The sequence below is a fragment of the Pseudacidovorax intermedius genome, from assembly GCF_003350475.1.
Classification (GTDB): domain Bacteria; phylum Pseudomonadota; class Gammaproteobacteria; order Burkholderiales; family Burkholderiaceae_C; genus Xenophilus; species Xenophilus intermedius.
The window spans coordinates 1-55,334 of record NZ_QQAV01000001.1 but is presented as its reverse complement, the minus strand read 5'-3'; the positions used below and the strand labels follow the sequence as shown (position 1 = coordinate 55,334).

Genomic DNA, 55,334 nt, shown 5'->3' with positions numbered 1-55,334 from the left:
CGCGCACACCTGCTCCACCACGTTGTAGAGCTGGCGGATGTTGCCTGGCCAGGGGGCGGTGGTCAGGGCCTTGAGCGCCTCGGGGGCGAAACCCGAAAGCCGTTTGCCGTACTTGCCGGCCAGCCGCTGCAGGAAGTGGTTGGCCAGCAGCGGGATGTCCTCGCGCCGGGCCGACAGCGGTGGCAGTGTGAGCGTGACGACGTTGAGGCGGTAGTAGAGGTCCTCGCGGAACTGGGCTGCAGCCATGGCCGCCTCCAGGTCGCGGTGGGTCGCCGAGATGATGCGCACATCCACCGCGATGGCCTGGGTGGCGCCCACCGGGCGCACCGCGCGCTCCTGCAGCACGCGCAGCAGCTTGACCTGCAGGGCGGGCGGCATGTCGCCGATTTCGTCCAGCATCAGCGTGCCGCCATCGGCCTGCTGGAACAGGCCCTTGTGGTTGGCGTGGGCGTCGGTGAAGGCGCCTTTGACGTGGCCGAACAGCTCGGATTCGAGCAGCGCCTCGGGAATGGCGCCGCAGTTGACGGCCACGAAGGGCTTGCGCGCCCGGTCGCTGGCCTTGTGGATGGCGCGGGCCAGTACCTCCTTGCCAGTGCCGGAGTCGCCGCGCAGCAGCACGCTGGCGTCGGACTTGGCCACCATGCGCGCTTCGGCCAGCACCTCGGCCATGCGGCTGGATCGGCTGACGATCTCCGCGCGCCAGCTCTCGTCGCCGCCCGCGGCCGGCGTGGCGGCTGGTGCGCCCAGGGCCATCGCCTGCCCGATCTTGTCGAGCAGCTCCCGCGCGTCATAGGGCTTGGTGAGGTAGGTGAAGACGCCCCGGGATGTCGCCTCCACCGCGTCGGGAATGGTGCCGTGCGCCGTGAGCAGGATCACCGGCAGCGTTGGATGGCGTTTGCGGATCTCGTCGAACAGCTGCAGCCCGTCGCGCCCAGGGAGGCGCACGTCGCTGAGCACCAGCCGCGGATGCTCGATCTCCAGTTGGGTCAGCGCCGATTCGGCCGAAGTGACCGCCGTCACCTGGTAGCCCGCTGCGGCCAGGCGCAGCGACAGCAGCCGCAGCATGTCGGCATCGTCGTCCACGACCAGGATACGGGCGCCGGTGGCGGCGGCTTTGGCGGTATCGCTCATGGGCTTGCCTGGGTCGGGTGGGTGCGGCCGTGCCGGAGGGGTCAGGGCGAGGGGCGCGCCGCGCCGTTGGACGGGCGGCCGAAGCTGCGCTCGATGGCGCGCAGCGCCTCGATGCGGTCGTTGAGATGGTCGATGCGGCGCTGCGCCTCCTTGAGCTGCGCCACCTGCCGGTCGCGGTCGTCCTCGACGCGGCGTTGTTCCTGGTAACGGGCCGCAAGCACCCGGGCCAGCGGCTGCAGCGGCTGGGCCTCGGCCTGCGTGCTGCCGGCGACGCGCTGCATCAGGGCCGTGGCACGCGCCAGATCGGGAGGATTGCGGGTCTGCGCCAGCACCAGGGCCAGCTGCATCTGCAGGGGGGCCGAGTCGCCTGGGTCGCCGATGCGGGCGATCTCCGCGGCCGCTTCGCCGGACTGCAGGCTGCGGGCCCGGTCGGCGTAGGCCAGCATCCGGGACAGCGCTTCGCTGCTCGCACTGCCGTAGCCATTGGCCGCCATGCCGTTGCCGGCCGGCTGCATCTGGGTGGCTGGGGCGACGGGTTGCACTTCCACCGGCTGGACGGCCGGCCGGGTGGCCGGCACGGGTGGGTTGGCCGTGGTGGCCGGCGCAGGGGCCGGCACGCTCGGCGTGGGCGCTGGGGTGGCGCAGCCTGCCAGCACCCCGGCCAGGACCAGGGCAACGGCAAGGAGAGGGCTGCGGACGGACAAGGTCGTCATGGGCGTGGGGTCGGGGGAGGTCAGCCGCGCGGCAGGTCGATGCGGAATCGCGCGCCGGGGCCGGTGGGCAGCAGCGCAATGCGGCCACCATGGGCTGCAATGTACTCCTGCACGATGGACAGGCCGATGCCTGTGCCTTTGACCGTGTGCTCCGGCTGGCGCTCGCCGCGGAAGAAGGGCTCGAACACCCGGTCGCGGTCGTCCGGCGCGATGCCGGGGCCGGCGTCGCTGATCTCGATGCTGGCGGTGTCGCCGGTGCTGGAGACCGCCAGCGCGATGGTGCCGCCGCGGGCCGAGAAGCGGATCGCGTTGGACAGCAGGTTGGCCACCGCCGTGCCCAGCTTGGCCGGATCGGCCATCACCGTCACCGGCTCGCCCTCCACGCGCACGGTGAGGCCGTGCGACTGCCACTGCAGCCGCTGGGCGTCGATCTGCTCCTGCACCAGCTTGACCAGGTTGCAGCGCTCGCGCTTGAGCTGGCGGGCCTCGAAGGCCGCGGCGTTGAAGCGCAGCAGCGCCTCGATCTGGCTTTGGAGCGACACGGCGTTCTGTTGCAGGATCTGCGCCACCTCGCGCTGGGCCGGATTGAGCTCGCCGGTCACGCCGTCTTCCAACAACGACACGCCCTCGCGCAGCGCGGCCAGCGGCGTCTTGAGCTCGTGCGACACATGGCGCAGGAAGCGCGCCTTGTCGGCGTCCAGTTCCATCAGCCGCAGGCGCAGCCAGTCCAACTGCTGCGACACGCGCCGCACGTCGGCAGGGCCCCGGATGTCGATGGGCTCATCCAGCCGGTTCTCGCCCAGGCGCACGATGGCGCGCTCCAGCCGTTTGAAAGGCCGCGCCAGCCAGATGCCGAAGGCCAGCGCCAGGGCCGCCGCCAGCCCGCTGGCCGCCACCACCTGCAGCGTCAGCCGGCGCCGCGCGGCTTCCAGCCGGTCGGCCAGGGCATTGTTCTGCGCCTCGATCAGCATCTGCGCCTGCTGGGCGAGCTGTGTGTTGAGCGCATCCAGCTCGCGGAACTGCAACGCCATCGAGCCCTCGCGGGCCAGGGCCGTCTCGGGCGCGCCGTTCATCAGTTCCTCGATGGTGGCCATCTGCGCGCGCCACAGCTGCGCCGATTGGGGCAGCAGCCCGTTGTCGACCAGTCGCTGCACCACGTTCTGTGCGTCCTTTTGCGCGTCGGCGAAGCGGCGGCGCAGCACGGCGTCGTTGAGCACCAGCGACTGGCGGCCCGAGCGTTCCATGGCGGCGCTGCGCTCCGCCAGCGACTGGGCGGCGCCCGAGAGCAGCAGCGCGCGCCGCGCCGCCTCGCGGCTTTGCGTGATGAGCTGGTCGTACTGGAAGACGGCGCGCAGCGCCACCCCCACCACCAGCGCCGTGACCACCAGGAAGGCGGCCAGCATCAACTGCTGGAAGGAGCCGCGTGCGCGCGGCCGGCTGGCCGCCATCAGGCGGTCTGCGCGGCACGCGCGGCACCGGCACCGTCATGCTCGCGCGTCACGATCTCGCCACGCAGGGTGTGCGACAGGGCGCGGGTGATCTTCACGTCCACCATCTGGCCCACCAGCCGGGCGGGTGCCTCGAAGTTGACGACACGGAAGCAGTCGGTACGGCCCATCAGCTCGGCCGGGTTCTTCTTGGAGGGGCCTTCCACCAGCAGCCGCTGCGTGGTGCCGACCAGTGCCTCGGACAGCCGGCGCACGTTGTCGTCGATGGTCTTCTGCAGATGCTGCAGGCGCGCGAGCTTGACCTCGTGCGGCGTGTCGTCGTGCAGCGTAGCGGCGGGTGTGCCCGGCCGCGGGCTGAAGATGAAGCTGAAGCTGGCGTCGAAGCCCACGTCCTCGATCAGCTTCATCATCTTCGCGAAGTCCTCCTCGGTCTCGCCCGGGAAGCCGACGATGAAGTCGCTGGACAGCGCCAGCTGCGGCCGGATGGCGCGCAGCTTGCGGATCGTGCTCTTGTATTCCATGGCGGTGTAGCCGCGCTTCATCGCCATCAGGATGCGGTCGCTGCCGTGCTGCACCGGCAGGTGCAGGTGGCTCACCAGTTGCGGCACCTTGGCATAGGTCTCGATCAGACGCGGCGTGAACTCGTTGGGGTGGCTGGTCGTGTAGCGGATGCGCTCGATGCCAGGAATCTCGGCGATGTACTCGATCAGCGTGGCGAAGTCGGCGATTTCGCTGGTGTCGCCCATCCTGCCCCGGTAGGCGTTCACGTTCTGGCCCAGCAGGGTGACTTCGCGCACGCCCTGCTCGGCCAGACCGGCCACTTCGACGAGCACGTCGTCCAGCGGGCGGTTGACCTCCTCGCCGCGGGTATAGGGCACCACGCAATAGCTGCAGTACTTGGAGCAGCCTTCCATGATCGACACGTAGGCCGTCGCGCCCTCGACGCGTGCGGGCGGCAGGTGGTCGAACTTCTCGATCTCGGGGAAGGAGATGTCCACCTGCGGGCGGCGTTCGGCCTCGCGGCGGGCCAGCATCTCGGGCAGGCGGTGCAGGGTCTGCGGGCCGAAGACCACGTCCACGTAGGGTGCACGGGCGATGATGGCCTCGCCTTCCTGGCTGGCGACGCAGCCGCCGACGCCGATCTTCACGCCCTTGGCCTTCAGGTGCTGCACGCGGCCGAGGTCGGAGAACACCTTCTCCTGCGCCTTCTCGCGCACGGAACAGGTGTTGAAGAGGATCAGGTCGGCTTCGTCGACGTTCTGGGTGGGCTCGTAGCCGTCGGCGGCGGCGAGGACGTCGGCCATCTTGTCCGAGTCGTACTCGTTCATCTGGCAGCCGAAGGTCTTGATGAAGACTTTGCGGGACATGGCGGGGCTTTCTTTCAAGGCGGCCGGCGAGTGGCACCGGCGGCGGGATCAATGGAATGCGTGGGGCGGTTCGGTCAACCTGCCGTGCGTATGCCCCCGGGGCAGGGGCAGCGACGGGCGGCGCTCAACTGCCTTCGTTGTCAGCGCGGGTGACGAAGGGCCAGATGTTGAGCAGTGGCTTGCCGCTGGCCGACGCGCGGTCGGTGGCGGCCTCGTCGGGCGAGAGGATCCAGATCTGCTGCACCTGCCCGGCGGCATCGCGCAGGTAGTTCACCGCCAGGTCCTGGCCCAGCAGCGTGCTGCCGGTCACGACCATGTTCTGGGCATTGCGGATGCGGGTGCCGGGGGCCAGCACTTCCAGCCGGCCGTCGAGGTCGGCCTGCGGAAAGTCGAGCATGCGCAGGCGACCGCGCAATGTGCCGTCGGGGAAGTTGCGGCCGCCGACGGCGGCTTCGTTCTGGGTCTGGGCCTGCGCAGGCAGGGGCGAGAGAAGGGCCGCGGTGCCCAGACAGCTCAGGGCGGCGGCAAGCAGGAAATGTGGGAGGCTGCAGCGGTTCATGGGGTTCATCCAGAGGCTGGCGAGCGCGGATTCTAGGTGGCGGGGCGTCTGCGCTCAGGTGCTGGTCTCGTCCCGCGCCAGGTCGCGGCTCAGGTGGCCGGTGTCGGCCCAGCCCACCAGGGAGAAGCCCTCGGGCGTCCACAGCAGACGGTTGATGGCCGCGTTGCGCAGCTCCCAGGTGCGAGGCGCCTGAAGCTCCTGCCCGGTGGCGGCGCGGTAGAGCACGTCCATCACGCCGCCGTGGGCGACCAGCACCACCAGTTCGCCGGGATGGCGTGCCGCCAGTTCGGCGGCGACGGCCACGATGCGGTCGCGGAAGACCAGCAGGTTCTCGCCGCCCTCGGGCGCGAAGTCGGGCACGCGCTTGCGCCACTTGAGGGCCTGCTCGGGCAGTTCGGCCTCGATCTCGGCGAAGGTGCGGCCCTCGAAGATGCCGAAGCCGCGTTCGCGCAGCCGCGGCTCGGCGATCAGGGCGGGTGCGTCGGGGTGGGCCTCGGCAATGGCGCTGGCCGTCTGCCAGGCGCGGGCCAGGTCGCTCGCATAGATGGCAGCGATGGGCTCCTCGGCCAGCGCGCGGCCCACCTGCTGCGCCTGCCACTGGCCTTCGTCGTTGAGCGGGATGTCGAGCTGGCCCTGGATGCGGGTGTCGACGTTCCAGAGTGTCTCGCCGTGGCGGACGGCGATCAGGCGGGTGAGGTCCATCGGCCGAGTGTCACCCAGAACGCGCAGGCGGGCGGAACGCGGCGGGCGGGCCCCGCGGCGTCAGGGGCGGGCCGGCGCCGCAGGCTGCGCCGATGGCGCAGGCGTGCCCGCTTGAGGTGCGGACGCAGCCGGCGTGATGGTCTGCGGCTTGGTCTCGACGGTCACGTCCACTCGCCGCACGGCCTGCGGCGGATTGGGAAAGCCCTGCAGCGCCGCATGGAACATCACCGGCAGGATGCGGCGGGTGTCCGGGTAGGGGCCGTCGTTGCGGGCATGGGTTTCGTAGACCACCTGCCGGTCGGGCAGCGAGCGCATCACGATCGAGACCTCGCGGCCGTACCAGGTCTGGTTGGGTGGCAAGGCGCCCGGGCCCCACCAGCCGCCGCCGTACCAGCCGGGGCGGCCGTAGCCAAGGCCCACCCCCCATCGCGGACCCCAGCCGGGCCCCCAGCCCGGGCCGTCGAACCACGGGTCGGCCCAGGGCGACAGCTCCAGCTGCGAGCGGGCGCTCACCTGCACGGCATAGCGCGCGTTGGCGTCGTCGCGCCGCAGCCCGGCGGCGGCGAGGGAGGGTTCGGCCAGGCTTTCGAGGTCGGTCTGGGCGGCGTCGTTCGCCTGCTGCGAGGGCAGTCGCTCGAAGCGGTAGGTGGCGCCCGGCGGGATGGGGGCCTTGGCGTAGCTCTGGACGTTGTTGTCCACCACGTAGGAGGTGGCACAGCCCGCCAGGCCGGCGGCCACCGCCGCCATGGCCGCCAGGCCGAGGAATCGCACTGCACGTTGCATGTCGTCGTCACCCCTGGGGCCGTTGGCCGGCCCCTGTGTTGTTGTCGTATCGGCTGGACGCGCGGCCGCGCGTCGTGGCTGGAACTCGGCGGGGCGTGCGCGTCAGCCCAGGCTCACCACCTGCACCGCCGAGGGCATGGCGGGCACAGGCGGCAGTTCGGGCGGATCGAAGGCCCGGTCGCCGTCGTCGCTGGCCACGCCAGTCGGCTTCAGACCCTTGAAGTCGTGCAGGGTTCCGTCCATCAGGTGCGAGGGCGCGACGCTCTGAAGGCTGTGCAGCATGTTCTCCAGCCGGCCGGGATGCTTGCGTTCCCAGTCGCGCAGCATGTCGCCGACCACCTGGCGCTGCAGGTTCTCCTGGCTGCCGCACAGGTTGCAGGGAATGATCGGGAATTCGCGGTGTTGGGCCCAGCGCACCAGGTCCTTCTCGGCCACGTAGGCCAGCGGTCGGATCACCACATGTCGGCCATCGTCGCTCACCAGCTTGGGCGGCATGGCCTTGAGCTTCGCGGCGAAGAACATGTTGAGGAAGAAGGTCGCCAGGATGTCGTCGCGATGGTGCCCCAGCGCGATCTTGGTGGCGCCCAGCTCGTCGGCCACGCGGTAGAGGATGCCCCGGCGCAGCCGCGAGCACAGGCCGCAGGTGGTCTTCCCCTCGGGCACCACGCGCTTGACGATGCTGTAGGTGTCCTGTTCCTCGATGTGGAAGGGCACGCCCACCTGCTTCAGATAGGCCGGCAGCACGTCTTCCGGAAAGCCGGGCTGCTTCTGGTCGAGGTTGACGGCGATCAGCTCGAAGTTCACCGGCGCGCGGGCCTTGAGCTTGAGCAGGATGTCCAGCATGCCGTAGCTGTCCTTGCCGCCCGAGAGGCACACCATGACCTTGTCGCCCTCTTCGATCATGTTGTAGTCGGTGATGGCGCGGCCGACTTCACGGCACAGGCGCTTTTCGAGCTTGTGCGTCTCGCGCTCGATCTTCGCGGCCGCCTGGTGGCTAGGGGCGGCGGCTGCAGGGGCTTCGGGTTCGGTCCAGACGGCGTTCATGGGCCGCGATTTTGCCCGGGACGCCACATCCTCATGGACAGCGCGGGCCTTCGGCGCCGTGAAACGGCGGTGCGCAGGGATGCCTCGGGCGCTGACTATCGCGGACGATTTCTGCGCGACCACGCCAGCGATGTTCACGACGGAGAGTGCGGCCGGAGGAATCCCTGCTGTACCGCCACATCCTGCAGGTTGCGCCTCACCCAGCGCAGCACCGGGTCGTCCGCCTGGTGCCGGTGCCACTGCATCGCGATGCGCACGGGCGGGATGTGGATCGGGCAGGTCATCATCCGCAGCGGCAGCGTCTTCAACAAGCCCTTGGCGAAGGATTTCGGAATGGTGGCGATGTGCGAAGTCCCGACCACGCATTCCGCCACGGCCGAAAAGGTCGGGACGCGCATCGCGATGCGCCGCACGACGCCCTGCATCTCATAAGCGACCTGATCCAGGGTCGGCAATCGGCCGTCGCCGAGGAGCGGCACGACGTGCCCCATCTTCTGGAAGGCCTTGAGCGAAAGGGTCCGGCCGATCAGGGGGTTCTCGGCCCACGCGATGCAGCAGAACGAGTCCGAGAGCAGCAGCTCGCTGGGGTGATGGCTGGCGACGGCGGAGGCGCCCAGCAGCACCAGGTCGACATGCTGGTTCTCCAGTTCGGGCGAGTCGTATCCCGAGACCGGCCGGACCGCGAACGTGAGCCGAGGCGCGGTCGTCTCGGCCATCCGGAACAGCGGCACCAGGACGGTACTGAACACATAGTCCGACGCCACGATCGTGATGTTCCGCTCCATGCGCAGCGGGTCCGTCTCGGGCCGCAACTGCGTCAGCGCCTGGGCGCGCGACAGGATGTCCCGCACAGGATCGATCAGGGATTCAGCAAACGGCGTCAGCGCGTAATGCCGCCCTTCCCGCAGCAGCAATGGGTCCTGGAAGTAGTCCCGCAGCCTTGCCAGCGCGGCACTGGTCGCAGGCTGGCTCAGGTGCATCTGCTTGGCCGCCCGACTGACGTTGCGGTGCGCCAGCAATGCATCCAGACATGCAAGGAGATTGAGATCCAGCCGGTTGATGCGCATCCGCAAACTATAGGTCAGGCAAATAGTTTGAATCCAAAAGAACAGTTTTTGTTTATGGCCGCCCGCTGGCACAGTCCCGTTGCGAACAACGCCGATTGAACAGGAGACCCCATGCAGGATGCCCAGCAGACGCCGGACGGCGATGTCCAGGGACGCCCCAAGACGCTCGCCGAGGCGCGCGTCTGGATGAAGACGAGGCTACGCTCTCGCACCCACCCGATGAACGCGCTGGATCCGGACGAGGGCGTCGATCTGATCGACCGCCTGCCCGGACTCGGCGGCGCCGAGTGGGCCGCTCATTGGCGCGAGGCCGGCGACGCCTGCAGCGCATCCGCTGAAAGGGCCGAGCAGGCAGGGTCGCGGGACGAGGCCTGCCGACTGTTCATGAAGGCGAGCGGCCTCTACTTCATGGGCCGGTTCCCATGCCCGGATCACCCGGCCAAGCTGCGCTGCGCCGAGCTCGAGCGGGAAACCTACCTGAGGGCCGCCCGCCTCTGGACGCTACCGGTGCAGGTGGTGCGCATTCCGTTCGCTGGCCGGGAGGGCGAGGGGGACTCGATCACCGCCCTGCTGCGCAGGCCCGCGAATGTCGAACGTCCTCCTGTGGTGGTCATGTGGGGAGGGGTCGATGCCTGGAAGGAGCAGATGACCCAGGCCTGCGATGCCCTGCTCGCCTTGGGTATAGCGACGGTCGCGATGGACAACGCCGGCACGGGGGAGTCGCCGGTCAAGGGTGTGCAGGACGCCGAGCGGCAGTTCACGACGGTGTTCGACTGGATCGACACCCAGTCCGACCTCGACGGTCAGCGCCTTGCCTGCCTGGGGCGTTCCTTCGGCGGCTACTGGGCCACCAAGTTGGCACTGCTTTACCCCGACAGGCTGAGGGGCGCGGTGAATTGGGGCGGCGGCGCGCACTACATGTTCCAGCCCGACTGGATCGGCGCATCGCGCTACCCGGACAGCTACCTGATGGGGCTCGTGGAGACCCGCTGCCGCATGCTGGGTGCCCGCAACGACGACGAGTACCTGGCGTTCTTCAAGCGCCTGTCCCTGCTCGACCAGGGCTTGCTCGACCGCCGCAGCGCACCGCTGCTGCTGGTCAACGGCCGCGAGGACAAGCAATGCCCGATCGAGGATCTGCACTTGCTGACCGAACACGGCAATCCCAAGCATGTGCGCCTGTTTCCGGGCGGGCACATGGGCCTGACGCCGCAGACCTTGCCCACCATCGTCTCCTGGCTGGCGGGGCAACTGGGAGTTGCGGGATGACCGGGTCGCTCAAGCTGGAGGTCTTCGGCGCAGAGTCCGCGTCGGCCATCGTCCTGCTGCATCCCATCGCGACCCGCGCCGAGGTGTGGTGCCTGCAGGTTCCGATCCTGGCGCGCCGCTTTCGGGTCATCGTTCCGGATTTGCCCGGACATGGCGGCTCTGCGCCGCTGCCGCCGGGGGCGGCGTTGCATGACTACGCGGCTGCGGTCCTGGGCGCACTCGAACCCCTCGGCCTGAACGAGTTTTCCGTGGCAGGCCTGTCGTTCGGAGGCATGGTGGCCCAGGCGATGGCGCTCGCGGCGCCCTCTCGGATCCGCCGATTGGTGCTCGCACATTGCGGCGCGGTGACGCCTGCGCCCGTGACCGCCCTCTGGCAGCAGCGGGTGGCGGATGCACAGGCCGGCGGCATGGCGCAGCAAGTTCGTCCGACGCTGGACCGCTGGTTCACGCCGGACTTCCTGGACCGGGCGCCCGCGGCGAGCGACTGGATCGGCCGCATGGTCGCCGACACCGCTCTGGCGGGCTACATCGCGGCCGTCCATGCCATCTGCGGCCTGGACCACGTGGCGTCGCTGGTGCGGTTGCAGATGCCGACGCTCGTCATCGCGGGGCAGAAGGACATGGCGGTTTCCCCGGCGGTCTCGCAAGCGCTGGCCGCGGGCATCCCGGGGGCCGAGTTCCGGTTGATGGCCGACGCCGCGCACATGAGCCATGTCGAGCAGGCGGCGACGTTCACCGAGACGCTGGACGCCTTCCTGCAACCTTGAAGTACCGGCCCACCGGGCCCAGAAAGAGGCCCGCCAGGCATGGCAGACCCCCATTGGAGACATCATGTCCAACTCTGGAATCAGCAGAAAGTCCTTCCTCTTCACACTGGCCGCCGCAGCCTGCCTGGGCGGCGTGCCGCCGGTGCTGGCGCAGGAGCGCGACAACCGGGTGACGCGCATCATCGTTCCCTTCGGTACGGGCGGTGCGCCCGACATCGTCGCCCGCCTCCTGGCCAACGTCCTGGGCCAGCGGACGGCAAAGACCTTCATCGTGGAGAACCGCGGTGGCGCCAATGGAAACATCGGTGCCGACATCGTGGCCAAGGCGCCGCCGGATGGTCATACCCTGCTCCTGCATGGTCCTTCCCTGGCCATCAACCCCAGCATCTACAAGAAACTCCCGTTCGATACGGAACGCGACCTGCGGCCGGTGGTGGAAGTCTGTGCGGCCGAAGGCATGCTGTTCGTCGTCAATGCGGCGAACCCCGCCAAGACGCTCGCCGACTTCATCGCGGCGGCCAAGCGGCCGGCCGCCAAGCTGGCCTATGCCTCTCCTGGTGTGGGGAACGCCTTTCACCTGGCCGCCGAGAACTTCCTCAATGTCGCTGGCGTGCAGGCGGTCCATGTTCCCTACAAAGGCGCAGGAGAGGCCGTCACCGCATTGATGGCCGGAGACGTGCAGTTCCTGATCGGTTCGGCGCCCAGCGTCGGGCCGCAGTTGCAGGCGGGTCGCCTGAGGGCCCTGGCATTCGCGGCCAAGCGCCGGAGTGCGGAATTCCCGAACGTTCCTACTTTTGCCGAAAGCGATCTGCAGGGGCTGGAGATGACGCTGTGGTACGGCCTCTTTGCCCCGCGCGGAACCCCGGACGCCGTCATCGCCGCCCTGAATGCCGACGTGCGAGCCGCGCTCGGTGATCCGGGCATGCGTCAGGTCCTGGCGCAGCAGGGCCTGGTGCCGGTGGGCGGCGAGCCGATTCAGCTCGGGGAGCTCCTGCACAGCGACATCAGCCGCTACGGCATGCTCGCGAAGCGCGCCGGAATCCAGCCGGAATGAGCACGATGGAACCCCACAAGACCGAACCGCGGGAAGACCGGCTTCCGCCGCTTCCCGAGGCGCAATGGACGGACGCGCAGCGGGCGCAGGCGCAAGAGATCATCGCGGGCCCGCGCGGCAAGCTGATCTCTCCCTTTGTCCCGCTTCTGCGAAGCCCGGAACTCATGGGCCACTGCCAGCGCATGGGCGAATACCTGCGCTACCGGAACACCATCGGACAGCGGCTGACCGAGCTGGCCATACTGGTCACCGCGCGCTTCTGGGACCAGGGCGCAGAGTGGGCGATCCATGCCCCGATTGCGCAAAGCGAAGGCGTCGACAGGGCAACGATCGACGCCATCGCTCACCACGCAACGCCCTCCGCAATGCCACGGGACGAGCAGGTGGTCTACGAGGTCTGCACCGAGATCCTGCGGGACAAGGCGCTGAAGGACGCCACCTGGGCTGCGTCCGTCGCCCTGTGGGGAGAGCAGGGTGTCATGGACCTGGTCGGCACCGTCGGCTACTACAGCCTGCTGGCGATGGTCATGAACGCCGCCCGGACACCTGCGCCCGCCACGGGCGCTTCATTGCCCATCGCCAGGGCATGAGGTGAGCGGGAGGCGGCCGCCGAAGTTCGTTGCCGGCCGCCCACCTTCCTGTTTCGGGCGCGCGGGTCTTGCCGGCTCAGTGGCTTTCGCCCGATCTCACCACTGGCCGGTCTCGACGCGGATCGCGACCTCGCAGTCGTCGAAGATTTCGAGCTTGGCGATCTTCACGCGCACGCCCAGCACGCCGGGCAGCTGCATCAGCCGGGCGGCGACCTGGCCGATCAGGCTTTCCAGCAGGTTCACGTGGTGCGCGGTGCACTCGTCGATGATGATCTTTCGCACCTTGCGGTAGTCGAGCACATGGAAGATGTCGTCGTCCTGCGGCGCCAGCGGCTGCGGGCCCAGGTTGAGTTCGGCATCGACGCGGATCGGCTGCGGCGCGGTCTTCTCGCTGTCGAGGATGCCCAGGTTGGCATCGAAGCGCAGGCCCGTGAGCGTCAGGCGCTGCTGGCCGTGGAGAGGGGGCATGGACTGGGTATTCATGAAGTGTGGTTCCGGAGGTCTGCGGCCAAAGTGCTTGCCGGGGGCAGATGGCCGCGGAGCAGGCCACGCGAGAGCATCCGCGGAACCGGCTTGGCCGGGCCGCTGGATGCGCCCCCTGGAGGGGGGAGGCGCAGCGCGAAGCGCGGAGCCTGGGGGTGTTTCACATGCAGGAGAAGTCGCGGTCGAAGCGCATCAGGTGCTGGCCGCCGTCGACCAGCAGCGTGGTGCCAGTCATCGAGTTGTTCTCGAGCGCGAAGCGCACCGTGGCCGCCACGTCCTGCGGCGTGGACGAACGGCCCAGCGGCGACAGGCGGTGCAGTTGCTGGAAGCGCTCGTCGCTCAGCATGTGGCTGGTGAGCGTGAGGCCGGGCGCCACGCCGACGACGCGCACGCGCGGCGCCAGGGCCAGGGCCAGCAGCGGCGTGGCGGCCTCCAGTGCGGCCTTCGACAGCGTGTAGCTCAGGAAGTCGGGGTTCGGGTTCCACAGCTTCTGGTCCAGCAAGTGGACCACGGCGCCGTGGCCGTCGCGTTCGTCCAGATGCTGGCGCAGGGCCTGGGCCAGCAGGATGGCGGCGCCGGTGTTGCTGCGCAGATGGGCCTCCATCGCGGCATAGCCAAAGCTGGCGGCATCGTCGTGCTCGAAGCGCGAGGCGCTGTGCACCACGGCGTCGAGCCGGCCGAACTCGGCCACCACCTGCGGCACCATGGCGCGCACGGCCGCCTCGTCCTCCAGCTCGGCGCTGATGATCGCGGCGCGACCCGAGAGCCGGGCGCAGTCGGCGGCGGTGGTCTGGGCCTCTTCGCGCGAGCTGCGGTAGTGCACCGCCACCTGCCAGCCGCCCGCGGCCAGGGCCAGGGCGATCTCGCGGCCGAGCCGGCGGCCGGCGCCGGTCACCAGCACGGTACGCGGTTCACTGGCAGGGGGAAGGGCACTCATGGATGGGGGCGATGAAAGTGGAGCGGGCGTCCTGGTGGGCGCGGCAGGACGGCAAGTCCACCAGCGCCGGACCGCCCGCGCGTTGCAGGGAGAATGGGCGCCGTGAGCACCCCGACGACCCCGCCCAGTGTACCGACCGCCTCTTCCGCATCTTCTGCCTGTGCAGCGCTGGTGCGGCGCGCCATCGAGCGGGACGGTGGCTGGCTGCCCTTCGACCGCTTCATGGCGCTGGCCCTCTACGCGCCCGGCCTGGGCTACTACGCGCACGGCAGCCGCAAGTTCGGCCACCTGCCGCAGTCGGGCAGCGACTTCGTGACCGCGCCCGAGCTGTCGCCGCTGTTCGGTCAGAGCCTGGCCGTGGCCGTGGCCGACGCCTTCGACCATACCGGTACCGACGAGGTCTGGGAGTTCGGTGCCGGCAGCGGCGCGCTGGCCGCGCAGCTGCTGGACAGCCTGGGTGAGCGCGTCGCGCGCTACACCATTGTTGACCTCTCGGGCGCCCTGCGCGCGCGGCAGCAGGAGCGCCTGGCGCCCTGGGCCGGTCGTGTGCGCTGGGTCGATGCGCTGCCCGATGGCATCGAGGGCGTGGTCGTCGGCAACGAGGTGCTGGACGCCATGCCCGTCCAGCTGCTGGTGCGGCGCGCCGGCCAGTGGCTGGAGCGCGGCGTGACCGTGCAACCCGACGGCACCTTCGGCTGGGATGACCGCTCGACCGACCTGCGCCCGCCCGTCGAGCCCGAGGGCCCGCAGGACTACCTGACCGAGGTGCATCCCCAGGCCCGCGCCTTCATCGCCACGCTGGCCGAGCGCCTGAAGCGTGGGGCCGCCTACTTCCTGGACTACGGCTTTCCCGAAGCCGAGTACTACCACCCGCAGCGCCACATGGGCACGCTGATGTGCCACCAGGCCCACCGGTCCGACGACAACCCCCTCGTGGCCGTGGGCGACAAGGACATCACCGCCCACGTCGATTTCACCGGCGTCGCGCTGGCCGGCCAGGACGCCGGCCTGGAAGTACTGGGCTACACCAGCCAGGCGCGCTTCCTGCTCGACTGCGGCCTGGCCGAGCGCATGATGGACGCCCCGCTGGCCGAGCGCGCCCTGGCGGCCCGCCTGATCCACGAGCACGAGATGGGCGAGCTGTTCAAGGTGCTCGCCTTCGCCGCCGGCGACGCCTGGGATGCGCTCGGCTTCCGCCAGGGCGACCGCAGCCACACCCTCTGATTTCTTCATTTCACCGACCGCCACGCGCCATCCCCGTCCGCCCATGAACGATCTGCTCCGTACCGCCCACGCCCTGGCCGACGCCGCCGCCGCCCAGTCGATGGCGCATTTCCGCCAGCCGCTGGACATCATCACCAAGGCCGACGAAAGCCCGGTCACGCTGGCCGACCGCGCCGCCGAGCAGGCCATGCGCGACATCCTGGCGCAGGCGCTGCCGCAGGACGGCATCTACGGCGAGGAACACGGTCAGCAGAACCTGGACGCAGCCCGCGTGTGGGTGCTAGACCCGATCGACGGCACGCGCAGCTTCATCACCGGCTCGCCGCTGTGGGGCACGCTGATCGGCGCCCTCGAAGGCGGCCGTGTGGTGCTGGGCCTGGTCGACATGCCGGTGCTTGGCGAGCGCTGGGTGGGCCAGGACGGCGTGGCGATGCGAAACGGCCAGCCGGTGCGCGTGCGCGACTGCACGCAGCTGGCCGATGCGCGCATCTTCACCACCTCGCCCGACATCTTCTCGGCCGCGGACTGGGCTGCCTTCGACCGCCTGAGCCGCCAGTGCGCCATGCGCCGCTTCGGCGGCGACTGCTACAGCTATGCGCAACTGGCCGGCGGCACCATCGACCTGGTGGTCGAGGCCGGCCTGCAGCCCTACGACTACCTGGGCCCCGCCGGCCTGGTGGAAGCCGCGGGCGGCGTGATCACCGACTGGGAGGGCCAGCCGTTGGGCCTGCATTCCGACGGCCGCGTCGTGGCCGCTGCCACGCCCGAGCTGCACCGGCAGGCCCTCGCGGCCCTGGCTGGCTGAGCGAGCCGCAACTCCGTCGCTCATGCTGCGCTGGCTGCTCGTCACCATGCTGGCCCTGCTGCTGCTGCAGGGCCTCACGGGATGGCTGCGCAAGCTGGGCTTCGGCCGGCTGCCGGGCGATTTCGAGTTCAGGCTCTTCGGCCGCGTGTGGCAAGTGCCTGTCGCCAGCACCGTGGTGCTCAGCATGATTGCGGCCGGCGTGGCCCGGCTTCTCTGAGCTTCTTTCCCATCCATCACGACCCAAGGAAATCCTGCGCATGAAAGCCTGCGTCGACATCGGCGGCACCAAGGTGGCGGTGAGCCTGGCCAAAGCTGGCAGTACCGATCTGATCGCCCGGCAGAACGCACCCACCGCCAAGACCGGCGACAACGAGGCCGTGGCCCGGCAGGTGATGCAGCTCATCGAGGCCGCCTGCGCCGAGGCCGGCGTGCCGGTGTCCCAGGTGAACCAGGTGGGCGTGTCGTCGGCTGGGCCCTTCGTGCTGCGCGAGGGCGCCATTGCCCTGGCCACGCCCAACATCTGCGGCGGCCTGGCGGGTCCCGACCGCGGCCTGCCCAACGACTGGACCTTCGCGCCCATCGAGGCGCCGCTGGCCGCGCGCTTCGGCCGCGTGCGGGTGGAGAACGACGCCGTCGCCGCGCTGGAGGCCGAGCGCCGCTGGGGCGCGTTGCAGGGCCAGGACCACTGCGCCTACGTCACCTGGAGCACGGGCGTGGGCGTGGGTCTGTGCGTGGACGGCCGCACGCTGCGCGGCAAGAACGGCAACGCTGGCCACGCCGGCCACCTCTTCGTCAGCGACGACGACAACGACGCCCTGTGCGGCTGCGGCAACCGTGGCGACGTCGAATCGCTGGTGGCCGGCAACGCCATCGCCCGGCGCTTCGGCGTGGACGCCGCGGCGCTCTTCGGCGCCGCACAGCAGGGCGATGCGAAGGCCCTGGCCACGGTGGACGCCCTGTGCCGCGTGATGGGCCGTCTGCTCTACAACCTGGTGGCCGCGCTGGACCTGTCGCGCATCAGCCTGGGGGGCAGCGTGTTCTGGCACAACCGCGACTTCCTGCTGCCGCGCCTGCAGTCGCAGCTGGACGGCCGCCTGCCGGCGCTCACCGACGGCGTGCCACTGGTCGCGGCGGGGCTGGGCGACAAGGTGGGCGACTACGCGGCACTGGCGCTGGTCGACTGAACCACGGCCCGCCGCTCAATCGACCCCGCCGTCCCCTGGCGGGGCGAACTGCGCCAGCACCTGCGCCTCGGTCAGTTCGGGCGTCTGGTTGGCCAGGTCGTAGAAGACCGGCTTCTTGTCGACGTAGATCTGCTGCGTGATCTCGAAGTCGTCCGTGTCGAACAGGCCGGCCGGCACGAAGAACTCGCCTGTGGGCAGCAGCTTGTAATACAGGTGCGTGCCGCAGCGGGTGCAGAAGGCGCGCTCCGCCCAGTCCGACGAAGCGTAGACGCCCACCAGCGCTTCGCCTTCGACGCGCAGCCCGGTGCCGCAATGCACCGCCAGCATCGGCCCGCCGCCGCCCCAGCGGCGGCAGTGGCCGCAGTGGCAGGCGCCGATCTCGCGCGCATCCGGGGAGTCGACGCGCACGGCGCCGCAGAGGCATTGGCCTTTCATGGGTGTTCCTTGGTGGTGTTGCGCGGCACGGCGGGTGCCGGCCGCCGCGCACCACTCTAGCGGTGCACGGCGGTGGCCGGGCCGATGCCCATGGGCCGGGCCGTGGATGTTCAGGCCGCGCGCCGCTCCCGCGGCGCGGCGACGGCGTGCGCCAGCTCGCCCAGCCGCTTCAAGGCCGTTGCCAACGCCGGTGACCAGGGCAGGCCGCAGTTGATGCGCACGAAGCCGTCGCAGCGCGCGCTGTTGGAGAACAGCGTGCCCGGCGCGATCAGGATGTGTTCTTCCAGCGCCGCATCGAACAGCGCCTGCGCCTGCGTGCCGGGCGGCAGCTCCACCCACAACTGGAGCCCGCCGGGCGGCAGGTTGATGCGCGTGCCGGCCGGGAAGTGCGCGGCGATGGCATCGGCCGTGCGCTCGCGCTGCAGCCGCAGCGTCTCGCGCAGGCGGCGCAGGTGGCGGTCGTAGGCGCTCGTGGCCATGAACTCGCCCACGGCCCATTGCGACAGCTCCTCGTTCATCCGCGTCTGGGCGAACTTGAGCATCTCCACCCGCGCATGCCAGCGGCCGGCGTGGATCCAGCCCAGCCGCAGCCCGGGCGCCAGCACCTTGTGCATCGAGGCGCAATGGATCACGCCGCCCTCGGTGTCGAAGGACTGGACGGCACGCGGCACGGCGTCCGCGTCCAGCAGCTCGGTGTAGGTGTCGTCCTCGATCAGCGCGGCGCCGTGCGCGCGGCACAGCTGCACCAGCCGCTGCTTGTGGGTGTCGGGCATGACGCTGCCCAGCGGGTTCTGCAAGTGCGGCACCACCACCACGGCCCGGATGCGCTCGTAGGTGCGCAGGGCCAGCTCCAGCGCCTCCAGCGAGAGGCCGGTCTGCGGGCTGGTGGGAATCTCCAGTGCCCGCATGCCCAGGCTTTCGAGCGCCTGCAGCAGGCCGTAGAAGGTGGGCGATTCGACGGCCACCGTGTCGCCGGGCTGGGCGACGGCCCGCAGCGCCAGGTTGAGCGCCTCGATGCAGCCGTTGGTGGGCAGGACGTCCTCGGGCGCGAGGTGCATGCCGGCGCGCAGCGCACGCCGCGCCACCGCCTCGCGGAAGGGCGTGCGGGCGCGCGAGGGCGAGGCCTGCGTCAGCAACTGCGGCCGCTGGCGCAGGCTGCGCATCATGGCCGCGCGCAGGGCGTCGGCCGGGTAGAGCTCGGGCGAGGCGCGCGCGGAAGAGAGGTCCAGATGCACCTCGCCCCAGCGGCGGCGGGTGACGAAGTCCGACACCGTCTGGTGGATGCCGACGAACTGCGCGGGATCGGGTGGCCGGTCGGCCGCGGGCTCGTCCATGGGCACCATGGCGAGGCGGCGCGGCTGGCGCACGAAGTAGCCCGAGCGCTCGCGCGCCTCGGCAAAGCCCTCGCCTTCGAGCGTACGGCAGACCTGCAGCGCGGTGGACAGGCTCACGCCATGCAGCTTCATCAGCTCGCGCAGCGAGGGCAGCCGCTCGCCGGGCTGGAGCGTGCCGTCACGGATGGCCTGGGTGTAGTGCTGGGCCAGCTGGCGGTAGCGGGGCAGGGGGGACATGGCTGCGATGGTGCGTCGCCAGCGCGTATCGGAACAGATGCAGTTGGGCGGCGAATCGACCATAACAGAACGCTTTTCGGCGCCGCTGTTGCGGTCGATGTCCGCGCAGGGTGTGCCTGTTTTGCAGGCAGCGTCAGGCCTACGCTGGAGGCCACTTCAACGCACCGACCGAGGACCTGCCATGACCGCCCGCCATGCCGCCCACTTCCCTGCTGCCGATCCGGCCTGCATCGACCCTGGCGAATGCCTGCTGCTGCCGGTGAGCCGCGGCACGCTGCTCTTCGCCGTCGAAGGCCATGTGCGGGTGGTGGAGCCGCCGCGCTGGGTCGCGGAGCAGATGGTGGCCATGTCCCATCATCTGGACGCTGGCCAGCCCCATCAGGTCGATGCCGAGGGCTGGGTTCAGGTACTGGCGCTGGACGATGCGCCCGCGCGGGTCGCCTGGCTCATGCCCGCGGCGCCGACCTCCGCGCTGGCGGCCGGCTTGCAGGCGCTTTGGCGGGCGGCCCTGGCGCGGCTGGCGCGTGTCGGCAGGATCGGTGGGCCGACTGCGCTCAGATGAACATCCCGCCGGAGACTTCGACGCGCTGCGCGGTCATCCAGTGATTGCCCGGCCGCAGCAGCGCGGCTACGGCGCCGCCGATGTCGTCGGGCAGGCCCACGCGGCCCTGGGCGGTCTGGGCCGCGATGGCCGCATTCATCTGCGCGCTGTCGCGCACCACGCCGCCGCCGAAGTCGGTCTCGATGGCCCCCGGCGCGATCACGTTCACGGCGATGCGGCGCGGGCCCAGTTCCTTGGCCAGATAACGCGTCAGCACCTCGATGCCGCCCTTCATGGTGGCGTAGGCCGCATAGCCGGGCAGCGAGAAGCGCGCGAGACCCGAGGACACGTTCAGCACATTGCCGGCATCGGCCAGCAGCGGCAGCAGCGCCTGCGTGAGGAAGAAAGGTCCCTTGAGGTGCGTGGCCATCAATTCGTCGAACTGGGCTTCCGTGGTGGCTTCGAAGCTGGCATGGATGCCCATGCCGGCGTTGTTGAGCAGGATGTCGAACTGCGTACGGCCCCAGGTCGTGGCCAGCGCCTCGCGCATGGCCGCGGCAAAGCTGGCGAAGGTATCGGCGCGTGCGACGTCCAGTGGCAAGGCCACGGCGCGCCGGCCCAGGGCCTGCACCTCGCGCACCACGGCCTCGGCCTCGTCGGCGCGGCTGCGGTAGGTGAGGATCAGGTCGACGCCGTCGCGTGCCAGATGCAGTGCGGCGCTCTTGCCCAGGCCGCGGCTGCCGCCGGTGACGAGGGCGATGCGGGCGGTGTTCGTGATGGTGGTATCGGTCATGGTCGGCTTCCTTGTATGGAGCGGTGGATGGGGTGACTGGAACTTTAGGCAAGGGCAATCGCCAGAAAAAGACGCGCAAAATGACTTCACTGTCATTTATGGGTGACCAATGGACCTCGATTCCCTTCGCGTCTATGTGCAGGTGGCCGAGCTCGCCAGCTTCACGCGGGCGGCCGAGCGCCTGGGCCTGACACGGGCACGCGTGTCGGCCATCGTGCAGCAGCTGGAGGCTGGCCTCGGCACCCGGCTGCTCCAGCGCACGACCCGCACCGTGCGCGTGACGCCCGATGGCGAGGCCTTCCTGGAGCGGGCGCAGACGCTGCTCGCGGACGCGGAAGACCTGCAGTCGCTGTTCAGCCGCCAGCCTGGGTCGCTGCGGGGGCGCATCCGTGCGGACGTGCCGCTGCAACTGGGCGCACGGGTGGTGCTGCCGAACCTGCCCGCCTTCCTCGCCGACCATCCGCTGCTGGAGGTGGACCTGGGCAGCACCGACCGCCGGGTGGACCTGGTGCACGACGGCTTCGACTGCGTGCTGCGCGTCGGCGTGCTGCAGGAGTCGGGACTGGTGGCGCGGCCGGTCGGGCAGATGGTGCAGGCCAACCTGGCCTCGCCCGCCTACGTCGCAAAGCACGGCCACCCACGCAGCCTGGACGATCTGCGCCAGGGCCATCGGCTGGTGCGCTATTCCTCGCGCCTGGCGGGCTGGCCGGCCTTGTGGGAGTACGAGGAGGAGGGTGAGCCGCGCAGCTTCGAGATGCCGGCGGTGATCACGGTGAACAACACGCTGGCCTACGAGGCCGCCTGCCGCGCCGGCCTGGGGCTGATCCAGGCGCCCGTGTTGGGCCACCGGGAGGCGCTGGCGCGCGGAGAACTGGTGGAGGTGCTGCCCGAATGGCGCGCACCACCACTGCCGATCACGCTGCTCTATGCCCATCGGCGGCAGGTGCCGCGCCGGCTGCAGGTCTTCATGGACTGGCTGGCCGGCCTGGTCGGCCAGGCCCTGGCCGAGGACGACGCGGCCCGCCGCCGCTGAGCACTCTGCGCGGCGGGGTCAGCCCACGCCCGGCGCCTCGCGCAGCGCGTCCAGAAAGGTCCGGCGCCACCAGTGCACATCGTGCTCGCGGATGCGCGACAGCAGCTTCTGGTGGCGGGCCCGGCGCTCTTCCAGCGGCATGTGCAGTGCCTGCTGGATGGTCTCGGCCGTGCCGTGGGTGTCGTAGGGATTGACCAGCAGCGCTTCCTTCAGCTGCTCGGCCGCGCCGGCGAAGCGCGACAGCACGAGCACGCCCGGATCGGCCGGATCCTGCGCGGCGATGTATTCCTTGGCCACCAGGTTCATGCCATCGCGCAGCGGCGTCACCAGGCCCACTGCTGCGGCGCGGCACAGCCCCGGCACCCGCTTGCGGGCCACCGTGCGGTGGATGTAGCGCACCGGCATCCAGTCGAGCTCGCCGTAGTCGCCATTGATGGCGCCGCACAGCGACTCCAGCTCGCGGCGGATGTCGCCATAGGCATCCACGTCCTCGCGCGTGGGCGAGGCGATCTGGATCAGCGTCGCACTGCGGTGGTTTTCCGGATAGCGCGCCAGCAGCTCACGGAAGGCGCGTGCCCGCTGCGGAATGCCCTTGGAATAGTCGAGCCGGTCGATGCCCAGCAGCAGGCGCCGCTGCGAGTACTCGCGACGCACCGTCTCGTGCATGTCGCGCGCTTCCTTGGCATGCGTAAGTGCCAGGAACTCGTCCACATCGATGCCGATGGGAAAGGCACTGGCCCGCACCGTCTGGCCCCAGGCGCGGAACTGGTCGTTGCCCAGGGCCTCGCCATGCGCCTCGTTGCTGACATAGCGCTCGAAGTGCTGCACGTCCTGCTGCGCCTGGAAGCCCACCACGTCATAGGCGAACAGCGAGCGCATCAGCCACTCGTGCTGCGGAATGGCCGCCAGAATGATCTGCGGCGGCAGCGGGATGTGCAGGAAGAAGCCGATCTTCTGCTTGCAGCCCATGGCGCGCAGCTCGGCGGCCAGCGGGATCAGGTGGTAGTCGTGCACCCACAGGATGTCGTCTTCCTGCAGCAGGGGCATCAGCTTGCGCGCGAACAGCTGGTTGACGCGGCGGTAGCCGCCGATGAAGCCGGCGTCGAAGTTGGCCAAATCCAGCCGGTTGTGGAACACGGGCCACAGCACCTTGTTGCTGTAGCCGAGGTAGTAGGCGTCGTGGTCCTCGCGGCACAGGTCCAACGTGGCCAGCGTCACCTTGCCGGCCTGGTGGCGATGCAGCTCACCTTCGCCGGTGGGCCCGTCCTCGACGATGGTGCCGCTCCAGCCGAACCACAGGCCACCCGTCTGCTGCAGCGATTCGCCCAGCGCCACAGCAAGGCCGCCTGCGGCCACCTTGCGCGGATCGGCCACGCGGTTGGAAATCACGACCAGTCTTGCCATGTCTCTTTGCTTCTCCTCGTCGGTTGTGCGGCGCCTCAGCGGGGCGCCGTCCCTGGCGCGGCCAGTGCGTCGGCCGCCTGCTTGAGCCATTCGTACACCGCAGCCGGGCCGTCGACCCGCGCTGTGGCGCGCGTGCTGCCCGGCCCTACCTTGATTCCCAGCCCACCGAAGGCCTGGGCCACGGCGAAGCCGCTTTCGTCAGTGGTGTCGTCGCCGAAGAAGAAGGGCTTGCGGTCGATGAACGGCGGCTCCTTCAGGTAGGCCGTGATGGCGGTGCCCTTGTTGGTGCCGGCGGGTTTGATCTCGACCACGCACTTGCCGTGCAGCAGTTCGAACTCCGGGCGGTCACCGACCGTTTCGGCCATGGTGTCCAGGCAGAGCTGCTCCAGTTCTGGCGCAAGCCGGTAGTGCAGCGCGACTGCGGCCTGCTTGCGCTCGACCAGCAGGCCGGTGTGGCGGTTGGCCAGCGCGTTGGCCGCGGCAATCACCTCGGACAGGTCGGTCGGCGCGCGCTCCATCAGTTGCCCTTCGGCGTCGCGTCGGTGTGCACCGTGCTCGCCAGCGGTAGGCAGACGCAGGGGCGCGAGAAAGCGGTCGAGCACGTCCACGGGTCGCCCGGAGACGATCGCCACGGCGCCGTCAAGAGCGTCGTGCAGCTGGGCCAGCAGCGGCACCAGACCGTCCGGCACCTTCACCGCCTCGGGCGTCTCCGCGATGCCGACCAGCGTGCCGTCGAAGTCCAGGAACAGGGCGGCGTCGCTCCCTGGCAGGAAAGGCATTTGCATCGAGACGACCTTAGCAGCCGGGTGGCGTGGGCGGCGTCGGCCAATGCCGCGCGGTGCTGAGGGCGCAGGGACGAAGATCTGACCTCGCGCCCATTGGCGCAGTCATGCCAATCCGTCCGGGAGGAGAGAGTCTGTGAAAACTGCTGGAAGCCGGCCTGTGGCCGTCAAGCCACTCAAGCGAAGCGCTGCGCGAAAGCGCGGTGTACCGGGGCCTTCGCGATCGCTCTGGTGGCCCGTCGTGCGCAACCTCTTCGCCACGCTCCATGAAGTGCCGATCGCGGCGCTGAGCGCCCTGTTGGTGATGGCGGGCGCTGCGGTGGTGCACCGCTATTGCATGTTGATCGGCTACGCGCCTGAGGCGGGCGTCTCGATCAGTTTCGGCGCCGCTGTCGCGCTGGTCGTGCTGCTGGGCTTGGCGTTCCTCTGGCTTCTATTGCAGGCGCCGGTCTGGGTCCCGGCGCTGTACGAACTTCCGCGCCTGGGCTTCAAGGAGGCCGTACTCACGCAATGCGTGGCGTTTTTGGCTTTCGCTGTATGGACCATTTCTCGTAGCACACCAGCGGCATGGGAATGGATCGGCGGCTTGACCACGGCCCTGCTGGTGATGGCCAGCGCACTGGGCAGATTGATTCTGGCGAGAGGGGCGAGGTGGTGGCGCTTTGCGCTCAGTGTGCTGGCGGCTGCTACGGGCTGTGCGCTCGTGCTTGGGGCGCTGATCCTGATCCTGAAACTCGGCGTTTTCGACCCCGATGTGGCTGAGTGGGTTTTCTGGCTCGCGGCGTTGGCGGTACTGAGCCTCACCACTCTGTTCAACGCACTGCCTGGGCTGGGAAAGAACGCCTTTGTCGTCAGCGTCGCTTTGGTGGGCGTCGTGCTCGGCGTGATCGGGGTCATTGGCCGATCCGGTTTCATCGCCGAAGGTGCCGCCGCCGTCGTCGGCCTGCGGATTGACGGCGAATCGCAGCTGCGCGTCAACCGCGCTGCCTGCCTGACGCTGCTGTCGGTGGTGCCGGTGCGCAAGAGCGATCCGCGCTTCAAGCTGGCCGACGAAGCGACCGGCCCAGGTTGCCGTGACTACGGCAATGCCGTCACGGCCCGGGTCGATCTGCGCGGCGGCGGTCGCTGGGTGCTGCAGGTGCGCAGCATCAACGGCTGGGATGCGGATCCGGCAGCGTCGCGGGTGTCGGTGACGGACAGCGCCGTCGAACTCGTGCTGCGCCCCTTGCCCGACGCCCTTGCGCCCTCCCCGGCATCAGCCGGGCATTCCTGAAATGGCCGTTTCGCGCGCCGCCTGGATCGCCTGCCCGATCTGCGGCCCCTTGGCGCCGCGGGCCTGGGCTTCCCGGGCGATGGGCTCGGTGGCGACGGCCTGCACGGCGGCGAGGACGGCCAGCAGGCGATCGCGTTGGGGATAGGGCCGCTCGTCGAAGCCCAGGCGACCGCGGGCGTCGCATTCGCAGGCGAGGAGTGCATCCGCGAAGCGCTCCGGCCGCCGCAGGGCATCGCAGCGCTCCAGCAGGCGCAGCAGGGCGGCGGGGCCCAGTTCGCCGCTGCGGTGGATGTTGCCGTGCTCGCGTGCCACGACGTCGGCCAGTTCGCGCACCTCGGTGGGCACGCGCCAGCGCTCGCACAGGCCGACCAGCAGGCGGGCGCTGCGCTGCTCATGCCCGATGTGGCGCGGGAGCATGTCGGCGGGCGTGGTGCCCTTGCCCAGGTCGTGCGTGAGGCAGGCGAAGCGCACGGGCAGTGGGGCCTGCAGCCGGGCACTCATGTCCAGCACCATCATCAGGTGCACGCCGGTGTCGACCTCGGGATGGTGCTCGGCGCGCTGGGGCACGCCCCACAGGCGCTCCACCTCGGGCAGCAGCACGCGCAGGGCGCCGCAGTCGCGCAGCACCTCGAACATGCGCGAAGGCTTCGGCTCCATCAGCCCCCGGGCCAGTTCCTGCCACACGCGTTCGGGCACCAGGGCATCGACTTCGCTGGCCTCGACCATGCCGCGCATGAGCGCCAGGGTCTCGGGCGCCACACTGAAGTCGTGCAGCTTGGCGGCGAAGCGCGCCAGGCGCAGGATGCGCACCGGATCTTCGCGGAAGGCCTCGGTCACATGGCGCAGCACCTTCTGCTGCAGGTCGCGCTGGCCGTGGAAGGGGTCGATGAGCGCCTCGGTGCGCAGCGGCTCGATGTCGGCCAGTTCAGCCGGCAGGGCGATGGCGTTGATGGTCAGGTCGCGGCGGGCCAGGTCCTCGTCGAGCGTGACCTCGGGCGCGGCATGGACCACAAAGCCGCGGTAGCCCGGGCCGCTCTTGCGCTCGGTGCGGGCAAGGGCGTATTCCTCGCGCGTGTCGGGATGGAGGAAGACCGGGAAGTCGCGGCCCACCGGCAGGTAGCCGGTGTCCAGCATCTGCTGCGGGGTCGCGCCCACCACCACCCAGTCGCGGTCGCTGCCGGGCCGGCCCCGCAGCGCATCGCGGATGGCGCCGCCGACAAGAAACTTCTGCATCGGGGCAGTGTAGGGGCGGCCCCTCGTGCGCCGCTCAGTCGCGTGACTTGCGGTACGGCTCGTCCATCGGCACGAAGTCATGTTCGGCCAGGGCCTCGTCGACCCAGGCCTTCACGCCCGGCAGTGCGTAGAGGCGGTCGATGTAGGCATCGACGGCTGCGGGCACCGGCAGACCGTAGGTGCGGATGCGCGTGGCCACCGGTGCGTAGTACGCATCGGCGATGCCGAAATCGCCGAAGAGCATGGGGCCGCCGTGCTGCTGCAGCAGGCCTTCCCACATCTGGCCGATGCGCGCCAGGTCGGCGGCGACGGCCGGCTCCTCGCGCATCAGGCGGGCGCCGACGTCGTGCAGCGAGGCCTCGATGTTCATGCCGCAGTGGTTGCGCAACGCACCGAAGCCGGCATGCATCTCCGCGCAGATGCTGCGGGCATGCGCCCGGGCCGCGGTGTCTGCCGGCCAGAGCTGCTTGTCGGGAAAGCGCTCGGCCAGGTATTCGGCGATGGCCAGCGTGTCCCACACCACGATGGGCCCGTCGACCAGCACCGGCACCTTGCCGGTCGGGTTGACGGCACCCACCACGGCCTTGAAGCGCGAGTCCGCCTCGAAGCTGTCGAAGCGCACCATCACCTCCTCGAAGCCGATGCCGGCCTGCTTCATCAGCACCCAGGGGCGCATGGACCAGGACGAGTAGTTCTTGTTGCCGATGTAGAGCTGGAGCGTGGACACGGGGGATCTCCGGGGTGGGTGAGAGACAGAGGGGTGCCGGCCATGCTAGGGGCGATCCCCGCGCGCATCGATGCAAAAAATGACGGCGATTGATGCGTGCCGTGACATGCCTTCGCCGTCCGCTGGATGCAGCCGGCGCGCGGGCGTTGTTCAGTGGCCGTTGGCTGGGCCTCGGCCAGCTTCGTCGTCACGGCCAGACGCCCGCCTCTTCTGCGTGTGATCGCCGCCGCGCGGCGGCCCGGTCATGCGGCTCACCCAGATCACCAGCCGCGGCATGGCCTGGAGCACGGCCAGCCCCAGCAAGGCACTGAGGATGGCCGTCACCTCGCGACCCAGGCCGCAGGCCATGCCGATGGCGGCCGTCATCCACAGGCCGGCGGCGGTGGTCAGGCCTTCCACCTGCTCCTCGTTGCGGCCGCGCTTGAGGATGGTGCCCGCACACAGAAAGCCCACGCCGGCGACGAGGCCCTGGATCACGCGGCTCATGTCGGCCGGCTCGATGCCGGCCTGCTGCGGCACCAGCACGAACAGGGCCGAGCCGATGGCCACCAGCATGTGCGTGCGCACGCCGGCGGCCTTGCCCTCGTATTCGCGCTCGAAGCCCAGCAGCAGACCCAGCAGCGCCGCCAGGAGCAGGCGCACCACGATGCGCACCAGCTGGGCGAGATCGGGCACGTCCGAAAACTCTGTGGCCAGCGTGTCGGCGACGACGTCCATCCAGTCCATGGCGCTCCAGAGCGATCAGCGGATCAGGGCAGGTCCTTGTTCGGCTCGGGCTCGGCCGCGTTGCGCGGGCCCACGCGGCCCAGCCGCTCCTTGATGGACTGCGGCCGGCCATAGATCAGCGCCGCATAGTTGGTGGTGTTGGCGATCACCTTCTTCACGTAGTCGCGCGTCTCGGCAAAGGGAATGTTCTCGGCCCAGATGGCGGCGTCGAGCACCGGCCCGTTGCGCCAGCTGCGCGGCCGGCCCGGGCCGGCGTTGTAGGCGGCGGCGGCCAGCGGCATCGAGCCGTCGAAGTCGTCCAGCGCCAGCTTGAGGTAGTTGGTGCCGATGGTGATGTTGGTCTCGCGGTCGGTGATCATGTCCGGCGAATAGGGCAGGCCGATCTTGCGCGCCGTCCAGCGGGCGGTGGCGGGCATCACCTGCATCAGGCCCGAGGCGCCGACGCCCGAGCGGGCATCCATGATGAAGCGGCTTTCCTGGCGGATCAGGCCGTAGACATAGGCCGGGTCGAGGCCGATGTCCTGGCTCTTGCGCAGCACCGTGTCGTGGAAGGGCATGGGAAAGCGCTGCACCGCATCGATCGTGCCCTTGGTGCGCTCGCTGGTGTTGATGCAGCGGTCCCACACCTCACGCTGGCAGGCCAGGTCGGCGGCGGCCAGCAGTGCGCGGTCGTCCATGCCGCCGCGGTCGTGCAGGTTGGTGGCGTAGTTCCATTCGCGCACGCCCTCGGGCCGCAAGCCGATGGCGATGGCGTAGAGGCCGCGCTGCAGCGAGGGGTTGTTCTGCGCGGCGGCGCGCTCCTCGGGCGTGAGGGGCGCGGGCGCCGTGGGCACCTGGGCGCGCTGGCCCAACTCTTCGAGCGCCAGCAGCTCATAGAAGCCGCGCGTGCCGGCGATGGTCTCCAGCAGCGTGCGGGCCTCCTGCTGGCGGCGCTCGCCACCCTGGGCCAGCAGGGCGCGGGCGCGCCAGTAGACCCAGGTCGGGTCCTGCTGCGCCTCTTCGCTCATGGCGCGCACGGCGGCGTCGACCTCTTTCCACTCGCCCATGCGCAGCGCGGCGCGCACCTTCCAGCCGAGCATGTCGTCGGTCAGGTCGCTGTTCTTGCTGACATTGGCGAAGTAGACGAAGCCCTGCGGCGAGAGCTTCTGCGCCGCCTGGCGGCCGATGCTGCCCCAGACCCAGTTGCGCTCCTCGGGGCTGAGCATGGGGCCCCACTTGCTGTCGAGCTGGGCCGCCGCGGTGTCGGGATCGGCCACGGCCATGCGCAGCAGCGCCAGCACGACCATCTCCTTGCGGCCACGGGAGGCGGCCGAGGCCGCGCCGAGCAGGAACTTGACCGCGCTGGCGTTGACCTGGTCGAAGGTGGGCAGCGCCTCGGGCGCGACGAGGTTGATGGCCGCGCGGGCGGCGCTGGGGCGATTGGCCTCCATGGCGATGCGCGCCTTCTTCCAGGCGTCGGACTTCGGCATGGCGCCCGCGCCGATCAGCCGATCGGCGGCGGTGAGGCAACCATCGTCGAGGTCGCGCTGCGCCAGCCAGTTGCGGCGCACCTGCTCGACCTGCGCCGTGGTGGCGCGGCCGCTGCGCAGCGCATCGACCAGCACGGCGTAGCACTGCACCTCGCGGTCGTCGTTCATGCGGAAGGCGGCATGGGCGGCGGCGAACTCGTCCCAGGCGCGGCGCTGGCCCATCAGCAGCAGCCAGTCGTTGCGCAGGCGGTCTTCCTGGTAGGTGCCGGGGTAGCGGGCAAAGAAGGCGTTGACCTCGTCGCTGCTGGCCTCGCCCAGGCGCGCCTTCAGTTCCCAGTAGGCGGCCCAGGGCTCCAGTGCATGGCCGCGGGCCTGCGGCAGCAGGGCCGTGAGGCGGGCCTTGTCGCCACGCTGGAAGGCCTGCTTCATCTGCAGCAGCACGTCGTCGTTGCGGTTGGCCTGCGCGCAGGCCGGCGGTGCGAGGGTGGCGGCCACCAGGGCCAGGGCGGCGAGCCAGCCGCGGCGGGGTGACAAAATGCCTTGAAACTGCATCGAAGGATTATGGACAAAGCACACGGTGAAGAACGCGCGGGCACGGCGGCCTTTCTCAAGTCCCAGGTCCGCGCGGCGCTCATCGAGCAACGCCTGGCGATGCCCGACCGCCTACAGCGCGCCGACCTCCTGCAGCGCGTGATGCGCTTCTGGCTGGTGGGCCGGCCCGACACGGTGATCGGCGCCTACTGGCCCATCAAGGGCGAGTTCGACCCCCTGCCAGCGCTGCACCGCTGGAAGGAGGATGGCGAGCTGATGGAAGAGCCCCAGCGCCGCCGCATCGGCCTGCCGGTGGTGGACCGCGAGACCAAGACGCTCACTTTCCACGTCTGGTACCCCGGCTGTCCCATGGAGAACGATGCCTACGACATCCCCAAGCCCAAGGACACCGAGCTGATCGTGCCCACGCTGCTGTTCGTGCCCTGCCTGGGCTACAGCGCTGGCGGCTACCGGCTGGGCTACGGCGGCGGCTTCTACGACCGCACGCTGGCGGCGCTGGAGCCCCGGCCCTTCACCGTCGGGCTGGGCTTTGCCAACGGTTTCGTCGACGACTTCGAGCCCGAGGCGCATGACGTGCCGCTGGACGCGATCCTCAACGACAACGGCGTGGTCTGGCCCGTCGGCTGACCGGCGCCTCGGGGTGCCTTAGGAGTACCGGTTTCGCTGGATGGGCGATTCGGCCGACCGCGCAGACACGCTGTGCGGTCGGTGTTCAGTCCAGTTCCGTGAGCGTGTCCGGGTCCGGCCCGTCGCCGATGGTCTTGCGCGTGACCGCGGCCTGCTCGCGCAGCCAGTCGCAGAAGGCGCGGATCTCCGGCCGCGCGGTACTGCGCGGCGCCACCAGCAGCCAGTAGGCCATCGGCGAATCCATGCGCTGGCGCGGCAGCACCTCCACCAGGTCGCCGCTGGCCAGGCTCTCGGCGATGAGCGGGCTGCGCGCCAGCACCACGCCCTGGCCCGACAGGGCGGCCTGCACCATCTGATAGGCATAGTTGAAGTACAGCCAGCGCCGCGGCTGGGTGCGGGCCAGGCCTTTGGTCTCAAACCAGCGGCGCCAGGTCAGCCATTCGAGGTGCGTGCGGTGCGCGTCACCGGCCTCGATCAGCGTGAAGCGGGTGATGTCCGCCGGCTCGCGGATGGCCGGATTGCTCTTGATGAGCCAGGGGCTGGCCACCGGCATCAGCGTCTCGCCGAACAGGCGCACCGCGCCTGCCGGCATGGCTTCTGCGGGGCCGTAGCGCAGGGCCATGTCGATGTCCGCCAGGTCCAGGTCCATCGCCACATCGCTGGCATCGATGCGGATGTCGATGTCCGGATGCGCCTGCTGGAAGGCCTCCAGCCGCGGGATCAGCCACATCGAAGCGAAGGAGGCGAAGGTGGTCAAAGCCACGCTCTTGCGGCCGGCGCTCTGGCGGATCTGCCGTACCGCGCCGTCGATGCGCGGTAGCGCCTGTTGCGTGGCCAGCAGCAGCTGCGCGCCGGCGCTGGTCAGCTCCACCGCCCGGGTGTGGCGCAGGAAGAGCGGCACGCCCACCTCTTCTTCGAGCGACTGGATCTGGCGGCTGACCGCGGACTGGGTCAGCGCCATCTCCTCCGCCGCGGCGCGGAAGTTCAGGTGCCGGGCCACAGCCTCGAAGGCGCGCAGGTAGCCGGCGCCGATGGGCCGGGTGCGCAGGTGGGTCTGGGAGTGCTGCATGGGCGGGACGGGCAGGAGGGGCGGGCGGCGATTGATGCGTCGCCGGCATCAGTAGCCTAGCGCGTTTTCATTGGACCGGCTGCGCCTTGCTGCAGATGATCGGTTCCCCAAGCGGACGTGGCGCAATGGGCGACACGCTGCTCGACGAGGAGAACCGCCATGACCGCCGCCACCCTGTGCACCACGACCCGCGAAGCCCTGATCGCCGCGCCTGCCGCCGCGATTCCGCCGGCCGTGCGACGCGGTGCCTGGCAGCTCAAGGCGGGGCAGGCGATCAGCCTGCGGGCGCAGAGCCGCAGCGTGCTGCGGATGCGGCAGGGCCGGGTGTGGGTCACCCGCGACGCCACGGCGCAATGGGGCAGCGAAGACCTGGTCGTCGGCCCCGGCGAGTCGCTGGTGGTCGAGGCCGGCCAGCGCATCGTGATGGAGCCATGGGACGGCTTCGGCGCGACCTACACATGGGATCACGACTAACGCCCAGGCTCTGCGCTTCGCGCGCCGCCCACCCCCTTGCAGGGGGCACATCCTGCGGCCCGGCGGAGCCGGTTCCGCGGATGTTCCCGCTTGGCCTGCTCCGCGGCCCTCTTGGTCAGGCCTGGATGTCGAAGCTGGAGCGCATGTGCAGGAATTGCTCCACCGCCGGGAGGCCCGAGAGCGTCATCAAGGCAGCCAGCGCATCGAAGTCGTCGGTCTGCGCGTAGCCCATGTCGAAGCGGTGGTAGCGCCGCTGGTCGAGCAGGCCTTCATGCAGGATGCGCACGTCCTCGTGCCGCATGTCTTCGACGATGCGGCCCATCAGCGGTTCGAGCGCGATGCGGGGGCCTTCCAGGTGCTGAAAGAAGCGCAGGCCGTCGAATACCAGCAGTCCGCTCACGCCGGCCTGCGCGTTGTGCGGTCGGGCCTTGGACAGGATCTGTCCCACCACGGTGGGGGAGGTCTGCGGATCGAGTTGGCTGGTGTAGAAGAACTCGTAGAGGCTGTGGGGGTCAGCAGGCATCGCCATCCACTTTAGGGTGCCGGCCGACGCCGGGAGGCGTTCGACGAATGTCAAAAGACACAGGCCGAATGTCTATATTGGGGTACCTCCACCCCTTGCATCTGCCCGATGTCGGTGTCCCATTCGGCCTGTGGCCATCCGTGCAGCGAATGTCGACTGCGCAGCCTTCCCGCCTTTCTTGCCCTCTCCGAACCCGAACGCCGGGCCGTCGCCGAATGGCGCACCGGCAGCCGGCGTGTGGCTGCGGGGGAACGCATCATCGGCGAGCATGTGCGCAGCGATCAGCTCTACACGCTCTATTCGGGCTGGGCCTTCCGCTACAAGTCGCTGAGCGATGGGCGGCGGCAGATCCTGAACTTCCTGCTGCCGGGCGATCTGCTCGGCCTGCAGGACGAGTTTGCCGATGGCCGTACCCACGGTGTGGAGGCCGCGTCGGACGTGGTGCTGTGCACCTTTCCGCGTGATCGACTCTGGGACTTCTTCCTGCAGCATCCCAAGCTGGGCTACGACATCACCTGGCTGGCCGCGCGCGAGGAGAAGATGGTGGACGACAACCTCGTCACCACCGGCCGCCGCACGGCGGCCGAGCGGGTGGCGATGCTGCTGATGCACCTGTACCGCCGTGCGCAGCACCTGGGAATGACGGAGGCGGGCCGGCTGGAGTTTCCGTTCCAGCAGCAGCACATCGCCGATGCGCTGGGCCTGTCGCTGGTGCACACCAACAAAACCCTGCGCAAGCTGCAACGCCTGGGCCTGCACCGGCTGGAGGGCGGCTGGCTGGAGATCCTCGAGCCCCACGCGCTGGAAGCGCTGGGCGACTACTTCGAGCGCCCCATGCGGCCGGTCCCACTCCTCTGATTCCCGGGCAGGCTCAAGGCGCGGTGAGCGCGATCAGGTCCTGCCGATAACCCTCGATGCGCTGCGCCGCCCGTTCGCGTTGCGTGGGGCTCATCGCCGCATGCAACTGGGCCGTGTTGCGGCAGCCCTCCTGCGTCAGCGCGTCTTGCTGTGTGCGCCATTCGCCAGGTGGCGGCTCGAAGACGCGCATCACCAGCGCATGCACGCGTTGCTGCGCCTCGGCGGCCGGCAGGCCGGGCTGCTGCTGCAGTCCCCGGAGCAGCGCCATCACTTCGGCTTGGCGCGCCCGTCGCACGTTGTCCAGCTTCTGCGGACTGAAGGCCGATTGGCGCACCGTCTGCCGCAGCAGCTCACGCTGGCGCGAGTCCAAAGGGCCGTAGAAGTCCTCGTAACGGTCCAGGAAGGTGTCGTAGCGCTTGTCCTGCACTTCGGCCGGCAGCAGGCGCAGCCATTCGCGGCGGAACTCGCCATTGATGCGGGTGAACTTGCGCTCCAGCACCTGCAGCTGGGCGGGCGACAGGCTCTGTGCGAGCGTGGTCGCCTCGGGTTCGGCGCGCAGGGCCAGGGCCAGCAGGCGGGCCTGCACCGCGTCCGACATCGCGCAGACCTGCGTGGCCGTGATGTCTCCCCGCGCCAGGTCGCGGGCCTGGCCGGCGAGGGCGACGAAGCGGGGCAGTTCCTCGCGGCGGTGCCACTCCTGCAGCCCGGCCAGGGCCGCCTTCACCTGCAGGCTCTGGGCGCCGTCGAAGTCCAGGTAGCCGTCCAGCCACCAGTAGCTGATCTCGGGCAGGTTGTTGTAGGCCAGGCGCACCGCGCTGCAGCCGCCGAGCACGACCGCCAGCAGCAGCGCGCCGATAATCCGCGCCACTTTTCGCAGGCCTCCGGCGCCGCCACGCGGCCCTCGTTGCAGGCCGCCTTCCGCTCCTTCGCTCGCTGCCGCAGCAGCACCGACCATGACCATTGCACCCACCACGTCCAGCCTTTCCTCGATCGCCGTCGATGTCGTCGTCATGGCCGCCGGCAAGGGCACGCGCATGAAGAGTCGCCTGCCCAAAGTGTTGCATCGATTGGCTGGCCGGCCGCTGCTTGCCCATGTGCTGCGTACGGCCGCCGGCCTGGGCGCGCGGCGCGTGGTGGTGGTCACCGGCCACGGCGCGGAGGAGGTCGAGGCCGCCATTCCCGCCTGGCAACTGGGCGCCGACGTGCGCTGCGTACGCCAGTCGCCGCAACTGGGCACGGGCCACGCCGTGCAGCAGGCCGTGCCCGCGTTGGCCGGCGACGGCGTGGTGCTGGTGCTGTCGGGCGACGTGCCGCTGATCGGCCAGGACACGCTGCGCGCCCTGGTCGAGGCCAGCGGTGGCGAGCGTCTGGCGCTGCTCACCATCGAGCTGCCCGACCCGACGGGCTACGGCCGGGTGCTGCGCGATGCGGCCGGTGGCGTGCAGGCCATCGTCGAGCACAAGGACGCGACCGAAGCCCAGCGCCAGGTGCGCGAGATCTATTCGGGCGTGATGGCGGCGCCCGCCCGCGCGCTGGCCGGCTGGCTGGCGCGGCTGTCCAACTACAACGCCCAGGGCGAGTACTACCTGCCCGACGTGGTCGGCATGGCCGTGGCCGAGGGCCTGCCCGTGGTGGCGCAGAAGACCACCGACGCGCTGCAGGTGGCCGGCATCAACAGCCCCGCGCAACTGGCCGCGCTGGAGCGCGACTGGCAGCGCCGCCAGGCCGAGCGCCTGATGGACGCCGGCGTGCGCCTGGCCGACCCGGCGCGCTTCGACCTGCGCGGCGAGCTGGACTGCGCCGCCGATGTCGAGATCGACATCAACTGCATCTTCGAAGGCCGCGTGAGCCTGGGCGAGGGCGTGCGCATCGGGGCGCACTGCGTCATCTCGGATGCATGCATCGAGGCCGGGGCGGTGATCCACCCCTACACCCACATCGCCGGAGAGGCGGCTGGTGTGGTGGTGGGTGCGGGCGCACTGATCGGCCCCTACGCCCGTCTCCGCCCCGGCGCGCAACTGGGCCGCGAGGTGCACATCGGCAACTTCGTCGAGGTGAAGAACTCGATCCTGGCCGATGGCGCCAAGGCCAACCACCTGGCCTACCTGGGCGACGCCACGGTGGGCGAGCGCGTCAACTACGGCGCCGGCAGCATCACCGCCAACTACGACGGCGCCAACAAGCACCGCACGGTGATCGGCGACGATGTGCACGTGGGCAGCAACTGCGTGCTGATCGCGCCGGTGACGATCGGTGCCGGCGGCACCATCGGCGGCGGCTCGACCGTCGGCAAGAGCACCGAGCCCGGTGCGTTGACGGTGGCCCGGGCGCGGCAGGTGAGCTTCGCGAACTGGAAGCGGCCGGTGAAGGGCGCGAAGAAGCCCTGACGGCATGACCAACTCCCTCTCCCCTCGCGGGAGAGGGCGGGCCGCAATGCGGGCGCCCGGCTCGACTGAGGCGAAGCTTCCGCCCCTTTCCCAAACTACTGCCGCGCGGGGAAAGGGGTTCGCCGCGCAGGTGCAACGGGCACGTGCCCTATTCCAACGGCACCCGCGGCTCGAACTTGGCCCGGCGCACGCTGAAGAAGGCCTTCACGTTGCGCACGTTGGCATCGCTGGTGAACAGCCGCTGCGCCAGCGCCTGGTAGGCGGGCATGTCGCGCACGGTGACGATGAGCACGAAATCCGGGCCGGGCGAGACGCGGTAGCACTGCTGCACCGCCTCGTCTGGGGCAACGCGCGCCTCGAAGGCGGTCAGGGATTGCTCGTCCTGCCGGTCCAGCGAGATCTCCACGATGGCCGTGAGCATGGCGCCCAGCCGGTCGACGTCCAGCAACGCCACCTCGCGTGCGATCAGGCCCGATTGGCGCAGGCGCTGCACGCGCCGCAGACAGGTGGGGGGCGACAGGTGCAGGTCGGCAGCCAACTGCTGATTGGTGCGCGAGGCATCGCGCTGCAGGGCTTCCAGCAGACGCCGGTCAATGGCATCGAGGTTAAAAAATTCCATAATCGATGATTAGATGAATTTTTATTCTATTCATCGGAGGTGATGGAATAAACAGTCAATCATTCAAGAAAAACGAAAGCAACGTTCATTCTGCCTCGCCTAGCATCGCCCACCTCGGCAGCACGCCTGCTGCTTCCACCTCTCTGGAGACCTTCCCATGTGCGGCATCGTCGGCGCAGCCTCTCATCGCGACATCGTTCCCCTGCTGGTGCAGGGCCTGCAGCGGCTGGAATACCGCGGCTATGACTCCTGCGGCGTGGCCGTGCATGCCGGGGGCGGCCTGGGCCGGGCACGCACCACCTCGCGCGTGGCCGACCTGCTCACGCAGGTGAGCACGGAGCACATCGAAGGCCAGACCGGCATCGCCCACACGCGCTGGGCCACGCATGGCGCGCCCGCGGTGCACAACGCCCATCCGCACTTCAGCCATGGCGTGGGCGAGCTGCCCAACAGCCAGCGGCCGCCGCGGATCGCGCTGGTGCACAACGGCATCATCGAGAACCACGAGAGCCTGCGTGTGCAGTTGCAGGCGCGTGGCTACGTCTTCGCCAGCCAGACCGACACCGAGGTCATCGCCCACCTGATCGACAGCGCCTACGACGGCGACTTGTTCGAGGCCGTGAAGACCGCCGTGGCCCAGCTGCACGGCGCCTATGCGATCGCCGTCATCTGCCGCGACGAGCCGCATCGCGTGGTGGGTGCGCGCGCCGGTTCGCCGCTGGTGCTTGGCGTGGGCCAGGGCGAGAACTTCCTGGCCAGCGACGCCATGGCCCTGGCCGGCGTGACCGACCAGATCGTCTACCTGGAAGAGGGTGATCTGGTCGACCTTCAGCCCGGCAAGTACTGGATCGCCGACCGCCACCACAAGCGCGTCGAGCGCCGCGTGCGCACCGTCCATGCCCACAGCGGCGCGGCCGAGCTGGGCCCTTACCGCCACTACATGCAGAAGGAGATCTTCGAGCAGCCCCGTGCCATCGCCGACACGCTGGAAGGCGTCGAAGGCATCGTGCCCGAGCTCTTCGATGGTGCCGAGGTGGACGGCCAGCCCGGCGCCAGCGCCTACCGCGTGTTCCAGGAGATCGACCAGGTGCTGATCCTGGCCTGCGGCACCAGCTACTACAGCGGCTGCACCGCCAAGTACTGGCTGGAGGGCATCGCCGGCGTGCCGACGCAGGTGGAGATCGCCAGCGAATACCGTTATCGCGATTCGGTGCCCAACCCGCGCACGCTGGTGGTCACCATCAGCCAGTCGGGCGAGACGGCCGACACGCTGGCCGCCCTGCGTCATGCGCGCAGCCTGGGCATGGAACAGACGCTGACCATCTGCAACGTGGCCACCAGCGCCATGGTGCGCGAATGCAAGCTGGCCTACATCACGCGCGCCGGGGTGGAGATCGGCGTGGCCTCGACCAAGGCCTTCACCACGCAGCTGGCGGGGCTCTTCCTGCTGACGCTGGCGCTGGCCCAGTCCAAGGGCCGGCTGAGCGAGGAAGACGAAGCCCGCTACCTCAAGGAGATGCGCCACCTGCCCGTTGCGCTGCAGTCGGTGCTGGCGCTGGAGCCGCAGGTGGTGGCCTGGGCCGAGGACTTCGCGCGCAAGGAGAACGCGCTCTTCCTGGGCCGCGGTCTGCACTACCCCATTGCCCTGGAAGGTGCGCTCAAGCTCAAGGAAGTGACCTACATCCACGCCGAGGCCTATGCCGCCGGCGAACTCAAGCACGGGCCGCTGGCGCTGGTCACCAGCGAGATGCCCGTCGTGGCCGTGGCGCCCAACGACGCGCTGCTCGACAAGCTCAAGAGCAACCTGCAGGAAGTGCGCGCCCGCGGCGGCGTGCTCTACGTGCTGGCCGACGGCGACACGCACATCGAGAACAGCGAAGGCCTGCACGTGATCCGCATGCCCGAGCACTACGGCCGCCTGTCGCCGCTGCTGCACGTGGTGCCGCTGCAGCTGCTGGCTTATCACACGGCCTGTGCGCGCGGCACGGATGTGGACAAGCCGCGCAATCTGGCGAAGAGCGTGACGGTGGAGTGAGGGGCGCGTCAAGCCGCCACCTGTTCTTTGCAATTAATGTCCGAGACAGCGCGCTGAGTCCGAAACGACGCATTAATTTCTGAGATAACGTCGGAGGTTACTGGTAGCTGCCGTTCCGTTACTACATCGGAAGCAGACAGGTAGTGACATGGCACTCGTCAAACCGATTCGCATCAAAAAGTCGACAGCAGGTAGCAAGGTGAGTTGCCGGGTTAATCCACGGGGCCCCGCATTTGGAGGTAAGGATGGATAGTCGCGAGAGAAAGACGCTCAGCGAGGCAGACATCAAAACCAAGTTCATCACCCCAGCGATCCTGAGCGCAGGATGGGATGAGATGACACAAGTTCGTCGGGAGGTCACGCTGACGCCGGGCCCCGTCGTTGTCCGTGGCAACCTGTCTTCGCGCAACAAGAAGAAGAAAAAGTTCGCCGACTACGTGCTGCAAAAGGAAAAGGGCGTGCCTGTTGCGGTGATTGAGGCCAAGGACAACAACCACACCATCAGCGGAGGCCTGCAGCAGGCCTTGGGCTACGCCGATCTCCTGGACGTGCCTTGCGCGTTCAGCTCCAACGGCGATGGCTTTGCCAGCCATGACAAGACCGTTCCAGATGGGCAAGACATCGAAATCGAATTCGGCATGGACGACTTCCCAGGACCTGGCGAGTTGTGGCGTCGTTATAAGGCCTTCCGAGGCATTTCGGATGCGCAGGAGTCACTGGTTACCGAACCATATTTTGACGACGGCAGTAAGAAGGAGCCTCGCTACTACCAGGCCGAGGCCATCAACCATGTCATCGAGAAAGTAGCCCAGGGCGACAAACGGCTGCTTCTGGTGATGGCCACCGGTACTGGAAAAACCTACACCACCTTCCAGATCATCTATCGCCTTTGGAAAGCGAAGAGGGTCAAGCGCGTCTTGTTCGTGGTGGACCGCAATATCTTGGCCGACCAGACCTTGGTTAATGACTTCAAGCCTTTCGGCTCCGTCATGACCAAGATACGAAACCGTAAGATCGACCCCTCCTACGAGGTCTATCTCGGGCTGTATCAGGCGCTGACTGGCCCGTACGAAGAGGACAAGATCTTCAAGTCCGTCAGCAAAGACTTCTTTGATCTGATCGTCATCGACGAATGCCACCGCGGCAGCGCCAGTGACGATTCAGCTTGGAAGGAAATCCTCGAATACTTCGACGATGCTATCCAGCTGGGTCTGACCGCCACGCCCAAGGAAACCAAGTATGCGTCCAACATCACGTACTTCGGTGAGCCGGTCTACACCTACTCGCTCAAGCAAGGCATTCAGGATGGCTTCCTGGCGCCTTACAAGGTAGTGCGCATCGACATCGACAAAGACGTCCAGGGTTGGACACCGCCCGAGGGCATGACTGACGATCTGGGCAACGCGATCGAACACCGCGAGTACAACCAGCTCGACATGGACCGCGTGTTGGTGCTCAACCAGCGCACCAAGCTCGTGGCCGAGCGCGTGATGAAGTTGCTCAACGCCACCGACCCCTTCCAGAAAACCATCATCTTCTGTGAAGACATTGACCACGCCGAGCGTATGCGCAAAGCCATCGTCAATGCGGCAGGCCCGCTGGCGAAAGCGAACAGCAGGTACGTGATGCGGATCACCGGAGACAGCCTGGAAGGCAAGGCCGAGCTGGACAACTTCATCGATCCGGAGAGTAAGTACCCGGTTATTGCTACCACCTCAGAGCTGCTAACCACCGGGGTGGATGCCAAGACCTGCAAGCTCATCGTTCTGGACAAGACCATCAACTCCATGACCACGTTCAAGCAGATCGTGGGGCGAGGCACGCGCATCGAAGAATCGCACAACAAGTTCTTCTTCACCATCCTCGACTTCAAGAAGGCCACCGAACTATTCAAAGATCCAGAGTTTGATGGCGAGCCCGTGGTGATCTACGAGCCAGAGGACGGCGACGACCCGGTGCCACCCGACCCGGAGCCCGGTGGCGATGACGACGATGATGGCGACGGTGATGAAGGCGACACGCCCAAGAAGTTCGTCGTCAGCGCTGTGGGCGCTCGCATCCTGGGCGAGCGAGTCGAGTACATCGGCGAAGACGGCCAGATGGTCACCGAGAGCTACCGCGACTACAGCCGCAAAGGCATCCGCCAGGAGTTCGCTTCGCTAGACGACTTCTTGCAGAAGTGGAACCGCGCCAAGAAGAAGGCCGCCATCATCGAAGCGCTGGCCGAATACGGCATCGAGTTGCCCAATCTGGCCCGAGAGGTGGGAAAAGACTATGGCGACTTCGACCTCATTTGCCACATCGCCTTCGACCAGCGACCGTTGACCCGCAGCGAGCGGGCCAACAGCGTGAAGAAGCGCAACTACTTCACCAAATACGGGGACAAGGCCCGCGCGGTGCTTGAGGCCCTGCTAGACAAATACGCCAACGAAGGCATCACCAGCATCGAGAACAATAACGTGCTCAAACTCGATCCTTTCAAGCAGTTGGGCACCCCTGTAGAAATCATCAACGGCGTCTTTGGCGGCAAGGCCAAGTACGAGGAAGCCGTGCAAGAGCTTGAAGTAGAGCTCTTCAAACAAGCCAGTTAAGCAGGTAAAGAATTTAGGTTTCTATGAGCAATGTGAGCGGTGTCATCAAGTCCATTCAGGACATCATGCGCAAAGACGTGGGCGTCGATGGCGATGCCCAGCGCATCAGTCAACTGGTGTGGATGTTCTTTCTCAAGATCTACGACGACCGCGAGGCCGAGGTTGAGTTGCTGGAAGACGACTACAAGTCGCCTTTGCCCGAGCATCTGCGCTGGCGCAACTGGGCGACCGACGCCGAAGGCATCACAGGCGAAGCACTCAGCGACTTCGTCAACCTGCAGCTGTTCCCGACGCTCAAGGGCAAGCTGGTGCTCAGCGGCCCCACAGGAGAGCGTGCCAAGGTCATCCGCAACGTGTTTGAAGATGCCTACAACTACATGAAGTCGGGCACCTTGATGCGGCAGGTCATCAACAAGATCTGCGAGATCGACTTCAACAACACGGACGACCGGCACACCTTTGGCGGCATCTACGAGCAGATCCTTAAGGACCTGCAGAGCGCAGGGAATGCGGGCGAGTTCTACACGCCCCGCGCCGTGACCAAGTTCATCATCGACAGGGTGGACCCCAAACTGGCCGAAAGCGTGTTGGACCCGGCCTGCGGCACTGGTGGCTTCTTGGCTTGCACCATTGACCACAAGCGCAGCAAGTACGTGCTCAACGCGGATGACGAAGCCGCATTGGTGGCGAGCATCCATGGGGTGGAGAAGAAGGCCCTGCCCCACATGCTGTGCATCACCAACATGATCTTGCACGGTATGGACACGCCCACGCAGATCGAGCACGACAACATGCTCAGCCGTCGCGCTTACACCGACTACGGCGAAGCCGACCGCGTGAACGTGATCGTGACCAACCCGCCGTTTGGTGGCATGGAAGAAGACGGCGTGGAAAACCAGTTCCCCGCCACCCTGCGCACGCGTGAAACGGCCGACTTGTTCATGGCCTTGGTGGTCAAGCTGCTCAAAGTGAATGGCCGCGCAGCCGTGGTGCTGCCAGACGGTTTCTTGTTTGGCGAGGGCATGAAAACCCGCCTGAAGCAGATGCTGCTGGAGCAATGCCATCTGCACACTGTTGTGCGGCTGCCCAATGGGGTGTTCAACCCCTACACGGGCATCAAGACCAACATCTTGTTCTTCACTAAGAAGGCGGAAGGCCAATGGCCGGCTACCTCAGCTGTGTGGTTCTACGAGCACCCTTATCCTGACGGCGTGAGCAGCTACAACAAGACCCGGCCCATGCAGGTGGAAGAGTTCGCCACCGAATGCGCTTGGTGGGGGGATGAGGCCGATGGCTTTGCAGCACGCGTGGAAACCGCACAGGCCTGGAAGGTGAGCATCGACGATATCAAGGCGCGTAACCACAACCTGGACATCAAAAACCCCCACGTGCGGGAACAGATCAGCCACGACCCTGACGAGTTGCTGATGCAGTATCAGAGTCAGCAGAAGGAAATCCAGGGCCTGCGAGATCAGCTCAAGGTCATCTTGGGCACCGCATTGACGGGTGCGCACTGACCATGGCTGCTGTCGAGAAGTTGGTCACCCAGCATCTGGATCTGTTGGCGACCGCCATCAAGCGCAAGTCTGCTGCGGGCCGTGGCTCTTCCAGCAAGGTGGAGCTGTATGGAATCAAGAAGCTGCGCGAGCTCATCCTGGAGCTTGCCATACGTGGCTTACTAGTGCGGCAAGATCCGAAGGACGAGCCTGCTAGCGAATCGCTTAAAAAGATCACCGCTGAGAAAGCGAAGTTGGTCAGGGAAGGAAAGATCAAACAAGGGAAGGCGTTGCCCCAAGTCGGTGCTGCTTGGCAACAAGATTTACCGGATGGTTGGATCTGGACATGCTTAGCGGCACTTGGGGAGGTTTCGCCACGAAACGATGTTGGGGATGACATCAATGCTTCGTTCATTCCTATGCCTCTGATCTCCACGAGGTTTGACGGTCGACATGATCATGAGCCGAGAAAGTGGGGCGATATCAGGAAGGGGTATACGCATTTCGCCGATGGTGACATCGCAATCGCGAAAATCACGCCATGCTTTGAGAACAGCAAGGCGGCAATATTCTCAGGATTGCATAACGGCGTCGGAGCCGGGACAACGGAACTTCACGTTCTGCGTCCCTACGGCGACTTTGTCAGTCGTGGCTTTTTGCTTTTGTACTTGAAGTCACCGCAGTTCTTGAGAGTCGGTGAAACCAAGATGACGGGCTCTGCAGGTCAAAAGCGTCTGCCAACGGACTTCTTTTCGTTTAATCCGTTGGCACTTCCCCCTTTGTCAGAACAACACCGCATCGTCGCCAAAGTCGATGAACTGATGGCACTCGGCGACCAACTGGAACAGCAAACCGACACTAGCGTCAGCGCTCATCAAACCCTGGTGGCCACCTTGCTGAACGCGCTCACCAGCGCTGCCGATCACGCGCAGTTCGCCCGCAGTTGGCAGCGCATTGCCGAGCATTTCCACACCCTCTTCACCACTGAAGAGAGCATCGACCAGCTCAAGCAAACCATCCTTCAACTGGCCGTGATGGGCAAGCTCGTTTCGCAAGACCCGAACGATGAGCCATCAAGCGAGTTGCTCAAGAGGATAGCTTCTGAGAAGGCTGGGCTGATCAGTCTTGGAAAGCTCAAGAAGGATAGAGCGTTGGCTGTGATTACAAAGGGTGAAAAGAAACTTGATATCCCAAGTGGCTGGGAATATGTTCGACTGCAAGCCATTGCGGCGATAGGAACCGGCGCCACCCCTGCAAGAGACGACAGTTCATATTACAGTCCTGCGGAATTCAGTTGGGTGACGAGTGGAGAGACATCACTGCCATTCGTATCAGAAACACGTGAGAAGATTTCGGCCAAGGCAATTGCTGAGACCAATGTCACGATCTACCCGCCTGGCACATTAATAGTTGCCATGTATGGACAAGGGAAAACAAGAGGGCAAATCACGGAGCTATTGATACCTGCTGGTACGAATCAGGCATGCGCAGCTATTCAGCTAATCGATCAAACACCAGCTCACCGTGCTTACATAAAGGTTTTCTTTCAAAAGGCGTACGAGGACATTCGATCTTTGGCCGAGGGGGGAGCGCAACCAAACTTGAATGCTGGGAAGATTGCAGAAACAGTCTTGCCGTTGCCACCTCTCGCTGAACAACACCGAATAGTTGCCAAAGTCGAAGAACTGATGGCGCTGTGCGACAACCTCAAGGGCCGCCTTGCCGATGCGCAAACCACCCAGCTGCATCTGGCCGATGCTCTGGCCGAGCAGGCGCTCGTGGAGGATTGACCATGAACGCGCAGGCCGAATCCTGGTGCAAGGTGGACGGGCACGCGGACTACGAGCTGTTCGAAGACTTCAATGCCTGGATCGATGCGGGCGAGATCAACCTGGAGTTGCCGTTGCTGCGTGGGCTCGGCAATGTGGGCCTGTCCAACCCGAGCAAGGCTTTCTTTGCGGGCGACCGCGAGGCCTACGAGCAGGCGCTGCAGGCCTATCGCGGGCAGCGTCGCAATGAGGTTCTGAGTCGCGACCACCTGATTGAACTGTACGGTGACGAGGACGGGCAGCACTGGTTCGAGCGCAACGAACAGCGCTTTGAGCAGTTGGTCGAGTGCCTGGCTGCTCAAGAAATGGTGCCCTTCGTGGGGGCCGGCGTTTCAGCGGGCGGCGGCTTCCCCACCTGGGCGAACCATCTGCGTCAGCAAGGCCGCACGGCGGGCCTCGCGCAGCCGCAGGTGGAGGCCTGGTTGGCGCAAGGTGATTACGAATCGGTGATCGCCGACATCGAGCAGCGGCACGGGCGAGATGTCTTCGCACAAGAGATCCGCGACGTGTTTGGCAAGCGCGGCCGTATCCAAGACATCACGCTGCTGATCTCGGAGCTGTTCACCGATACCTTGGTCACCACCAACTACGACCGCTTGCTGGAGCAGGTGTACGACACGGGTGATGGTTCGTACATCCAGGTGCTGGACGGCACTACGGCCATGACGGTGGTGCCTGACCCGAAGTGCGTCACCCTGATCAAGATCCACGGCGACTTTGCCGACCCAGCGCATTGCATCTTGGGCAAAGCCCAGTACGACGCGGCCTATGGCGCCGGTACGTTGGACCTACAGCTGCCAGTGCCCAAGATCCTGGCCCGCTTCTACCGCAACAACAGCTTGCTGTTCCTGGGCTGCAACTTGCGCAACGACCGAACCTTGCAGGTCTTCCTGGCCACCAAGCTCGCAGCCGGTGATGCGCTGTTGCCGCGGCACTTTTGCATCGACCAAGTCCCTGTCCAGTTAGCCGACCTGACCGTGCGAAACGCAGAGCTGGCACGGCTGGGTATCACGGCTATTTGGTATCCCGAGAAGCAATACCAGTTCGTGGACGACATCTTGCGCTTGGCAAAGAGCGAGCTGAACTACAAGAAGTCGCAAGTAGCGCGCGCCAAGCACTTTATGCCCAAAGCCATGCGTGAAATGGCAGCCATGCCGGACCCTGCAGCTGCGTGATGCGGGAAGGCTATTCGTAGACAGAACTTCCATGTCTTTCCTAAACCAACGGCTGGAGATTTCGCCCGCGCCCCACCAAGAATCGGTGCGAGGGGCGCGCCGATCCGTGTGCGTGGCGAGCCGCGGTTCGTATTCACAATACAACGCACTCTAGGATGGGGCAATGGAGCTGAGTTACAAAGTCCACACAAAGCACCGAAAGGCCAAGCCTACGGCCGACGCGAGTGTTTGGAGCGTCAGTGAGTGGGTTGAGATTACGTTGTTCGCCCGGGCCGGCTCAGAGAAATGGACGTCAATGAGCAAGGCGAAGAAATACCTGTGGGCGCTGCAAAGCAACTTCTCAGTACTGGGACAGGGTCTCGAGAAGAATGGCAGGCAGGTAGAGCTCCATTTCGCTAAATTCGTTGAAGACAATAGCGTTTGGCACGGCTATCCCGTGCAAGCCCGCGGGGACGACATTCCTCCAGAGAGCGTGCTCAACTGCTGGCTTGAATCGAAAATTATCAACAAAGCCGAGAAGTTGAAAATTATTGGAGGGCAATTCAAATGAAGCGTTCCCTCGATATCTCCATTGAAGGAGATTTCATTCATAGCTTCCTCTATTCGGGCACTCTCTTTCTCGTTGGCGCGGATTCCGTAGTACGCACCTACAACTGGGAGACGCTTATAAGCGAGACGGTGGGAAAACAACTCCGAGACTCAGGCAATGTATTTGAGGTTATAAAATTCCTGGTTGATTCTCGCTATTTTTACGATACAATGCGAGATGTCGTCCAAACATTGCAACTGGTGATTGACGCCAAGGATCTACAGCGGAGTTTTGTCGGGGAATTAAAGCTCGCCGGCTGGCCTGCGGACATCTACGTGTATGCCAATCGCTTCTATACCGCGGACGAGCGCGGTGTAGTGCAGACGCAATTCTCTTATGAGAATAAGCTACTTGATGATTCGCGACAGATTACGTTGACGGAGGATAGGGCATACAGCATCTCGCCAAATGACTTCAACCGAGTCGCTATAGCCGCGGGCCCCAATGGAATCTTCACCGCGGCCCCGCCTACATCCGGCCGAATGAGGAGTGACGACCTTAATCAAATTCTGGAGATCGAGTCTTACGACTGCGAATGGATGAACCAGGTCTTGGTCGCTAATACCGCTTCAGGTCCGCATGCGGCTACTTTTCATCAAATACCCCGTGTACCCGATGAACCATCATATGAATTCTGGCAAATCTACAAGGCTCTGAGGCATAGTGGCCCTAAAGTCAGCGCCAAACTTGGCCGGAACGGCAATGACATAGTTTATGCTTGGCTTGGGGTGACAAAGCTTTTTCAGGTGACTGGCGATGGTTGCTTAGAAATAAGTCAGCTAGCCGCGAGCGGTTCCGAGGCGCCATCTATAGAAAGCCTAGGCTCGAACTCTGTTCATAGGGTCGTCGCTGGAGGATTTTTGGATAAGCTTTTTTCGGTCAGGTCCGCTTCCTTTGGTTCAGTGGCCGAAGCCGGTGAAAGTTTGTTCGTGCTGTCTGAGTCAGGTATGGAGCGTGTGGCCATTAAGCCAGTGTCATGGAGGGTTTTTCCCCGTGCAAAGAATTATGTAAATCACCTCCACGTCATAAGCGACGACATGCTGAAAATTTATGCCTATCTTCCACCTGAAAATAGTGGAAAGGCGGATTTATTTGGAGCGGATGCCGGGAACTCGGACGTGCAAGACTAGTTGTCTGGCGCGCAAGCATCATGGCGCCTTCGAAGTGAGACCTGTCCCAGACTTCTACGTCAAGGCGTTACAGCATTGCCCCGGCCACCACGTCTAGTCTCAGACTTCGCGAGCGGCTGACCGTGCCTAGAGCCTTGCGGACGACGAGGTAGCCTCGTCTCAGCCTTTATTGGCGATGAACAGCCGGGACTCTCAGCCCATGCGATTCCGCACCCACGGCCAGGCCCACACCGCCAGCGCCGCGACCACCCCCACCCACAGCAGCACGATCACCACCGCCCCCACCCGGCTGCGGGGCCGGTCGCGGCGCGCGTCCATCCAGGCCTGCGCGTGGTCGCGCGAGTCGGCCAGCACCTGCGGTGGCAAGAGCCGCAGCGTGAGCCAGATCAGGCCGGGCAGCAGGATCACGTCGTCCAGGAAGCCCAGCACCGGAATGAAGTCGGGGATCAGGTCGATGGGGCTGAGCGCATAGGCCACGACGAAGGCGCCCAGGGCCTTGGCGTGCCAGGGCGTTTGCGGATGGCGGCGGGCGAACCAGAGGGCGAGCACGTCGCGCTTGAGCTGGCGGGCCCAGCGGCGCAGGGCGTCAAGGATGGACACGGCGTCGAGGCAAGGAATGGCGGCGGCCGTGACTATAGGCAGCCGTGTGCCGGCGGCGGGCGGAGGCTCGCCATCGCGCGTCGTAGCGTGTCCACCGCCTTCAACCCATCGGCAGCAGCGACAGGTCGAACACCCGCTCCACCAGCCACACCAGCGCCAGCATCGCCGCCAGCACCGATCCGCCGCGCAGCACCACGGGCACGTAGCCGCGCCAGCGCCGCAGGGCCAGCAGCACCAGCATGGCGATGCCCACCACCAGCAGTTGCCCCGCTTCCACGCCCAGGTTGAACTGCAGCAGGGCGCTGGCGAAGGCCCGGGTGGGCAGGTCCAGCTCGGCCAGGGCACCCGCGAAGCCGAAGCCGTGGATCAGCCCGAAGCCGAAGCTGAAGAAGCGTCGGCGTGTGCCGAGCAGCGGCCGCAGGTTGTCCAGCGCCGCGAGCAGGATGGTGGCCGCGATGGCGGGCTCGACGATGCGCGGCGACAGGCTCACGATCTTCAGCGCTGCCAGTGCCAGCGTGAGCGAATGCGCCAGGGTGAACAGCGTGACCCAGCTCACGATGGGCCAGATGGCGTCGCGCCAGCGGCCCACCGGCGTCCAGCCCGCGGCGCTGCGGCGCATCACCGCCGGCAGCAGCAGGCACAGCAGGAAGAGCAGGTGGTCGTAGCCGATCAGGATGTGGTGCAGGCCATCGGCAAAGAAGCCATGTCCGCTCGCGGGCGGCTTGGCCTCGTCGACAGGCCACTGCACCTGCACCGGACCGCCGCCGGGATCGAGCGAGCGCACGCTGGCGCTCAGGGCGCCCGTGTCGTTCGCCGTGCCGAGCCGCATCAGGCCACGGTGGGTGGGGTCGACGTCGCGCAACAGCCGGTAGTCGATGGTCAGCGTGTCGGTGTCGGCGCAGTCGCTGTCGAAGCGCAGCGCCAGGTAGGCGCCGTCCACCCGCTCTTCGATGCCCTCGGCGGGGCCTGGCCGCAGGATGCAGCGGCCCTGCTGCAGCACGAGCCGCGCGCCGGCGTAGGCCATGATGTCCGGCAGGCGTCTGCGCACCTCGCCCCACTGCAGGTGCTGGTCCTGGTTGGCGTCGAGGTCCAGGGCGGCGTCCAGGTCGCGCAGGGCGATGTCCCATCGGATGGCGAGGTGAGGCCCTTCCCGGGTGATCCACAGATACGCGTCGCTGGATTTGTGGGCGCGGGCGGGGAGGGGGCACAGGAGCGCAGCCAGGGCCAACAGCGCCAGAAGCACCATGGGGCGCATGGCTCGGTGACAGGGGTCAGAGCAGCGCATCGATCCGGGCATCCCGCAGGCCGATCTCGTCACGCACCCGGCGCGCCTCGGCCAGGGCGGCTGGGTCCCGCGCGGCGCGGGCAGCGCGCGCCAGCAGCAGCAGGTCCGTCGGCTCGCGCTGCAGGCCGATGTTCTGCCGCGCCAGCGCCAGGGCCTGCTGCGCGTTGCCTTGCACATCCAGGGCAAAGAGTGCCTGTTCGCGTGCATGGCCCGCAGCGCCTGCGGGGCGGAGGGCCTCCGCCGCAAAACGGTCGGCCAGTTCCTCCGCCGCCTCGCCCGAGCGGCCCGACGTGCGCCGCTCGGCGATGGCCAGGCGCAGCAGCACCGGGTCGCTGCGTGGCTCGGCACTCAGCAAGGGGGGCACTTCGCTGGCGCGATCCTGCTGCAGCAGGAAGTCGGCATAGGCCAGCCGCAGGTAGCCGTCGCGACCGAGCAGCAGGGCTTCCCGGTAGGCGGCCTCGGCCGCGGCGGGCCGTGCGGCCAGCTCCTCGACCTCGGCCAGCGTGGTCCACAGCCATTGCCGCACGCCGGCCAGGCTGTCGGCCTGGAGGGGCGGGTCGTGCAGCAGCGCGCGCAAGGTGGCACGCGCCTCGTCGTGGCGGCCGCGCAGCGCGGCGTTCTCCGCCAGGCAGGCGATGCCGTAGACCGCTGGTCCTGCCCGGCCCGTGGCCCGGCAGGCGGCGTCGGATTCGGCGAGCCGGCCCCGCACGCGCAGGAGGGTGGCCTGCGTCAGCCAGGCCTGCGCGTCGGCCGGGCGGCGCGCCAGGGCGGTCTTCAGCGACGCTTCGGCGCCATCGAAATCGTGCACGAACTGCTGGACGGTGGCCCGCATCACCAGGACCTCCGGTGGCGTCTGGCCCAGTGGCACGGTGTCCCAGGCGCGCAGCGCGGCCAGCGCCTGACCGGCATAGCGGGCGTCACCCTGCGTCCGGGCCAGGGCGAGGTAGGCCTGGGCGGCCCCGATGGCGGCGGCCGGGTCGCCGGCACGCTCCTGCAGGCTCGCACGCAGCCGTTGCTTGGCCTTTGCCGCACCCGGCCCGCCGGGCAGGGTCTCGACGACCTGGTCGTCGGACGCCGGCAACCGGGGGGCCGCATGGGCGCCCGCCGGCGCGCCGCCGGTCATCGCCAGGCCCAGCGCCAGAGCGCGCCAGTGCACGCCGCGGAGGCGCTGCGTTGGCGGCCCGCCGCTCATGGCGTCGCGATCGGCTCGGCAGTCTCGGACGTGGGTGCCGGGTCGAGGGCAGCCACGTCCGCGGGCTCGGCGCTGTCCTGCTGCGTGCCCACCAGCGCGAGCACATAGGCCAGGAACTGGTCGTAGGCGTTCGGCTGCGGTGTGGGTGTGGAGGGCGAGGGCGGACTGGTGCTGCCCGTGCCCGGCGGCGATGCCGGCACGAAGGCGAAGGAACTGCCGCCCCCGCCGCCACAGCCCGCCAGGGCCGCGGCGGTCAGCAGGGCGCCCGCGAGATGCATGGACAGGCGGTTCATCGCGGCGCCCTCACTGTCGAGCCAGGGTGGAGCCCGGCAGCGGCGTATTGAGGTAGGGGAAAGCCTCCGGGAACTGGGCCGGCGACTGGGCCGCGCCGTCGGTCAGCGCCGCGCCGCCGGCCGGCGCATCGGCGGGCTTGCAGCCCACCTTGAGCACATCGTTGGCGCCGGTGGCGACGCACAGCGCACCCATGGCCACGCGCAGTTCCGCATCCACCACGTCGTCGCCCGGTCGGCGGCCGTTGGGGAAGCCCGCGTTGTCGCCGCCCAGCACGCCCAGGTTGCTCTGCTGCGCCTTGGGCGTCGCGGCGATGCTGGTGTTGAGCCGCAGCATTTCGGAGGCCTTCACGTTGGCCGGCTTGTTCAGGCCGTCCACGCCGGTGAGGAAGGCGGCGACGAGGTCGGTGCGCGGGAAGTTGGTGGGGGCGGGCGCCGAGAACAGCGTCTGCACCAGCGCCGGCAGCGTGGGGTTGGTCACGTAGTTGGCGAACTGGGCGTCGTCCATGGGCTTGGAGCTGTTGAAGCGGTCCTTGTCCTTCAGGCCGATCACCACCTCGTTGACCAGCGGCATGCCCAGGCGCGAGACCTGGGCCCAGGCGCCGCCCTGGATGGCGGTCGTGCCATGGCCGCTCTTGGGCGGGCTGGCGATCAGCCGGCCCTGGCGCACGCTGGCCGTGGTCCAGCCGCCGACGATGGGCTGGCTGGCCGTGGTCACGCAGGCGATGGGCAGTTCCACCGCCATCGTCGTCACGTTCTTGGCCGCGAGCGCATCGGCATTGGCGTCGGGCGCGCCCAGCGGGTTGAGGTTGACCAGGTCGAACACCTGGCCCAGCGCCACGCTGAACGGGTCCTTGCGCTGGCCCACGAACACGCGTCCGGGCGCGCTGCAGCCGGGGATGTTGACGGTGTAGATGTGCTGGTTGGCGTAGTTGGCATAGCCGGCGCCAGCGCCGAAGGTCTTCTCGCCGATGTTGTCGGTCGGCTTGTCGAACTCGGTGGCGCCGCCGGGGCCGGTCACCGGCTGCACGGTGCCCTTGCGCCGGTCGCCGCGCACCACGCTCAGGGTGTAGGTCTCGCGCAGGTTGCTGGTGGCCTGGTTGGGCCCCGTGATGCCGCCGGCCTGGATCAGCGGGATCGACACCTGCTTGCCGCCCACGGGCAGCTGGATGTCGCGCAGCGTGTTCTTGAAGCGGAACTGGAAGGTGAGGTCCTCCACCGCATCGCCATTGGTGTCCAGGTGGATCTCGTACAGGGCGTTCGGATCCATGCTGAAGTAGTTGGGCCCGCCGTAGGCGCTCTGGTCGGGCTGGTAGTTGGCGATCAGCGTCAGGTAGTCCTGGCGGCCGGCCTCGTAGCTGCGGAACATGTAGAAATCGGTGGCATCCAGCTTGGGCATGCCCGCGATGGAGGGGGCCTCGCGGTGGCTGGACGCATGCGCGCCCGCAATCAGCAGCGCGCCGGCGGCGGCAATGCCGAGCGCCTTGGCAGGGGTGGACAGTCTCATTGGCGTGACCTCTGTAGGTGGAGTGATGGGCAGTGGGACTCGACCGAATTCGCATCGGCGGATCGGATACGGCACTGCGCCTGCACTGGATGCAGAGGACGGGCGGACCTAGGGTTTGCACCGAGAGATCGGGGGTGCGAACCCGGATTCCAAAAACGAAAAGGCCGCCAGCGCTGGCGGCCTTTCATGCGGCGGGGGGAGAGGCTGTCAGGCCGCTGGCGGTGTGCGGCTGCGGCCCGGCAGCAGCGGACGCTCCGCCCCCGCGGCCGTGGTATCGGCCGCCGCACCGACGGCGCGCTCCTCGATGGCGTCCAGGCGGTAGCCCATGCGGTAGATCGCCGACAGCAGGTAGCCGTTGTGTGGCCGCAGGTCCAGCTTGTGACGCAGGCGCGAGACATGGGTGTCCAGCGAACGCGAGGTGGCTTCCGCGCCTGGGCCCACCACGGTGCCGCACAGGTGCTCACGCGACAGCAGGCGGCCCAGGTTGCGGAACAGCAGCAGGGCCAGTTCGAATTCGCGGTTGGTGAGCGGCACCAGTGTGTCGCGCACCGTCAATTGCCGGCGGCGCGGCATGAAGGTGTAGACGCCGAAGTGCAATTCGGCCTCGGTCAATTGCGGATAGGTGCGGCGCAGCAGGGCTTGCATGCGGGCGGCCAATTCGCCGGTGCGCACCGGGCGGCACAGGTGGTCGTCCGCGCCGGCGCCCAGGCCTTCGACCATGTCGGCGTCGCTCTCGCCGGTGGTGATGAAGATGATCGGCACCGTGCTGGGCAAGCCGTTGCGGATCATGCGGATCAGCTCGGCCCCGGTCAGGTCGGGCAGGGTCCAGTCGATCACCAGCAGGTCGAAGCTGTGATGGCGCAGGGTGCGCAGGAGGTCCAGGCCGGTGGTGAAGCCGAAACACTCGTGGCCTTCCTGGGTGATGGTCCGGTGCAGGAAATCCAGCGACGCCGGCTCGTCGTCCACAACTGCAATACGCATATCGCGCTCTCCTGAAATAGGTCGGTAATTCGATTGGAGGGGAAGCGACGCCATTAGACAGGACATAAAGGTTGTACTGTTAAATTTCGCGCCTATTGTTGAGAAGGCAAAAAGACCATTGAAGATGTTTGAATATCGTTGATAAATGAATGTAAATATTTGGGAGGAAAGGGAAAAGGACTGCAATAAAAGGAAATCGGCGCGTCGGACGGGATCGGTGGCCCCGCGGGCTGGCGATGTCGTTACGGCGTTACGGGGGGCGGCCCCGTAACAAGCGCGGGCAAATGCGCGGCGAGCGGGCGGGGCAAGCCGGGTCCGCTACGAGAAATTCCTTTGCTGACAAAGGTTTGCGACGCCGGAGCAGTCGCGCGGTGGGTGGGTTGCGGGGGCGGCATGCATGTTGCCCCACAGGGTCATCTCCGTCGCACAACGAGGCCCTCCATGACGCTCCAGACTTCGACCTCCGCTTCCTCCGCCCTTTCGGCGTCCTCTGCTGGCGACAAGCCGGTTCTGATGGCCCAGGCTTCTGCCGCGCCTGTCGCCGCCTCCGCAACGGGCGGCGGTGCCGCGACGGCGGGCGTGGGCACCCTGTCCAACGCCACGCCCGGCGTCGCCGTGATCCGCGAAGGCGTGCGCCTGCCCGTCGAGGGCACGCAGGCGCTGCTGCCCGGCGACCGGGTGCTGGTTCCCGAGGGCGGACAGGCGGCCGTGAATTTCCCCGGCGCCGGTGCCAACCAGGCGCCGCTGGTCGGCACCTTCACCGGCGGCACCGACGCCACCATCTCCGCGACGGCCCTGCCGGGCGGCCTGCAGCAGGTCGATGTGGATCTGGCTGCCGGCGACCTGGCCGTGGCGCCCGCCAGCGATGCCGAAGGCGCCGCGCTGGCGGTGAAGAAGACCCTGGCTGCCACGGGCGGACTGGGCTTGGCCGACTTCGCGCTGGCGGCTTTGGGCGGCGCGGCCCTGGTGGCCGCCGCCGACAGCGGGGGGGATGACGGGAGCGTGCTCCCGTTGCTCGTCCCGCAGCCGGGCGAGGATGGGGATGCAGATGCCGATGCGGACGCCGACGCCGATGCGGACGCCGATGCGGACGCCGACGCCGACGCCGACGCCGACGCTGACGCTGACGCTGACGCCGACGCCGACGCTGACGCTGATGCGGATGCGGATGCGGATGCCGACGCCGACGCCCTGCTCGATCCCGCCGACAGCCTCGGCGGCACCGTCGTCGGTGGCGTCTCCGATGCCCTGGGTCTGGGCGACTCGCTCAACCCCGTCGTCAGCGTCGTCGACAACGTGACCACCGTGCTGGACAACACCCTCTCGCCCCTGGTCGGCTCCGAATTCACCGCCAACGACCCCAACGCCCTCGACCCCGTCGACCAGAGCGTCGACAGCGTCACCGACGGCCTGGGCACCGTGCTCACCCCCGTCGTGGACGACCTCCTGGGCAGCGGCACCACGGGCGCCGTGCTCGGCTCCCTCGACACCCAGGTCGACTACGTCACCGACGCCGTCGTCAACCTGCTGGACAACCTCGTGAGCAGCGACGGCCCCCTGGGCGGTGTGCTCGGCGCCACCGGCCTGGACGGCGTGGTGGGCGGCCTGCTCGCCGAGGACGGCGTCGTCGGCAACCTGCTGGGCGGCGTGCTCGGCGACGACGGCCTCGTCGGCGGGCTGCTGACCGAGAACGGCCTGGTGGGCGGGCTGCTGGCCGAGGATGGCCTGGTCGGCGGCCTGGTGGCCGACAACGGCCTGCTCGGTGGCGTGGTCGGCAACGGCGGCATCGTCGACGGGCTGACCGACACGCTGCTGGGCGAGGACGGCCTGGTCGGCGGCCTGGTGGGGGGCACGCTCGGCGGCCCGCTGGATGCCGTGCTGGGCGATCAGGGGCTGCTGGGCGGCGTGCTGGGCGACGACGGCCTGGTCGGTGGCCTGCTGACCGAGGACGGCCTGGTGGGCTGTCTGGTCGGCGAGAACGGTGTCGTGGGCGGTCTGCTGGGCGGCGACGTGCTGGGTGGCGACCTGCTCGGCGGCGTTCTCGGTGAAGACGGCCTGCTCGGTGGCCTCACTGGTGGCGACCTGCTGGGCGGTGACCTGCTCGGCGGCGTGCTGGGTGAGGACGGTCTCCTGGGCGGCCTCACCGGTGGTGACCTGCTGGGTGGTGATCTGCTCGGCGGCGTTCTTGGTGAAGACGGCCTGCTCGGTGGCCTGACCGGTGGTGATCTGCTCGGCGGTGTGCTGGGTGAAGACGGCCTCCTGGGAGGCCTCCTCGGCGGCCTGACCGGCGGGGGCGATGGTGGCACGGGCAACCAGTTGCTGGACCCGGCGGTGGGCGTGGTCTCCGACACCGTGGCCAGCCTGGACGGTCTGCCGCTGGTGGGCGAACTGGGCCTGTCGGACACGCTGGC

The 55,334-nt window shown here is 67.8% G+C and carries 52 protein-coding genes and 1 pseudogene (1 of these 53 running past the window's edge); 23 read left to right on the top strand and 30 right to left on the bottom strand.

Annotated elements, in window-relative coordinates:
• The 9 genes from DFR41_RS00255 to DFR41_RS00215 form a co-directional block, all read right to left on the bottom strand.
• Nucleotides 1-1,131: the 5' portion of a sigma 54-interacting transcriptional regulator gene (locus DFR41_RS00255; RefSeq protein ID WP_114801311.1), read on the bottom strand. The gene continues 288 nt to the left of window position 1, outside the view; only the first 1,131 of its 1,419 coding nucleotides appear in the window; the start codon lies at nt 1,129-1,131; its stop codon lies beyond the left edge, outside the window.
• Nucleotides 1,132-1,172: 41 nt separating this feature from the next.
• Entirely contained in the window at nt 1,173-1,844 is a 672-nt protein-coding gene (locus tag DFR41_RS00250; RefSeq protein WP_114801310.1) for a hypothetical protein, read from the bottom strand.
• 20 nt (nt 1,845-1,864) lie between these two features.
• Nucleotides 1,865-3,292, bottom strand: coding sequence for a sensor histidine kinase (locus tag DFR41_RS00245; RefSeq protein WP_114801309.1), 1,428 nt, complete (start codon nt 3,290-3,292; stop codon nt 1,865-1,867).
• Nucleotides 3,292-4,659, bottom strand: a complete 1,368-nt coding sequence (gene miaB, locus DFR41_RS00240; RefSeq protein WP_114801308.1) for a tRNA (N6-isopentenyl adenosine(37)-C2)-methylthiotransferase MiaB — start codon at nt 4,657-4,659, stop codon at nt 3,292-3,294. The genes DFR41_RS00245 and miaB overlap by 1 nt, the downstream gene beginning before the upstream one ends.
• Before the next feature lie 124 nt (nt 4,660-4,783).
• The gene (locus tag DFR41_RS00235; RefSeq protein WP_017758048.1) at nt 4,784-5,218 is read right to left on the bottom strand and encodes a hypothetical protein; all 435 of its coding nucleotides are present in this window, start codon (nt 5,216-5,218) and stop codon (nt 4,784-4,786) included.
• Between the two features lie 54 nt (nt 5,219-5,272).
• Nucleotides 5,273-5,920, bottom strand: coding sequence for a histidine phosphatase family protein (locus DFR41_RS00230; RefSeq protein WP_114801306.1), 648 nt, complete (start codon nt 5,918-5,920; stop codon nt 5,273-5,275).
• 60 nt (nt 5,921-5,980) lie between these two features.
• Nucleotides 5,981-6,703 (bottom strand): DUF4136 domain-containing protein, encoded by a 723-nt coding sequence (locus tag DFR41_RS00225; protein ID WP_114801305.1) that lies wholly within the window; start codon nt 6,701-6,703, stop codon nt 5,981-5,983.
• A 102-nt stretch (nt 6,704-6,805) separates the two neighbouring features.
• Nucleotides 6,806-7,747 (bottom strand): tRNA 2-thiocytidine(32) synthetase TtcA, encoded by a 942-nt coding sequence (gene ttcA, locus DFR41_RS00220; RefSeq protein ID WP_017761283.1) that lies wholly within the window; start codon nt 7,745-7,747, stop codon nt 6,806-6,808.
• Nucleotides 7,748-7,881: 134 nt separating this feature from the next.
• Nucleotides 7,882-8,814: a LysR family transcriptional regulator gene (locus tag DFR41_RS00215; protein ID WP_017761282.1), complete on the bottom strand. Its 933-nt coding sequence runs from the start codon at nt 8,812-8,814 to the stop codon at nt 7,882-7,884.
• A gap of 111 nt (nt 8,815-8,925) precedes the next feature.
• Between DFR41_RS00215 and DFR41_RS00210 the strand changes: the two genes are divergently transcribed.
• The 4 genes from DFR41_RS00210 to DFR41_RS00195 all read left to right on the top strand — a co-directional run bounded on the left by DFR41_RS00210 (nt 8,926) and on the right by DFR41_RS00195 (nt 12,494).
• On the top strand, nt 8,926-10,083 hold the full coding sequence (locus tag DFR41_RS00210; protein ID WP_114801304.1) for an alpha/beta hydrolase family protein: 1,158 nt from the start codon (nt 8,926-8,928) through the stop codon (nt 10,081-10,083).
• Entirely contained in the window at nt 10,080-10,850 is a 771-nt protein-coding gene (locus DFR41_RS00205) for an alpha/beta fold hydrolase (RefSeq protein WP_017760100.1), read from the top strand. The genes DFR41_RS00210 and DFR41_RS00205 overlap by 4 nt, the downstream gene beginning before the upstream one ends.
• Nucleotides 10,851-10,914: 64 nt before the next feature.
• On the top strand, nt 10,915-11,904 hold the full coding sequence (locus DFR41_RS00200) for a Bug family tripartite tricarboxylate transporter substrate binding protein (protein WP_170159290.1): 990 nt from the start codon (nt 10,915-10,917) through the stop codon (nt 11,902-11,904).
• Between the two features lie 5 nt (nt 11,905-11,909).
• The gene (locus tag DFR41_RS00195; RefSeq protein ID WP_043115764.1) at nt 11,910-12,494 is read left to right on the top strand and encodes a carboxymuconolactone decarboxylase family protein; all 585 of its coding nucleotides are present in this window, start codon (nt 11,910-11,912) and stop codon (nt 12,492-12,494) included.
• Between the two features lie 96 nt (nt 12,495-12,590).
• Here the strand turns inward: DFR41_RS00195 and DFR41_RS00190 are convergent, their stop codons facing one another.
• Together DFR41_RS00190 and DFR41_RS00185 are read right to left on the bottom strand one after the other, a co-directional pair.
• On the bottom strand, nt 12,591-12,977 hold the full coding sequence (locus DFR41_RS00190; protein WP_043115762.1) for a dihydroneopterin aldolase: 387 nt from the start codon (nt 12,975-12,977) through the stop codon (nt 12,591-12,593).
• Nucleotides 12,978-13,137: 160 nt separating this feature from the next.
• Entirely contained in the window at nt 13,138-13,914 is a 777-nt protein-coding gene (locus tag DFR41_RS00185; RefSeq protein WP_043115760.1) for an SDR family oxidoreductase, read from the bottom strand.
• Between the two features lie 93 nt (nt 13,915-14,007).
• Here DFR41_RS00185 and DFR41_RS00180 point away from each other — a divergent pair, with 93 nt between their 5' ends.
• Genes DFR41_RS00180 through DFR41_RS00165 form a run of 4 tightly spaced genes read left to right on the top strand, consistent with a single transcriptional unit; the run spans nt 14,008 to nt 17,127 of the window.
• A complete protein-coding gene (locus DFR41_RS00180; protein WP_043115758.1) occupies nt 14,008-15,138 on the top strand; it encodes a class I SAM-dependent methyltransferase in 1,131 nt (376 codons plus the stop codon).
• A 43-nt stretch (nt 15,139-15,181) separates the two neighbouring features.
• The gene (gene hisN, locus DFR41_RS00175; protein WP_017762138.1) at nt 15,182-15,943 is read left to right on the top strand and encodes a histidinol-phosphatase; all 762 of its coding nucleotides are present in this window, start codon (nt 15,182-15,184) and stop codon (nt 15,941-15,943) included.
• 22 nt (nt 15,944-15,965) lie between these two features.
• A complete protein-coding gene (locus DFR41_RS00170) occupies nt 15,966-16,160 on the top strand; it encodes a DUF2905 domain-containing protein (protein ID WP_017762137.1) in 195 nt (64 codons plus the stop codon).
• 40 nt (nt 16,161-16,200) lie between these two features.
• Entirely contained in the window at nt 16,201-17,127 is a 927-nt protein-coding gene (locus tag DFR41_RS00165; protein ID WP_114801302.1) for an ROK family protein, read from the top strand.
• A 15-nt stretch (nt 17,128-17,142) separates the two neighbouring features.
• On the opposite strand, the gene DFR41_RS00160 is transcribed toward DFR41_RS00165, so the two are convergent.
• Nucleotides 17,143-17,562: a GFA family protein gene (locus DFR41_RS00160; RefSeq protein WP_114801301.1), complete on the bottom strand. Its 420-nt coding sequence runs from the start codon at nt 17,560-17,562 to the stop codon at nt 17,143-17,145.
• Between the two features lie 110 nt (nt 17,563-17,672).
• Nucleotides 17,673-19,133: an aminotransferase-like domain-containing protein gene (locus DFR41_RS00155; protein WP_114802114.1), complete on the bottom strand. Its 1,461-nt coding sequence runs from the start codon at nt 19,131-19,133 to the stop codon at nt 17,673-17,675.
• 181 nt (nt 19,134-19,314) lie between these two features.
• Between DFR41_RS00155 and DFR41_RS00150 the strand changes: the two genes are divergently transcribed.
• Entirely contained in the window at nt 19,315-19,695 is a 381-nt protein-coding gene (locus DFR41_RS00150) for a hypothetical protein (RefSeq protein WP_114801300.1), read from the top strand.
• Here DFR41_RS00150 and DFR41_RS00145 read toward each other — a convergent pair.
• Nucleotides 19,688-20,467, bottom strand: coding sequence for an SDR family NAD(P)-dependent oxidoreductase (locus DFR41_RS00145; protein WP_114801299.1), 780 nt, complete (start codon nt 20,465-20,467; stop codon nt 19,688-19,690). The genes DFR41_RS00150 and DFR41_RS00145 overlap by 8 nt on opposite strands.
• Before the next feature lie 109 nt (nt 20,468-20,576).
• Between DFR41_RS00145 and DFR41_RS00140 the strand changes: the two genes are divergently transcribed.
• The gene (locus DFR41_RS00140) at nt 20,577-21,500 is read left to right on the top strand and encodes a LysR family transcriptional regulator (RefSeq protein ID WP_114801298.1); all 924 of its coding nucleotides are present in this window, start codon (nt 20,577-20,579) and stop codon (nt 21,498-21,500) included.
• Between the two features lie 18 nt (nt 21,501-21,518).
• On the opposite strand, the gene otsA is transcribed toward DFR41_RS00140, so the two are convergent.
• Both otsA and otsB read right to left on the bottom strand, forming a co-directional pair.
• Nucleotides 21,519-22,904 (bottom strand): alpha,alpha-trehalose-phosphate synthase (UDP-forming), encoded by a 1,386-nt coding sequence (gene otsA, locus DFR41_RS00135; protein WP_017757419.1) that lies wholly within the window; start codon nt 22,902-22,904, stop codon nt 21,519-21,521.
• Between the two features lie 35 nt (nt 22,905-22,939).
• Entirely contained in the window at nt 22,940-23,689 is a 750-nt protein-coding gene (otsB, locus tag DFR41_RS00130) for a trehalose-phosphatase (RefSeq protein WP_114801297.1), read from the bottom strand.
• Nucleotides 23,690-23,927: 238 nt separating this feature from the next.
• Between otsB and DFR41_RS00125 the strand changes: the two genes are divergently transcribed.
• Nucleotides 23,928-24,959 carry a hypothetical protein gene (locus DFR41_RS00125; protein WP_017757417.1) on the top strand — a complete coding sequence of 344 codons (1,032 nt, stop codon included), beginning with the start codon at nt 23,928-23,930 and terminating at the stop codon, nt 24,957-24,959.
• Here the strand turns inward: DFR41_RS00125 and DFR41_RS00120 are convergent.
• The 4 genes from DFR41_RS00120 to DFR41_RS00105 all read right to left on the bottom strand — a co-directional run bounded on the left by DFR41_RS00120 (nt 24,942) and on the right by DFR41_RS00105 (nt 29,666).
• Nucleotides 24,942-26,192, bottom strand: coding sequence for a multifunctional CCA addition/repair protein (locus DFR41_RS00120; RefSeq protein ID WP_114801295.1), 1,251 nt, complete (start codon nt 26,190-26,192; stop codon nt 24,942-24,944). The genes DFR41_RS00125 and DFR41_RS00120 overlap by 18 nt on opposite strands.
• Nucleotides 26,193-26,226: 34 nt before the next feature.
• A complete protein-coding gene (locus tag DFR41_RS00115) occupies nt 26,227-26,919 on the bottom strand; it encodes a glutathione S-transferase family protein (RefSeq protein WP_280525146.1) in 693 nt (230 codons plus the stop codon).
• A gap of 150 nt (nt 26,920-27,069) precedes the next feature.
• Complete coding sequence (locus DFR41_RS00110; RefSeq protein WP_114801294.1) at nt 27,070-27,645, bottom strand: MgtC/SapB family protein; 576 nt, start codon at nt 27,643-27,645, stop codon at nt 27,070-27,072.
• Nucleotides 27,646-27,668: 23 nt separating this feature from the next.
• The gene (locus DFR41_RS00105; RefSeq protein WP_114801293.1) at nt 27,669-29,666 is read right to left on the bottom strand and encodes a lytic transglycosylase domain-containing protein; all 1,998 of its coding nucleotides are present in this window, start codon (nt 29,664-29,666) and stop codon (nt 27,669-27,671) included.
• A gap of 9 nt (nt 29,667-29,675) precedes the next feature.
• On the opposite strand from DFR41_RS00105, the gene DFR41_RS00100 reads away from it, so the two are divergent.
• The gene (locus DFR41_RS00100) at nt 29,676-30,293 is read left to right on the top strand and encodes a 5-formyltetrahydrofolate cyclo-ligase (protein ID WP_114801292.1); all 618 of its coding nucleotides are present in this window, start codon (nt 29,676-29,678) and stop codon (nt 30,291-30,293) included.
• A gap of 85 nt (nt 30,294-30,378) precedes the next feature.
• On the opposite strand, the gene DFR41_RS00095 is transcribed toward DFR41_RS00100, so the two are convergent.
• Complete coding sequence (locus tag DFR41_RS00095) at nt 30,379-31,362, bottom strand: LysR substrate-binding domain-containing protein (RefSeq protein ID WP_017761208.1); 984 nt, start codon at nt 31,360-31,362, stop codon at nt 30,379-30,381.
• 159 nt (nt 31,363-31,521) lie between these two features.
• Here DFR41_RS00095 and DFR41_RS00090 point away from each other — a divergent pair, with 159 nt between their 5' ends.
• Nucleotides 31,522-31,836, top strand: coding sequence for a DUF2917 domain-containing protein (locus tag DFR41_RS00090; protein WP_017761209.1), 315 nt, complete (start codon nt 31,522-31,524; stop codon nt 31,834-31,836).
• Between the two features lie 115 nt (nt 31,837-31,951).
• On the opposite strand, the gene DFR41_RS00085 is transcribed toward DFR41_RS00090, so the two are convergent.
• A complete protein-coding gene (locus DFR41_RS00085) occupies nt 31,952-32,359 on the bottom strand; it encodes a BLUF domain-containing protein (protein ID WP_043115742.1) in 408 nt (135 codons plus the stop codon).
• 108 nt (nt 32,360-32,467) lie between these two features.
• Between DFR41_RS00085 and DFR41_RS00080 the strand changes: the two genes are divergently transcribed.
• Nucleotides 32,468-33,217 carry a Crp/Fnr family transcriptional regulator gene (locus tag DFR41_RS00080; protein ID WP_017761211.1) on the top strand — a complete coding sequence of 250 codons (750 nt, stop codon included), beginning with the start codon at nt 32,468-32,470 and terminating at the stop codon, nt 33,215-33,217.
• A 13-nt stretch (nt 33,218-33,230) separates the two neighbouring features.
• On the opposite strand, the gene DFR41_RS00075 is transcribed toward DFR41_RS00080, so the two are convergent.
• Entirely contained in the window at nt 33,231-34,085 is an 855-nt protein-coding gene (locus DFR41_RS00075; protein ID WP_244917604.1) for a DUF6279 family lipoprotein, read from the bottom strand.
• Between the two features lie 85 nt (nt 34,086-34,170).
• Between DFR41_RS00075 and glmU the strand changes: the two genes are divergently transcribed.
• Nucleotides 34,171-35,604, top strand: coding sequence for a bifunctional UDP-N-acetylglucosamine diphosphorylase/glucosamine-1-phosphate N-acetyltransferase GlmU (gene glmU, locus DFR41_RS00070; RefSeq protein WP_114801291.1), 1,434 nt, complete (start codon nt 34,171-34,173; stop codon nt 35,602-35,604).
• Nucleotides 35,605-35,752: 148 nt separating this feature from the next.
• Here glmU and DFR41_RS00065 read toward each other — a convergent pair whose 3' ends face one another.
• Nucleotides 35,753-36,223 (bottom strand): Lrp/AsnC family transcriptional regulator, encoded by a 471-nt coding sequence (locus tag DFR41_RS00065; RefSeq protein ID WP_114801290.1) that lies wholly within the window; start codon nt 36,221-36,223, stop codon nt 35,753-35,755.
• A gap of 157 nt (nt 36,224-36,380) precedes the next feature.
• On the opposite strand from DFR41_RS00065, the gene glmS reads away from it, so the two are divergent.
• The 7 genes from glmS (at nt 36,381) to DFR41_RS27290 (ending at nt 47,068) form a co-directional block, all read left to right on the top strand.
• Complete coding sequence (glmS, locus tag DFR41_RS00060; RefSeq protein ID WP_114801289.1) at nt 36,381-38,258, top strand: glutamine--fructose-6-phosphate transaminase (isomerizing); 1,878 nt, start codon at nt 36,381-36,383, stop codon at nt 38,256-38,258.
• A 245-nt stretch (nt 38,259-38,503) separates the two neighbouring features.
• Nucleotides 38,504-40,849, top strand: a complete 2,346-nt coding sequence (gene hsdR, locus DFR41_RS00055) for an EcoAI/FtnUII family type I restriction enzme subunit R (RefSeq protein ID WP_114801288.1) — start codon at nt 38,504-38,506, stop codon at nt 40,847-40,849.
• Between the two features lie 23 nt (nt 40,850-40,872).
• Nucleotides 40,873-42,366, top strand: a complete 1,494-nt coding sequence (locus DFR41_RS00050; protein WP_114801287.1) for a type I restriction-modification system subunit M — start codon at nt 40,873-40,875, stop codon at nt 42,364-42,366.
• A 2-nt stretch (nt 42,367-42,368) separates the two neighbouring features.
• The gene (locus DFR41_RS00045; protein ID WP_114801286.1) at nt 42,369-44,135 is read left to right on the top strand and encodes a restriction endonuclease subunit S; all 1,767 of its coding nucleotides are present in this window, start codon (nt 42,369-42,371) and stop codon (nt 44,133-44,135) included.
• A gap of 2 nt (nt 44,136-44,137) precedes the next feature.
• Nucleotides 44,138-45,349, top strand: coding sequence for an SIR2 family NAD-dependent protein deacylase (locus DFR41_RS00040; protein ID WP_114801285.1), 1,212 nt, complete (start codon nt 44,138-44,140; stop codon nt 45,347-45,349).
• 163 nt (nt 45,350-45,512) lie between these two features.
• A complete protein-coding gene (locus DFR41_RS27295; RefSeq protein WP_147284301.1) occupies nt 45,513-45,899 on the top strand; it encodes a hypothetical protein in 387 nt (128 codons plus the stop codon).
• Entirely contained in the window at nt 45,896-47,068 is a 1,173-nt protein-coding gene (locus DFR41_RS27290) for a hypothetical protein (protein WP_147284300.1), read from the top strand. Before DFR41_RS27295 ends, DFR41_RS27290 begins: the two co-directional genes overlap by 4 nt.
• A 192-nt stretch (nt 47,069-47,260) precedes the next feature.
• On the opposite strand, the gene DFR41_RS00035 is transcribed toward DFR41_RS27290, so the two are convergent.
• The 6 genes from DFR41_RS00035 to DFR41_RS00010 all read right to left on the bottom strand — a co-directional run bounded on the left by DFR41_RS00035 (nt 47,261) and on the right by DFR41_RS00010 (nt 52,923).
• Nucleotides 47,261-47,668 (bottom strand): YkvA family protein, encoded by a 408-nt coding sequence (locus DFR41_RS00035; RefSeq protein WP_114801284.1) that lies wholly within the window; start codon nt 47,666-47,668, stop codon nt 47,261-47,263.
• Nucleotides 47,669-47,768: 100 nt separating this feature from the next.
• A complete protein-coding gene (locus DFR41_RS00030) occupies nt 47,769-48,923 on the bottom strand; it encodes a HupE/UreJ family protein (protein WP_244917603.1) in 1,155 nt (384 codons plus the stop codon).
• A 16-nt stretch (nt 48,924-48,939) separates the two neighbouring features.
• The gene (locus DFR41_RS00025) at nt 48,940-50,109 is read right to left on the bottom strand and encodes a tetratricopeptide repeat protein (RefSeq protein WP_244917602.1); all 1,170 of its coding nucleotides are present in this window, start codon (nt 50,107-50,109) and stop codon (nt 48,940-48,942) included.
• Between the two features lie 32 nt (nt 50,110-50,141).
• Nucleotides 50,142-50,438 (bottom strand): hypothetical protein, encoded by a 297-nt coding sequence (locus DFR41_RS00020; RefSeq protein WP_017757990.1) that lies wholly within the window; start codon nt 50,436-50,438, stop codon nt 50,142-50,144.
• Between the two features lie 10 nt (nt 50,439-50,448).
• The gene (locus DFR41_RS00015) at nt 50,449-51,942 is read right to left on the bottom strand and encodes a DUF4331 domain-containing protein (RefSeq protein ID WP_114801282.1); all 1,494 of its coding nucleotides are present in this window, start codon (nt 51,940-51,942) and stop codon (nt 50,449-50,451) included.
• Nucleotides 51,943-52,149: 207 nt separating this feature from the next.
• Nucleotides 52,150-52,923: a response regulator transcription factor gene (locus tag DFR41_RS00010; protein WP_081682004.1), complete on the bottom strand. Its 774-nt coding sequence runs from the start codon at nt 52,921-52,923 to the stop codon at nt 52,150-52,152.
• 513 nt (nt 52,924-53,436) lie between these two features.
• On the opposite strand from DFR41_RS00010, the pseudogene DFR41_RS27595 reads away from it, so the two are divergent.
• Nucleotides 53,437-55,334 (top strand): annotated as a pseudogene (locus DFR41_RS27595) (hypothetical protein); the annotation flags it as partial.

What these genes read in the sequence shown, in the direction of transcription:
- DFR41_RS00250 (WP_114801310.1), bottom strand. Translation starts at nt 1,844, where the DNA reads ATGACGACCTTGTCCGTCCGCAGCCCTCTCCTTGCCGTTGCCCTGGTC.
- DFR41_RS00245 (WP_114801309.1), bottom strand. Translation starts at nt 3,292, where the DNA reads ATGGCGGCCAGCCGGCCGCGCGCACGCGGCTCCTTCCAGCAGTTGATG.
- miaB (WP_114801308.1), bottom strand. Translation starts at nt 4,659, where the DNA reads ATGTCCCGCAAAGTCTTCATCAAGACCTTCGGCTGCCAGATGAACGAG.
- DFR41_RS00235 (WP_017758048.1), bottom strand. Translation starts at nt 5,218, where the DNA reads ATGAACCGCTGCAGCCTCCCACATTTCCTGCTTGCCGCCGCCCTGAGC.
- DFR41_RS00230 (WP_114801306.1), bottom strand. Translation starts at nt 5,920, where the DNA reads ATGGACCTCACCCGCCTGATCGCCGTCCGCCACGGCGAGACACTCTGG.
- DFR41_RS00225 (WP_114801305.1), bottom strand. Translation starts at nt 6,703, where the DNA reads ATGCAACGTGCAGTGCGATTCCTCGGCCTGGCGGCCATGGCGGCGGTG.
- ttcA (WP_017761283.1), bottom strand. Translation starts at nt 7,747, where the DNA reads ATGAACGCCGTCTGGACCGAACCCGAAGCCCCTGCAGCCGCCGCCCCT.
- DFR41_RS00215 (WP_017761282.1), bottom strand. Translation starts at nt 8,814, where the DNA reads ATGCGCATCAACCGGCTGGATCTCAATCTCCTTGCATGTCTGGATGCA.
- DFR41_RS00210 (WP_114801304.1), top strand. Translation starts at nt 8,926, where the DNA reads ATGCAGGATGCCCAGCAGACGCCGGACGGCGATGTCCAGGGACGCCCC.
- DFR41_RS00205 (WP_017760100.1), top strand. Translation starts at nt 10,080, where the DNA reads ATGACCGGGTCGCTCAAGCTGGAGGTCTTCGGCGCAGAGTCCGCGTCG.
- DFR41_RS00200 (WP_170159290.1), top strand. Translation starts at nt 10,915, where the DNA reads ATGTCCAACTCTGGAATCAGCAGAAAGTCCTTCCTCTTCACACTGGCC.
- DFR41_RS00195 (WP_043115764.1), top strand. Translation starts at nt 11,910, where the DNA reads ATGGAACCCCACAAGACCGAACCGCGGGAAGACCGGCTTCCGCCGCTT.
- DFR41_RS00190 (WP_043115762.1), bottom strand. Translation starts at nt 12,977, where the DNA reads ATGAATACCCAGTCCATGCCCCCTCTCCACGGCCAGCAGCGCCTGACG.
- DFR41_RS00185 (WP_043115760.1), bottom strand. Translation starts at nt 13,914, where the DNA reads ATGAGTGCCCTTCCCCCTGCCAGTGAACCGCGTACCGTGCTGGTGACC.
- DFR41_RS00180 (WP_043115758.1), top strand. Translation starts at nt 14,008, where the DNA reads ATGGGCGCCGTGAGCACCCCGACGACCCCGCCCAGTGTACCGACCGCC.
- hisN (WP_017762138.1), top strand. Translation starts at nt 15,182, where the DNA reads ATGAACGATCTGCTCCGTACCGCCCACGCCCTGGCCGACGCCGCCGCC.
- DFR41_RS00170 (WP_017762137.1), top strand. Translation starts at nt 15,966, where the DNA reads ATGCTGCGCTGGCTGCTCGTCACCATGCTGGCCCTGCTGCTGCTGCAG.
- DFR41_RS00165 (WP_114801302.1), top strand. Translation starts at nt 16,201, where the DNA reads ATGAAAGCCTGCGTCGACATCGGCGGCACCAAGGTGGCGGTGAGCCTG.
- DFR41_RS00160 (WP_114801301.1), bottom strand. Translation starts at nt 17,562, where the DNA reads ATGAAAGGCCAATGCCTCTGCGGCGCCGTGCGCGTCGACTCCCCGGAT.
- DFR41_RS00155 (WP_114802114.1), bottom strand. Translation starts at nt 19,133, where the DNA reads ATGTCCCCCCTGCCCCGCTACCGCCAGCTGGCCCAGCACTACACCCAG.
- DFR41_RS00150 (WP_114801300.1), top strand. Translation starts at nt 19,315, where the DNA reads ATGACCGCCCGCCATGCCGCCCACTTCCCTGCTGCCGATCCGGCCTGC.
- DFR41_RS00145 (WP_114801299.1), bottom strand. Translation starts at nt 20,467, where the DNA reads ATGACCGATACCACCATCACGAACACCGCCCGCATCGCCCTCGTCACC.
- DFR41_RS00140 (WP_114801298.1), top strand. Translation starts at nt 20,577, where the DNA reads ATGGACCTCGATTCCCTTCGCGTCTATGTGCAGGTGGCCGAGCTCGCC.
- otsA (WP_017757419.1), bottom strand. Translation starts at nt 22,904, where the DNA reads ATGGCAAGACTGGTCGTGATTTCCAACCGCGTGGCCGATCCGCGCAAG.
- otsB (WP_114801297.1), bottom strand. Translation starts at nt 23,689, where the DNA reads ATGCAAATGCCTTTCCTGCCAGGGAGCGACGCCGCCCTGTTCCTGGAC.
- DFR41_RS00120 (WP_114801295.1), bottom strand. Translation starts at nt 26,192, where the DNA reads ATGCAGAAGTTTCTTGTCGGCGGCGCCATCCGCGATGCGCTGCGGGGC.
- DFR41_RS00110 (WP_114801294.1), bottom strand. Translation starts at nt 27,645, where the DNA reads ATGGACTGGATGGACGTCGTCGCCGACACGCTGGCCACAGAGTTTTCG.
- DFR41_RS00105 (WP_114801293.1), bottom strand. Translation starts at nt 29,666, where the DNA reads ATGCAGTTTCAAGGCATTTTGTCACCCCGCCGCGGCTGGCTCGCCGCC.
- DFR41_RS00100 (WP_114801292.1), top strand. Translation starts at nt 29,676, where the DNA reads ATGGACAAAGCACACGGTGAAGAACGCGCGGGCACGGCGGCCTTTCTC.
- DFR41_RS00095 (WP_017761208.1), bottom strand. Translation starts at nt 31,362, where the DNA reads ATGCAGCACTCCCAGACCCACCTGCGCACCCGGCCCATCGGCGCCGGC.
- DFR41_RS00090 (WP_017761209.1), top strand. Translation starts at nt 31,522, where the DNA reads ATGACCGCCGCCACCCTGTGCACCACGACCCGCGAAGCCCTGATCGCC.
- DFR41_RS00085 (WP_043115742.1), bottom strand. Translation starts at nt 32,359, where the DNA reads ATGCCTGCTGACCCCCACAGCCTCTACGAGTTCTTCTACACCAGCCAA.
- DFR41_RS00080 (WP_017761211.1), top strand. Translation starts at nt 32,468, where the DNA reads ATGTCGGTGTCCCATTCGGCCTGTGGCCATCCGTGCAGCGAATGTCGA.
- glmU (WP_114801291.1), top strand. Translation starts at nt 34,171, where the DNA reads ATGACCATTGCACCCACCACGTCCAGCCTTTCCTCGATCGCCGTCGAT.
- DFR41_RS00065 (WP_114801290.1), bottom strand. Translation starts at nt 36,223, where the DNA reads ATGGAATTTTTTAACCTCGATGCCATTGACCGGCGTCTGCTGGAAGCC.
- glmS (WP_114801289.1), top strand. Translation starts at nt 36,381, where the DNA reads ATGTGCGGCATCGTCGGCGCAGCCTCTCATCGCGACATCGTTCCCCTG.
- hsdR (WP_114801288.1), top strand. Translation starts at nt 38,504, where the DNA reads ATGGATAGTCGCGAGAGAAAGACGCTCAGCGAGGCAGACATCAAAACC.
- DFR41_RS00050 (WP_114801287.1), top strand. Translation starts at nt 40,873, where the DNA reads ATGAGCAATGTGAGCGGTGTCATCAAGTCCATTCAGGACATCATGCGC.
- DFR41_RS00045 (WP_114801286.1), top strand. Translation starts at nt 42,369, where the DNA reads ATGGCTGCTGTCGAGAAGTTGGTCACCCAGCATCTGGATCTGTTGGCG.
- DFR41_RS00040 (WP_114801285.1), top strand. Translation starts at nt 44,138, where the DNA reads ATGAACGCGCAGGCCGAATCCTGGTGCAAGGTGGACGGGCACGCGGAC.
- DFR41_RS27295 (WP_147284301.1), top strand. Translation starts at nt 45,513, where the DNA reads ATGGAGCTGAGTTACAAAGTCCACACAAAGCACCGAAAGGCCAAGCCT.
- DFR41_RS27290 (WP_147284300.1), top strand. Translation starts at nt 45,896, where the DNA reads ATGAAGCGTTCCCTCGATATCTCCATTGAAGGAGATTTCATTCATAGC.
- DFR41_RS00030 (WP_244917603.1), bottom strand. Translation starts at nt 48,923, where the DNA reads ATGCGCCCCATGGTGCTTCTGGCGCTGTTGGCCCTGGCTGCGCTCCTG.
- DFR41_RS00020 (WP_017757990.1), bottom strand. Translation starts at nt 50,438, where the DNA reads ATGAACCGCCTGTCCATGCATCTCGCGGGCGCCCTGCTGACCGCCGCG.
- DFR41_RS00015 (WP_114801282.1), bottom strand. Translation starts at nt 51,942, where the DNA reads ATGAGACTGTCCACCCCTGCCAAGGCGCTCGGCATTGCCGCCGCCGGC.
- DFR41_RS00010 (WP_081682004.1), bottom strand. Translation starts at nt 52,923, where the DNA reads ATGCGTATTGCAGTTGTGGACGACGAGCCGGCGTCGCTGGATTTCCTG.